Here is a 41761-nt window from a genome sequence, read left to right as displayed (position 1 = left end):
AGAGCCGGACGGCCACTCCTGTGGAGCCACTGAAGGCAAGACCCCATCAGCCACATCCGGCCCTCCCGGGCCGTCTAACACCTTACGGAGAACCCCATGACCCAGCTCATCGCCCCACCCGCCGCTACTGACGCCCCCGCCGAACCGCTCGGCGGCCCCTGGCCGGCCTCGGCGCGGCCCGGCCGGGGAGGCGACCTGCTGGTTGGCGGGGTCGGGCTGGCCGAGGCCGCCGAGCGGTTCGGCACCCCGCTGTACGTGCTGGACGAGGGCGAGGTCCGGGCCCGCGCCCGGGCCTACCGGCGGGCGCTGCCGCACGCCGACGTGCTGTACGCGGCCAAGGCCTTCCTGTGCAGCGCCATGGCGGACTGGGTGGCCGACGAGGGTCTGGGCCTGGACGTCTGCTCGGCGGGTGAGCTCTGGCTGGCCGTCTCGGCCGGCTTCCCGGCGCAGCGGATCCTGCTGCACGGCAACGCCAAGTCCCCGGAGGAGCTGCGGCTGGCCCGGCGGCTGCGGGTCGGGCGGATCGTCATCGACGGCCCGGCGGAGATCGCCCGGCTGGCCGCGCTGGTGGCCGCCGACACCCCGCAGAAGGTGCTGGTGCGGGTCGTCCCGGGCATCGCGGCCGGGCACCACGCGGCGGTGCAGACCGGCGTCGGCGGGCAGAAGTTCGGCTTCCCGATCGAGGGCGGCGACGCGGCGGACGCCATCGCCCGGGTGCTCGACCAGCCGGGCCTCGAACTCGCCGGGCTGCACTGCCACTTGGGGTCACAGATCACCCAAGTGGAGCCGTACCTGAGGGCGGTGGACGCACTGGTCGGCCTGCTGGCGCAGATCCGGGACCGGCACGGCGTCGAGCTGCCCGAGCTGGACCTCGGCGGCGGCCACGGCATCAAGTACCGTCCCGGGGACGAGGAGTTGGACATCGCCGAGTTCGCCGTCCGGGTCACCGACCGGCTGGCCGTACGCTGCGCCGAGACCGGGCTGGAGGTGCCGCGCCTGGTGGTGGAGCCGGGCCGCGCGGTGGCCGGCCCGTCGGCGGTGGCGGTGTACCGGGTGCTGTCGGTCAAGCACACGGCGGACGGCCGCAGCTTCGTCGCGGTGGACGGCGGCATGAGCGACAATCCGCGCCCGGCGCTGTACGGATCGCCGTACAGCATCCGCCTGGTGGGCCGACGGTCGGAGGCGGGCACGGCGCGGGTGGACGTGGTCGGCCGGCACTGCGAGGCCGGCGACGTCCTGGTGCGCGACGCCGTCCTGCCCGCCGACCTGCGGCCGGGCGACCTGCTGGCCATGCCGGCGGCCGGGGCGTACCAGCTCTCGATGGCCTCGGGCTACAACCTGGTCGGCCGCCCGGCGGTGGCGGCGGTGCGGGACGGCCGGGCGCGGCTGCTGATCAGGCGGGAGACGGTCGAGGACTTCCGCCTGCGGGAGGTCGGCCGGTAGAGCGGCATGAGGGGGCCGCGTGGATCGACGAGCCCATGCACCGGGCGCCCGCGATCGACGGCACACCGTACCTGAGCTTCGACGGCTGGAACGCCGGATAGTCCACCGCCCGCCCGCCCGACCGACCGGAGACGGCATGGACTCGCCCGGCGGCGGTCCCAGCACGTGAACGAGTAAATCGGTTGCCCGGCGGCGATGGTGGTGTATGCAATGACCGGCATGATCCGCCACACGGGAAGCGCCGACGCATGAACACGCCACCATCGCCGTCCGGAGCAGCACCAACCGGCGGCCAGTCCGTCCGGATCGGCGCTCTCGTCCCGCTGACCCGGCCCGGTTGGGTCGAGGCGGGGCGGCACCTGCTCGCCGGGCTGGAGCTGGCCGTCGGTGAGGTCAATGAGGCCGGCGGGATCGCCGGACGGCCGCTTGAGCTGGTGGTCCGGGACACCGCGGCCGATCCGGAGAGGGCTGCGGCGGTGGTGGACGAACTGGCCGGCCTGGGCGTGGCCGCGGTGGCGGGGGAGTACCACAGCGTCGTCGCCCGCTCCGCCGCCGCCAGGGCCGACGCCCTCGGGCTGCCGTTCCTCTGCTCGTCGGCGGTTCTCCCGGCGCTCACCGAGCAGCCGACGGACTGGGTCGCGCGCCTCGCCCCGGCGCAGTCCCACGGTTGGCAGATCTACGCGGACTTCCTCCTCGGTGCGGGCCACCGCCGGATCGCCCTGGCCGCCGAGCCGAGCGTCTACTGGGCGTCCGGCGCCCGCATCCTGCGGGAGTACCTCGCACCGCGCGGCGGCACCGTCATCGAACTCGACGCACGCGCGCTCACCCCTGCCGCCGTGTGCGAGGAACTCGCCGACCATCGTGCGACGGCGCTGCTCCTGCTGGTCGGCACCCCGGAGCCGGCGGTGCCCCTCGTCCAGGCCGTCCGTCGCGATCAGCGCCTCGCCGAGGTCCTGATCGGAGCCCCGGCGGGGCAGCCGGAGTTCGCCGAATGGGAGGCGTTGTTGGGCGAGGACGGCGCCGCGATCCCGTTCTTGCGGTACCTCCCCGAGCGCCTCAGCCCCCTCGGGGCACGGGTGGAGGCGGCGCTGCGCGAGCGGCTGGCCGCAGCGCCGTCCTTCGTCGCCTTCGAGGGCTACGACACGATCGCTGTTCTCGCCGAGGTGCTGCGTTCGCAGGGCGCGGGCGAGGGCGCGGACCGGGCGCGCATCGCGAAGGCCTGGCCGGAGGTTGCGGTCGAAGGCACCCGAGGCGAGGTCCGGTTCTCCCGCACGCCGGGCATCAGCGTCTGGCAGTGGGCCTGGCCGCCGGTGCAGGTGGTCGATCGGGATCCGGCGGAGCTCGGTCGCTTCCGAGTCCTTCACGCCGGCTGAGTGGTGGTTGCGCGAGAAGTCGGCCTGGCCGACTTCTGAATCCTTTTCGGGCTTCCCGGCCTCTTATCCGTGAACCGGCCCGCGTGGGCCGACGGATATCAGGAGGAACATCGTGGTCGTTGGCATCGTCGTGATCGGCGGGCTGCTGGTGTCCGCGTGCAGCGTGCACCTCGTGAGGCGCTGGAAGAAGAGCCGTGGCTGACGTGCGCTTCGCTTGGTCGGACGAGCGGCTGATCAAGGCCACCCAGGACGGCGAGGAGGCCGCTGGGAAAAGGACCAGCTCACAGGGCTGGCACCTCGCCCGGCGGCCCACCTCACGATCGGGGGCGCGCAGTGAGTGCCGAACTCCCCTTCCCGGTCACCGTCGAGATCAAGGGCATCGCCAAGCGCGCCACGTTCTCCCAGCTCGCCGACGCCCTCGACGCCGTCCGGACCGCCCTCGCCCGGCTCCCGCTCGACGACGACCAGGTGACCTTCTTCGCCGACCTGTTCGGCCCGGCCTCCGCCGAGCGGATCGCCCACCAGCTGGTCCACGTCGGCGCGGTGAGCACGGCCGCCTTCATCGGGATCGAAGCCCACTTCATCCACCTCCGCTCGGCCGCCGAGTGATGGGCCGGTGCACCTGGGCCCGCCTCGAATTGTGGTGGTGCCTGAACAGCCAGTTCGCCCGCCTGATCCGTGCGGTGAGCCCCAGCCGCCAGGCCGCGCACGCCGAGTTGCAGCGCTGGATGGCCGTCCCGGGAAACGCCGAAGCCCTCCTGTCCGCCGTGCTCCGTCGCGCCGCCGACGGTCCGTAGCAGCGGTCATGCCGAGCACGGGTCCTGCTCGGCCGGCGGGGGAGGCGCCGGCCGAGCAGGGTGCTGGGGGACAGGTGATCAAACCACGCGCATCTGCGCCCAGTTGTAGAGGCGGTGGGCGCTGTCGCCCAGGCGGGTGGCGTAGAGCGTGTTGGTCGGCCCGCCCGCGAGGTCGTCGCTGGTGGTGGTGACGCCGACGACGGTGCCGATGCCGGTCCGGGTGTCGAACTGTGCGAGGTGGGGGCCGCCGCTCGCCCCGTGGGACATGTCGCAGGGCTCGCCCCACAGGAAGGGGGCCTTGGGGCCGGGTTGGGCCGGTCCGGCGCAGTGAATCACGCGTGATCCGTTGTACTTGGCGCTGGGGTTGTTGAGCCGGTCCTTCGGGTACCCGAAGGTGTGGATGAACTCGTCCGCGACGGGCTTGGTGAACGCGATCTTCTGGCTTCCGGTGACGTCCGCGATCCGCCGTCCCCCGGTCGAGCGGTTCGCCACGAGGATTCCCGTGTCGTAGCCGGCGACCGCGACACCGTCCGAGGTCGTCGTGCTCGGATCGGCGTCCCAACGGGAGGACGTGGCCACAGACTTGATGCTGAAGCCGCCGAGCGGTTTGGTTCCGTTGCGGTAGCCGGGCACGAAGTAGAGGTTGTGGTGCCAGGTGTCGTCGGCGGCGGGGGCGCCGACGCCCCGCAGGCAGTGTGCTGCCGTGACGATGGTGCTGCGGTTCGCGCTGTTGACGACCGTTGCGGTGCAACTGCCGTCGTAGCCGTCGGAGAAGGTGAAGAAGAGCCGGCCGACGCTCTCGTCCACCGCGCCGCCGTGCGTCCAAGTGGCGCCGGGGTCAAGGGTGTTCGCGGGAAGCGGCTGCGGATCGTCGGGCGTGTTGTCGTCCTCGGGCACGGGGGTGATCTCGGGGACCATGGCGCCCGCCAGCTTCATCCGGGTGGGGGTCCAGTAGGTGTCGATCCGGCTGCGCTCCTGTTCGGTCGTGGCGCCGGAGTGCGTGGTCACGGACTCCGGTTCCGCGGCGAGGGCCGCGGCCGGGAGCAGCACTGCCGCCGTGATTGCGCTCAGCAGGAGGGCTCCCGCAGTCGCGAGGTTGCGGGGGAATGTTCGGTGTGCGGCTGACATCGCTGCCAATCTTGGTCGGGGACGGGTCATTTCGATGGATGGTCGCGGTCAAGCGGTGAGTGAGGCCGCGGCTTTGTACAGCGGCTTCGTGATCGCGGAGGTGAACTGCGGGCCGACCAGGTGCCGGGTGCAGGAGGGGGTGCCGCGCTCGCAGACCTGGCCGGAGGCGTCGAAGAAGGCGCCCTGGGTGTTATCGCCCACGACGGTGCCGATCCCGGAGGACGGGTCGAGGCCGGTGATGCGGGGGCCGCCACTGGAGCCGCCGCCCATCACGCAGGGGCTGCCCCACTCGCCGGGGGGCTCGGGGTGGTCCTTGGTGCCGGGGTACTCGCGGGTCTGTCCCGCACAGTAGGCGAGCCTGGCCCCGGTGAACTCGGGCAGGCCCGCGCGCGAGGGATCGCCGGAGGCCTCGCGCGGATAGCCGAACTCGTGGACGGACGCCTTGCCCGGCCGGTCGAACCCGATGCGCTGTGCGGCGCCGACGGCGTCCTGTACGCGCTTGCCCGCGGCGTTGCCGTTCAGGACCAGGAACGCCTGGTCGTACGCGTCGAACTTCAGGGCGTCCTGCTGGTTGTTGAGGAGCCAGGTGGCGTCGGCGACCCCGGCGCGTGCGACGAACTTGCCGTACGGCGCGAGGCCGTCGTGGTAGCCGGGGACGAACATCTGGTTCGACAGCCACTCGTTGTTGTCGCCGAGGAGGTCGGTGCTGTTGACGCAGTGCGCCGCCGTGACGACGGTGCTGCGGTTGGCGCTGTCGACAACGGTCGCGGTGCAGCTTTCGTCCTCGCCGTGGTTGGTGAAGAAGAGCCTGCCCACCGTCTTGCTCAGGGTGGCGCTACCGGTCCAGGGAGCGCCGTCGGGCCCGCTCTTGGGCGGGCTGCCGGACGACGGCTGGGTGAGTGCGGCCATCCGCTCCGGGGTCCAGTAGTCCAGTACGGCCTGCTGCTGCGCGGCCGTGACCGCCGCCGGGTGGACGACCACCTGGCGGCGGGCGGCCCCGTCCTTCGGTGCGGCCCCTGCGGGTGGGGCCAGCGCGATTCCGGCGCCCAACAGGGCTGCGGTCAGGGCGACTTGTGTGCGTGCGCGGCTACGGGTCCGGTTGTGGCGGCCGCGAGTCCGGCCGGAGGAGGTCTGTGGCATGTGCGGAACTGTAGGGACGGGTCGTCAGATTCCTGTCTGGAGCGCGTTTCGCCCTCTCATCGGTAACGTCAGAGTGCTGTAAAGAGCGTCTCGTTCTTGTATCGACCGACCTGCCTGCTGAATGGATGTCAGCAGCATGCGAAGGAGCGGGGGTTAGCCCGACCACGAAGCCGGTGGCCAGCCGGATCACCCTGAGTAGCGGTCTCCGGAAATGCTGGGTCGTGCGCAGAGCAATCTCTGTATCCCAGCCATCCCGGAGGAGTTGTCGCATGCACGAGCAGACTCGGCGAGGGTTCGGTTTCTCCCGGCGGCGGAAGTCCGGTCGGCGCGCCACCGCGTCGGCCGGTGCCGTGCTGGTGGTCGGCGCCCTGACCATGGGCGTGTTGGCGCCCCAGGCGGCGTCCGCCGCGTCGGCGTCCGCCGCCCCGGCCGCCAGGCCGAACGCCGTTCAGCAGGCCCTGAACGGGGTGGTCCGCGCCGACGGCGGCCCGCCGGCCGCGCTGGCGAGCGTGCAGGGGCGTGACGGCCGTGTCCGCAGCTACACGGCCGGTGTTGCCGACCTGGCCACCGGGGCGAAGGTGCCGGTGGACGGGCAGGTGCGGATCGGCAGCAACACCAAGGCGTTCGTCTCGGTGGTCGTGCTGCAGCTGGTGGCGGAGGGGAAGGTCGACCTCGACGGCGCGGTCGACACGTACCTTCCGGGCCTGGTGCGCGGGGACGGGATCGACGGGCGGCGCATCACCGTGCGCCAACTCCTGCAGCACACCGCCGGTGGGCCGCTGCGCGACGTGACGGAGCTGGATCCCTCCTGGGGGTGGGCGGCGGGACAGATGATCTCCACGGCCTCCGACCTCGACCGGTTCTACACCGAGCTGCTCGCCGGCCGGATCCTCCCGGACGCCCAGCTGGCCCAGATGCGCGCCACCGTCCCCGCCGAGGACCTGGGCAAGGGCGTCCGCTACGGGCTGGGGCTCGCGAGCATGCCACTGTCGTGCGGCGGCGTCTTCTGGGGCCACGGCGGCGGCATCCCGGGGTTCGAGACCCAGGGCGGCGCCACCGAGGACGGCCGCGCCGCGTACGTCGCGGTGACCGTCCTCTCGTTCGACGACGCGGGCCTGAAGCGGGCGGCCGCCGTCGTGGACACCGCGCTCTGCCGCTGACCGGTGGAGGGGCCAGTCCTGCTCCGGGGTCGGCCCCGTTCGGGTGAACGTGAGCCCGGTTGCTTCGTCTGCGGACCTCGCAACCGCCAAGCTGGGCGGCGAAATCCGGCGGAATCCGGTGAAACGTTCCGGGATTCCGTCGAACTCCTGAGGAAAGGCCTGGGCGATGGCGCGTGCGCTGATCGTGGTGGATGTGCAGAAGGACTTCTGCGAGGGCGGGGCCGTCCCCGTCGGCGGTGGTGCGGACCGGGCGCGGGCGATCGCCGAGCTGGTGCGGGGGCCGGAGCGGGAGGGGTGGGTGCGGGTGGTCGCCACCCGGGACCACCACATCGATCCGGGCCCGCACTTCTCCGAGCAGCCGGACTTCCGCGACTCGTTCCCGGTGCACTGCGTGGTGGGCAGCGAGGGCGGCGAGTTCCACCCGTCGTTCGCGCCGGCCGTCGAGGCGGGCGCGGTGGACGAGGTGTTCTACAAGGGTGCGCACTCGGCGTCCAAGAGCGGCTTCGAGGGCTTCACCGAGGACGGCACCCGGCTCGCCGACTGGCTGCAGGACCAGGGCGTGGACGCCGTGGACGTGGTCGGCATCGCGACCGACCACTGTGTGAAGGCCACCGCGCTGGACGCGGTGAAGGCGGGGTTCGCCACCCGGGTCCTGCTGGACTACACGGCGGGTGTGGCGGCGGCGACCACGGAGGCCGCGCTCGGCGAACTGAGCGGCGCGGGCGTGGACCTGACGGGCACGCCGGTCGTACGAGTCGGATAACGGAACGGTTGCGGAGCCCGTCCTTCCCGTGCCCGGGTCTTGACGGCACGGGGAGGGCGGGCGTTTGCTGTGTCCCGCTCGTTGGAACCTGTTTGGTTCTGGTCTGTTTTGTGTGTTTGAACGTTCAAAACACCTCGCAAGCGAGTCGAGCGCTCCCTTCCCGCCCCCAACCACCCCTCCAGTGCCGCCCCATCGAGAGGAATGCAATGTCACACCTTTCCCGACGCGACCTGCTCCGCGCATCCGGCGCGGGCCTGCTGGCCCTCACCGCCGGCGGCACCCTCGCGGCCTGCGGCGGCTCCGGCTCCGGCGGCGCCTCGGGCGGGGACGCCGACAGCGGCACGATCACCGTCTGGTCCTGGGCCACGGCCGCCGAGGCGCTGCGCGGGATCGTCCCGGCCTTCGAGAAGGACAACCCCGGGATCAAGGTCGACGTCCAGGACATCGGCGAACCCGCCATCTGGGACAAGATCACCGTCGGCCTGGCAGCCGGCGGCCAGGGCCTCGGCGACGTCCTGCACATCGGCTGCGACTACCTGCCCGGGTACCAGGAGAAGTTCCCCGGGGGCCTGGCCGACCTCTCCTCCTACGGGGCCGACGGGCACAAGGACAAGTTCGCCAAGGGCCTGTGGCCGGTCGTCACCGGCAAGGACGGCCACGCCTACGCGCTGCCCTGGGAGGTCAACCCGCTCGGCTTCTTCTACCGCAAGGACTACTTCGACAAGGCGGGCATCGATCCCGACACCCTCGCCACCTGGGACGACCTGATAGCCGTCGCCGACCGCTTCAAGGCCGCCAACCCCGGCATCGCCATGATCGGCCTCAACAAGGCCGCCAACCCCACCCCCGACCTGGACTTCCTCCAGGGCCTGATGCAGCTCCAGGGCGCCTTCTACTTCGACCTCCAGGGGAAGATCACCGTCGGCTCGGAGCCCGCCGTGCGCGCCCTGACCATCGTCAAGCGGCTGGAGGAGGCCGGGATGATCGCCGACACCCCCGGCGTCCAGAGCTGGCCGCCCGTGATGAAGGCCGGCAAACTCGCGGTGGCCGCCATGCCCGCCTGGGTCGCGCACTACCTGGAGAAGAAGTTCACCGACCAGAGCGGCAACTGGCGCCTCGCCAAGCCCCCGGCCGTCACCCCCGGCGGCAAGCGCACCGCCCTGGTCAACTCCACCCACCTGGCCGTCTCCGCCACCAGCCCGCGCCGCCGCGCCGCCTGGAAGTTCGTCGAGTACGCGCTCACCCGCACCGCCTCGGTGAACGCGATGTTCAACGCGGGCGGCGTCTTCCCCGCCCTCACCGAGGCCTACACCGACCCGCTGTACTCCGCGCCCAGTGCCTACTACGGCGGCCAGCCGGTGCTCAAGACCTTCGCCGACCTCGCCACCGACGGCGGCGACCCCACCAACTACTCCGGCGACTACGCCCGCGCCCTCAAGCTCGTCAGCGACGCCCAGACCAAGGTCCTGCTCAAGGGCGCGGACCCGGCCACCGTCCTCCAGGACGCCGCCAAGCAGCTCGCCCAGCAGACCGGACGCACGATCGCATGACCGCCACCCCGCCCAGCACCACCCCGTCCAGCACCACTCCGTCCAGCACCGCCCCGCCCGCCACCACGCTGCCCGCCACCGCCCCGCCCGCCGCCCGCGCCGAGGGCCCCGCGCGGGCCCACCGCACCGCCCGGTGGCGCCGCACCGCACTGCCGTACCTCCTGCTCGCCCCCGCCCTGCTCACCTTCGGCGTGTTCAAGGCCTATCCGGTCGTCGACTCGCTGCTGCTCTCCTTCACCACCGGATCCGGCGCCGCCACCCGCAACGCCGGCCTCGCCAACTACCGTCGCCTGCTGGACGATCCGCTGTTCTGGACGGCCCTGCGCAACACCGGCGAGATCCTCGTGGTGCAGGTCCCGCTGATGCTGGGACTGGCCCTGCTGATGGCCGTCGGCATCAACTCCGCACTGGTGCGGTGGCGCACGGTGTGGCGGCTCGGCGTCTTCATGCCGTCGGTCACCGGCCTGGTCGCCACCGGCGTGATGTTCGCCTATCTGCTCAAGTCCGACGACGGCGCGGTCAACTGGCTGCTGAACGCCGTCGGCCTGCCCGCCGTCGACTGGCTGGGCGATCCGTTCTGGGCCCGGATGGCCGTCGTCCTGGTGCTCACCTGGCACTACACCGGCTACAACGCCGTCATCTACCTCGCCGGACTGCAGTCCATCCCACGGGAGTTGTACGAGGCCGCGATGGTGGACGGCGCCGGCCCGATCCGCCGGTTCACCGCGATCACCGTCCCCGGCCTGCGCCCGGTGCTGCTCTTCACGGTCGTGCTGTCCACCATCGGCACGCTCCAACTCTTCGACGAGCCGTACGTGCTGACCGGTGGCGGCCCGGACAACGCCACCCTGACCGTTTCCATGTACCTGTACCAGAACGGCTTCCGGTACTTCGACTTCGGCTACGCCTCCGCCATCGCCTACGCGCTCACGCTGCTCGTGGCGGTGCTCGGCGCGGTCCAGATGCGCCTGATGGGAGAGCGCGAGAAGTGACCTCCGAGAGCACCTCCAAGAGCACCGCCGAGAGCACCACCATGAGCACCGCCAAGAGAGTGAACCCCCGCGGCAGGCTGCGTGGTTGGCCGCTGACCTTCCTCCTCGCCGGCATCACCGGGCTGTCGATCGGCCCCTTCTACTGGCTGGTGGTCTCCTCCACCCGCAAGGACACCGAGGTCTTCGACTGGCCGCCCAAGCTGCTGCCCGGCGGGAGCCTCGGCGAGAACCTGAGCCACCTCCAGCAGAAGATCGGCCTGCTCAGGGTGGTCGGCAACTCCCTGCTGGTGGCGGGGGTCCAGACGCTGGGCGCCCTGGTCGTGGCACTGCTCGCGGGCTACGCCTTCGCCAAGTTCCGCTTCCGCGGCCGCACCCTGTTCTTCGTACTGCTGCTCTCCACCCTCGTGGTTCCCGAACAGGTCATGCTGGTACCGCTGTTCAAGATGATGATGAACTTCGGCCTGCTCGACTCCTACCAGGCGCTCATCCTGCCCGGCCTGTGCGTGCCCTTCGCCGTCTTCCTGATGCGCCAGTCGCTGAGCAGCCTGCCGGACGAACTCCTGGACGCCGCCCGGGTCGACGGCGCGGGCGAGCTCCGGGTGCTGTTCAGCGTGGTGGTGCCGGTCATGCGGCCCGTGCTGGCAGCCCTGTCGATCTTCCTCTTCCTGGGCTCCTGGAACCAGTTCGTCTGGCCGCTGATCGCCCTGCGCAGCCCCGAGATGCACACCCTGCCGGTCGCCCTCGCGACCCTGCACGGAAACAAGAGCAACACCGACTACGGCGCGATCCTCTCCGGCACCGCGCTGTCCACCCTGCCGATGATGGTCCTCTTCCTGGTCCTCCAACGGCAGTTCATCTCCGGCCTGCTGGCCGGCGCCACGAAGGGATGAGCATGACCGAGAGCACGACCGGGGCCGCGACCGGGGCCGTGACCGGCGCCGCGACCGACATCTGGGAGCCGCACGCCCCCGCCGCCGGCGGACTGCGCCCGCTCCACGCCCGGGGGCTGGACCTGCGGGTGAGCGGCACCGGCACGGCCCGGGAACTCGCCGACGGCGTGGTCGAGGTGACCGCCGAAGGCACGGGCGGCACGGGCGGCACGGGCGAGGTGCGGATCGAATGGCGGGTGCCCTGCACCGACGCCACCGCCTTCTGGACGCCCGAGCCGCGCGGCACCGGCTGGCTGCCCGCCGCCTGGAGCGCCCCGCGCCGTACCGGCCTCGCCAACGGCGCACCGATCGCCGCCCTCGTCGGCACCGGGGACGTCGCGCTGTGCGCCTTCGCCGCCGGGCGCCCGGACGTGCTGGCCGGAGCCGGAGTGGTCGAGGAGACCGGCGAGTTCCGGTTCTGGGCCCAGGCCGCCGACCGGCTCACCGTCCGCATCGACACCTCGCGCCGGCACTTCGCCCGCAGCCTGGCCGAACTCGCCGACTGGTGGGGCACCGGCCACACGGCCTCCGGCCGCACCGTCGACATCCCCGAGGCCGCCCGCCGCCCCGCCTACTCCACCTGGTACTCGATGCACCAGGACATCTCGCCGAAGGGCGTCGAGACCCAGGCCGCCCTCGGCAAGCAGCTCGGCATGGACGTCGTCATCGTGGACGACGGCTGGATGACCGCCGACCGCACCCGCGGCTACGCCCACTGCGGCGACTGGGAGCCGATCTCGCTGCCCGACACCGCCGCCCACGTGCGACGCGTCCACGAACTCGGCGTGCGCTACCTGCTCTGGTACGCGCTGCCGTTCATCGGCAAGGACAGCGCCGCGTACCAGCGGATCGGCCGTTACGCGCTCGCCGACGCCGGCCACATGGGCGCGATCGTCGCCGACCCGCGCTACCCCGAGGTCCGCGCCTTCCTCACCGACCGGCTCGCCCGCGCCGTCGAGGAGTGGGGCATGGACGGCCTCAAGGTCGACTTCGTCGACTGGTTCGCCCGGGCCGATGCCCCGGAGGTCTCCCCGGAGGCGGACTGCACGAGCGTCGACGAGGGCGTCGAACGGCTGCTCGCCGCGATCCGCCGCCGGATCACCGCAGCCGACCCGGAGGCGATGATCGAGCACCGCCAGCCGTACGTCAGCCCGGGCCTGTGGCCGTACGTCACCATGATCCGCGCCACCGACTGCCCGCTCAGCCCGCAGGAGAACCGGCAGCGGACGATCGACGTGCGCCTCGCCGCCGGGCCCGTCCCGGTCCACGCCGACATGCTGATGTGGCACCCGGCCGAACCGCCGGAGCAGGTCGCCTGCCACCTGATCAACGTGCTGTTCTCGGTCCCCCAGATCTCCGTCGACCTCGCCGCGCAGGACGACGGGCAGCGCGAGGCCATCGCCTTCTGGCTCGGCGTCTTCCGCGAGCACACCGCCACCCTGCAACTCGGCGAACTGCTGCCCGCCCGCCCGGACCTCGGCTACCCGATGGTCACCGCGCGCGGCACCGGCACGGGCGACGGCACCGTCGCGGTGGCCCGCTACGCCGCGCTGCCGGTGGACGCCTCCGGCGACGGCTGGCGCACCCTGCTGGTCGCCAACGCCGACGCCGACCCGGACGTCCTGCTCACCGGCGGCCGCGGGACGGCCGCGGTGACGGTGCAGGACGCCCGAGGGCGTATCGTCCGGCAGGGGGAGGTCGAGCTGACCGGGGCGGACGTGATCCCGGTGCCGCGCGGCGGGCTGCTCACCCTGCGCCGCCCCTGACCGGCGGCGCCGGCGGGCGGCACCGGGCCGCTCGACCGCGAGTCGCCCTCGACCACGCTTGGAGGACCGGATGCCCGAGGGACCACACCGGCCGCGCCGCGGCGCCACCACGATCGAGGAGGTCGCCCGCGCGGCCGGGGTCTCCCGGCAGACCGTCTCCAACGCGCTCAACGCCCCGCACCGGGTCCGCCCGGAGACCCTGGAACGGGTCACCGCCGCGATCCGCGAACTCGGCTACCAGCCCGACCAGTCGGCCCGTTCCCTGCGCAGCGGAGCCCGGCGCACCATCGGCTACCTCGCCCCGGTGGACGACCCGCTCGACCCCAACCCGCTGATGGCCGGCTTCCTGGAGGCCCTGGTCGACGCGGCCGGAGCGGAGGGGCAGCGGGTGCTGCTGTTCCGGCCCGCCGCGCCGTCGGCGGACCCGACGGCCGCCATCGACGAACTGGTGGCGGCCCGCCAGGTGGACGGGCTGGTCCTCGCGGACGTGCTGGCCGAGGACACCCGGATCGCACACGTCGCCCGGCTCGGCGTCCCCTTCGTCAGCTTCGGCCGCACCGGCCCCGGACAGCCGCAGCACTGGGTGGACATCGCCAACGACGCGGCGATGGCCGCGGTGGTGCGGCACCTCGCGGCACTCGGCCACCGCCGGATCGGCTATCTCGGGGCCGCCGAGGAGCTGCCGTGGATGGCGGCGCGACGGGCGGGCTTCCTCGCCGAGTGCCGCCGGCTGGGGCTGACGGCGGTGACGGACGTCGCGCCGGTCGGGCCGCTCGGGGTGCCGCCGAGTTCGGCCGTCGCCGCGGTCCGGGCGCTGCTGCGCGGGCCCGACCGGCCGACCGCCTTCGCGGCGGGCAGCGACCTGCTGGCGCTGGACGTGTACGAGGCGGTCCGGGCCGAGGGGCTCGCGGTCGGCCCGGGCGGGGTGGCCGTCACCGGCTTCCACGACACCCCGCTCTGCCGTCACCTGCACCCCGCGCTGACCTCCGTCCGGCTGCCGCTGCGGCCGATCGCCGCCGCACTGCTCGCCCGGCTGCTGGCCCAGGTGCGGGGAGACGTGGTGCCGACGGAGGGGGTGGAGCTGCCGACGGAGCTGGTGGTGCGGGGGAGCAGCGGCTGAGACTCAGTCGTCGGACTCGGTGGCGGGGCTCAGTCGTAGGCCTCGGTCGTCGGACTCAGTGGCGGGACTCGGTCGTGCGACTCGATGGCGGGACTCGGCGGCATGACTTGGTCGTACGACTCGACGGCGGGACTCGGTGGCAAGACTTGGTCGTACGACTCGGTGGTGGGACTCGGTGGCCAGGCTCGGTCGTAGGACTTGGTCGTACGACTCAGTCGGCAGGCGACGCGACGATCAGCTCGCCGACCAGTCCGGCCGCCGCCGCTCGCTGCTCGGCGGGCAGGGCGTCGTCGGTGACCAGGACGTCCAGCTGCTCCAGGGCGGCGAAGGAGGCCAGGCCGACCGCGTTCCACTTGGTGTGGTCGGCCACCACGACCACCCGGCGGGCCGACTGCAGGAAGGTGCGGTTGGTCTCCGCCTCGGCGAGGTTGGGCGTGGTCAGCCCGGCCTCGGGGGAGAGGCCGTGGCAGCCCAGGATCAGCAGGTTGACGTGCAGCGAGCGGATGGCCTGGTCGGTGACCGGCCCGACCAGGGCGTCCGAGGGCGTCCGGACGCCGCCGGTGCGGATCACCGTCGCGGTGGCGGGCGTGCCGTCCTCGCCGGGCTGCTCCAGCAGGTCGGCGATCCGCAGCGAATTGGTCACCACGGTCAGGCCCTCGACCGCGTGCAGGTGCCGGGCGACCGCGAAGGTGGTCGTCCCGGCGGCCAGGGCGATCGCCGAGCCGGGCGGCACCAGCGCGGCGGCCGCCCGGGCGATCGCCTCCTTGGCCGGCAGCTCCCAGTGCGCCTTGGTCTCGAACCCGGGCTCGCCGCTGGACGGCGCCTCGACCCGCACCGCGCCGCCGTGCACCTTGTGCACCAGGCCGCGGCGGGCCAGCGCGTCCAGGTCGCGGCGGACCGTCATGTCGGACACCCCGAGGTCCCGGACCAGCTCGGTCACCCGGACCCCGCCGCGGGCGCGGACCTGCTCCAGGATGAGCACGCGGCGCTGGCCGGCGAGCGGTTGGGCGCTGTCTGCCATCGGGAGACCCCCTTCGATCACTTCCGGTGAGTGGTCATGGTGGAATACTGGTGGATAATGTTTGAGATTGTAGCTTTCTGTTGATTCCAATGACGTCACTCAGAGCTCAGAGGATGAAGGCCATGCCAGGGACGACCCTGACCCAGCCCACCGTCAGGACCGTGACCACCCTCGCGGACGATCGGCAGCTGATCTACTACGACCGCGGCGCCGCCGCCCCCCGGACCGCCGTCGACGAACGCCCGCTCGACGCGCAGGCCCCCGGCTCCCAGATCCGGCTCGACCCCGCCACCGGCGACTGGGTCACCATCGCCGCCCACCGGCAGGCCCGCACCTACCAGCCCCCGGCTGAAGAGTGCCCGCTCTGCCCGTCCCGCGACGGCCGGCACAGTGAGATCCCCGCCGAGGACTACCAGGTCGCCGTCTTCGAGAACCGCTTCCCCTCACTGGCCGGTCCGCCGGTGGCGCTCACCGGGGAAGCCGGCGGCCTCTGGGCCAGCGGCCCCGGCGCCGGCCGCTGCGAGGTGGTCTGCTTCACCGCCGACCACGACGCCTCCTTCGCCGACCTCACCCCCGAACGGGCCCGCCTCGTCCTGGACGCCTGGACCGACCGCACCGCCGAACTCTCCGCCCTGCCCGGCATCGAGCAGGTCTACTGCTTCGAGAACCGGGGCGCCGAGATCGGCGTCACCCTCGCCCACCCGCACGGCCAGATCTACGCCTTCCCCTTCACCACCCCGCGCACCGCCCGGATGGCCGCCCGCGCCGCCGAACACCGCGCCGCCACCGGCCGCAACCTCTTCGACGACCTCCTCGCCGCCGAACGCGCCCACGGCGACCGGATCGTCCTCGCCGGCGAGCACTGGACGGCCTTCGTCCCCTTCGCCGCCCGCTGGCCGTACGAAGTCCACCTCCAGCCGCACCGCCGGGTGCCCGACCTGACCGCCCTCGACGAGCCGCAGCGCGCCGAATTCCCGCTCCTCTACCTGGAGTTGCTGCGCCGCTTCGACCGGCTCTTCGGCACCGGCCGCACCCCGTACATCTCCGCCTGGCACCAGGCGCCCGCCGGGCAGCGGGACGAACTCGCCCTGCACCTGGAGCTGTTCACCATCCGGCGCGCCGCCGACAAGCTCAAGTACCTGGCCGGCGTGGAATCCGGCATGGACGCCTTCGTCAACGACATCACCCCCGAGGACGCGGCCCGCCGGCTGCGGGAGGTCGCCGCATGAACGCCCCCACCGAGTTCGCCGAGTCCACCGAGAACGCCGAGCCTGCCGGCAGCTCCGGGGCCGCCGAGTTCTCCGAGCTCTACGGCCGTCCGTACGAGGGGGAGTGGGCCGCCCCCGGCCGGGTCAACCTGATCGGTGAACACACCGACTACAACCAGGGGTTCGTACTGCCGATCGCCCTGCCGCAGACCGTCCGCGCCCAGGCGGCCCGGCGGGAGGACGGGCTGCTGCGGCTCTGGTCCGCCCAGGGCCGGCAGCTGGCGGAGCTCCGGGTCGACGAGTTGACCCCGGGCGCCGTGCCCGGCTGGGCCGGCTACCCGGCCGGTGTGGTCTGGGCACTGCGCGAAGCCGGGCACCAGGTCGGCGGCGCGGACATTCGGCTGGACAGCGACGTCCCCAGCGGCGCCGGGCTCTCCTCCTCGGCGGCCCTGGAGTGCGTCGTCGCAGCCGCGTACAACGACCTGTACGGGCTGGGCCTCCCCGCGCCCGAACTCGCCCTGCTCGCGCAGCGCGCCGAGAACGCCTTCGTCGGCGTGCCGTGCGGGATCATGGACCAGATGGCCTCGATGTGCTGCCGCCCGGGCGCCGCCCTGTTCCTGGACAGCCGCGATCTGACGTCACGTCAGGTGCCGGTCGACCTCGCGGGCGCGGGCCTCGCCCTGCTCGTCCTGGACACCCGGGTCAAGCACGACCTCGGGGACGGCGCGTACGCCGCCCTGCGGGCCGGCTGCGAACGGGCGGCCGCCCTGCTCGGGCTGCCCGCACTCCGCTCGCTGCAACCCTCCGGGCTCGCGGCCGCCCTGGACGAACTCCCGGCGGAGCTACGCCCGTTGGTGCGCCATGTCGTCACCGAGAACGCGCGCGTCGAGGCCGCCGTCGCCCACCTGGACGCCGGCGACCTCCCCGCGCTCGGCCCGATCCTCACCGCCGGCCACGCCTCGCTGCGCGACGACTACCGGATCTCCTGCCCGGAGACCGACCTCGCCGTCGACGCCGCCCTGGCCGCCGGCGCCCACGGCGCGCGGATGACCGGCGGCGGCTTCGGCGGCTCCGTCATCGCCCTGGTGGACACCGCCGAAGCCGAACGCGTCGCCGCCGAGGTCACCGCCGCCTTCCGCGCCGCCGGCTACGCCGAGCCGCGCACCCTCACGGCCGTCCCCGCCGAAGGGGCGCGCCGGATCAGCTGATCGCGCCGGATCCGCTGATCAGGACCGATCCACTGATCACGTCGGATCCGCCGATCACGCCCGGTGGGCCGCCGGGCGCTCCGGAGACGCCTCCGCGAGCGCCCGGGTCACGGCCGCCACCCCGGCGCGCAGCCCGTACACCGGGGTGGCCGGCTGCTGCCGCCAGGACTCGTCGATCCCGCCCGCGTCCACCGTGTTGAAGCCCAACTCGTCGACCAGCTCCCGCACCACCCGCTTGGCCGCCTCGTCGTCCCCCGCCACCGGCACGGCGAGCCGCTCCGGGGCGCCCGCCGGGAGCGGCCGGTCCAACAGGTCCTGTGCGTAGGTGCCGTTGAACACCTTCACCACCGGGTGCCCGATGTGCTGCTCCGTCCAGCGGCTCTCGGTGAGCCCGCCGTCCTCGATCGCGTTGATCCGGCCGTCACGCTCCTTCGGGTAGTAGTTGCCGGTGTCGATCACGGCCAAGCCCTCCGCGGCGCCGTCGAACAGCCCGGCGGGCAGGTCCGGCACGTTCTTCAACGGGACGGTCACCACCACGACCTGCGCGCCCCGTGCCGCCTCCGGGACCGTCACCGCCTTCGCGCCGGTCTCCTCCACCAGGGCCTTGAGCGTCTCCGGGCCACGCGAGTTGGCCACCGAGACCTCGTGCCCGAGCGCGGTCAGCCGCCTGGTCAGGTTGCCGCCGATGTTGCCCGCGCCGATGATGCCGATCTTCATGTCGAAAGCCCCTCGTCTGCGAGTGCCGATAACGGCTCGTCACCTCGGCCCAACCACGGGCCGACCGTTGCGATTCCCCGTCCAGGGTGGTCCCGTCGGACCCGGGGTCGAGGCAGGCCTGGTACCACCCCGGCGCGCGCCGCGAAGGTGGGGCGCATGAACACGGACCACACCCCCTCCTCCGACCCCACCGTCCTGATCACCGGCGGCACCAGCGGCATGGGCCTCGCCACCGCCCGCCGACTCCTCGCCGCCGGCACCCGGGTCGTCATCACCGGCCGCGACGACACCCGCCTCGCCCGCGCCGCCCGGCAGCTCGGCGGCGGCGACCGGCTGCTCACCGTCCGCGCCGACGCCGCCGTCCCGGCCGACCTCGCCCGCCTGGCCGACACCGTGCGCGAGCGGTACGGCAAGCTCGACGGCGTCTTCGCCAACGCCGGCGTCGCGAGCTTCCAGCCGCTGGAGGAGGTCACCGAGGCCGAGTTCGACCGGACCGTGGGCGTCAACCTCAAGGGTGTCCTCTTCACCGTCCGGTACGCCCTGCCCCTGCTGGACGCCGCCGGCGGCGGATCCGTCGTCCTCAACGCCTCGTGGACCCCGCACCGCGGCCTGCCCGGCGCCGCCGTCTACGCGGCCACCAAGGCGGCCGTCCTCAGCCTCGCCCGCACCCTCGGCAGCGAACTCGCCGGGCGCGGCATCCGGGTCAACTCCGTCAGCCCCGGCTACATCGTCACCGAGATGTTCCACGCCGCCGTCCCGGACCCGGCCGACCACGAGCCGATCCGCGCCCACGTCCCCCTCGGCCGCCTCGGCACGGCGGAGGACGTCGCCGAAACCGTCGCCTTCCTGCTCTCCGAGCGCTCCTCCTACATCACCGGACAGGACATCGGCATCGACGGCGGCCTCGTCCCGGCCTTCCCCTCCCTCACCGGCTGAACACCGCGACCACGTGTGCCTGGTCCTGCCAGGACCAGGCACAAGGGCGCCCGTCCGGGCGAGAATCACCGGTGTGAACCCGACCAGCGCCCTGAGCGAATTCCTCCGCACCCGCCGCGCCCGGCTGCAGCCCGAGGACGTCGACCTCCCCGACTACGGCGGCCGCCGCCGCGTCGCCGGCCTGCGCCGCGAGGAACTCGCCCACCTCGCCGGCGTCAGCGTCGACTACTACACCCGCCTCGAACAGGGCCGCGTCGGCAACCCCTCCGAGAACGTCCTCGATGCCGTCGCCCGCGCTCTGCGCCTCGCCCCCGACGAGTCCGGCCACCTCCACCGCCTCGCCCGCCCCGCAGGCCGCCCCCGCCGCCGAACCACCGCCCGCCAGCAGCCCCGCCCCTCCCTGCTGCGCCTCCTCGACCAACTCGACCACACCCCGGCCGTGGTGATGGGCCACCGCATGGACATCCTCGCCTGGAACCGGGCCGCCACCGCCCTGTTCGGCGACTACGGCGCCCTGCCCGTCGAAGACCGCAACATCGCCCGCATCACCTTCCTCGACCCCGCTTCACGCGACCTCTACGGCGACTGGGCCGGCTGCGCGCGGGAGAACGTCGCCTTCCTCCACCTGGAGGCCGGCCGCCGCCCCGACGACCCCCTGCTCGCCGAACTCGTCGGCCAACTCTGCCTCTCCAGCCAGGAGTTCCACCACTTCTGGGCCGAACACCCGGTCGCCGACAAAACCTCCGGCCGCAAACTCTTCCACCACCCCCTCGCCGGCACCCTCGACCTCGCCTACGACACCCTCCGCCCCGCCGACGACCCCGGCCAGGCCCTCGTCACCTACACCGCCGACCCCGACACCCCGTCCGACGACTCCCTGCGGCTGCTGTTGTCCTGGGCCGCCTCGCGCTGAGGAAGGTCCCTGTCAGGTGGTGCCGGGTCCTGGCGTCGTGCCAGTGCGAGCAAGTTCTCTCGGGTCAACACCGTCGAGGGATGGTTGACACCGAGGACGCGTTCGCCATCTGCCAGTGTTCGGCTGAGCATCGCGATCGCTTCCCTCCCGCGTCCGGCTTGCCAGTGGGACATGGCGAGGTTGTTGCGGCAGGTGAGGATGTCGGGGTGGTCGCTGCCGAGACTGTGTTCGTGGTCGGCGAGGACGCGTTCTTGGAGCCTGATGGCGTCGTCGGTTCGTCCGGCCTGTTGGTAGGAGGTGGCGAGGTTGTTGCGGCAGATGAGGGTCTCGGGGTGGTCGCTGCCGAAGATGCGTTCGTGGTCGGCGAGGACGCGTTCCTGGAGCGCGACGGCGTCATCGGTTCGTCCGGCTCGCCGGTAGGAGGTGGCGAGGTTGCTGCGGCAGGTGAGGGTGTTGAGGTCGTCCGCCCCGTAGGTACGTTCCAGAACGGCGATGACGAGGCCCCAGTGCTGGATGCCGGCGGTGTACAGACCTGCGTTCAAGAGGCTGTGGCCAACCCGGTTGAAGAGCTGGTGCGCGCCGGTGGACAGATTCCACAGCAGGTCACCGGACTGTGTGATCAGGGCATCGGTGTTGGCTCGCAGGACCGCGGCGAGGTCGCGGAACGAGTAGTCCTCGTTGGGCCACAAGCCGATCAGGCCTTCGGCGATCGCGTTCTGGTAGGGCTCGCGGTCGTAGGGAGTGCCGAGAACGGCGCGGGCGGTGAGCGCGTGGAGGCTGACTTCGCGGTGCGGGGTTTCGGTGAGTGTGACGAGGTTGTAGAGGTTGTAGTTGTGCAGAACGGCGAGTGCGTCCAGTGCGTCGTCATCCGCGATGGACGTGCCGCGAATGCGGCTGAGGTGGTCGAGCACCGGCGCGGTGGTCCACAGCTGGCGTGGATGGCCGGCCGGGTCGAGTAGGGCGGCCAGTTGGAGGACGGGGAGGGCGAGGCCCACCGGGTGCTCCTTCTGCGCGGCGTCGACGGCCAGCAGCAGTGCCGCTGTCACCGGGCCCCGGTATCCGTCAGCCGAGGAACGTGCGGGGAGAACCGCGTCCAGACTGCGAGTGAGATCGCGGAAGAGCCCGAGGTAACGGCCGCAGCTGCGCCGCGTGTTGATCATGTAGGCGGCGGCGTGGGCGAGCGCCAGCGGGAGGTGGCCGAGGGCTTCGGCGAGTTCGGCGGCGTGCTCGTCGAGGAAGTGGGAGCAGCCGGCGCGTTCCATTCGTTCGCGCAGGTAGGCGGCGGACTCGGCGGGGGAGTAGGTGCCGATGTTGACGAGCGTGCGATCGCTGCCGGTGCTGGCGGCGCCCCGGTGGCGGGTCGTAGCGATGACTCGCCCACGGGCGCCTCGACTGGTGGCAGGCCAGAGGCTCTCCGGGGTGTGCTCAGTGGCGTTGTCGAGAATGATCAGCCAGCTGCGGTCCGTGGACGCGAGCCATGTCAGGAACTTCTCCGCGTCCTCCTCGGCCGTACCGCCGAGTCCTGGGACCCGAACCGTCGCAGCGGCACGGGCGTAGACATGCGTCACGTTGCCGGGGTCGGCGGCATCGACCCACAGCACCAGACCCGTGCCCGCATCGATGGCCGCACGCGCGTAGTGTCCGGCGAGCTGCGACTTGCCGACGCCCCCACCGCCCGCCAGCACCTGGCTCAACACGACCGTCCCGTGCTGCTCCCGGGCCGCGTCGATCGCCTGCCGCAGCTCGTCCCGGGGCTGGAACGCACTCGCCCTGGGCGGGATCCGGCCGATCACCATCGGCCACTGCGCGTCCGCCGGAGCCGGCGGCAGGTTGACCGTCAGTTCCCGCGCCTGGAAGGTGTTGCCGTTGACCGTGCTGTTGTCGATGCCGTTCCTGACCTGCCAGCCCTGCTGTCCCTGCACCTGTGCCGCCCCCACCACCCGGTGTGTCGAATGGCCTCCATTATGGAACTGCGGGACAGCTCGGCAGCTCTGCCGTACCGTCCATCCACGTGACCCTCGACCAGGCGTACGTGAACCAGATCTTCCTCCCGGCCACCTACGCCGACGGCGTCCCGTACGGGCTCTTCCGGGAGCTGCGGTCGGCGGCTCCGGTGTGGTGGGTGGAGGAGCCGGCGGTGGGGGAGTGGCCGGGCGGGCCGGGGTACTGGGCGGTGCTGCGGCACGCCGAGGTGAAGCAGGTCCTGCGCAGCCCCGCCGTGTTCTCCTCGCACCTGGGCGCGACGCAGATCCGGGACCCGGACTCGGCTGCGGATCTGGAGTTCGCACGGACGATGATGCTCAACCAGGATCCGCCGGACCACTCCCGGCTGCGCCGCATCGTCGCGGGAGCGTTCACCCCGCGTGCCCTGGGCGAGTTGGCCGCGGGCATCGAGGAGCAGGCGGCGGCTGCCGTCCGGCGGGTGCGCGCGCAGGGTGAGGCGGACTTCGTCCGGATCGTCGCCGATCTGCCGGTGCGGACGCTGGCCTGGATCATGGGCGTGCCGGACCAGGACCGGCAGTTGCTGCAGGACTGGGCGAACCGGGTGATCGGCTACCAGGACGCCGACTACGCCGACGCCGGCACGGCCGGGACGGCCGGTACGGTCGGCCTCACCGAGCTCGGCCGGACGGCGCTCGTCCACCGCCCCACCGCCCGGAGCACCGCGGACGGCCGTCCGGTGAATCCGCGCTCGCGGGCCGCCCTCGCCGACATGTTCGCCTACGCCCACGCGGTCGCCGAACAGCCGCGCCCCGGCAGCATGGTGGCCCGCATGCGGGAGGGCGGCCTCGACACCGCGGAGTTCGAGACGATGTTCTTCCTGTTCGCGGTCGCCGGCAACGAGACGGTGCGCAACGCCCTGCCGGGGGGCGTGCATGCGTTGCTCACCCACCCCGAGCAGTACCGACTGCTTTGCGAGCGGCCGGAGTTGGGCCCTTCGGCGGTGGAGGAGATGCTGCGCTACTGGCCGCCCGTGGTGGACTTCCGGCGGACCGCCGCCCGGGACGTCGAGTTGGGCGGCCGCCCGATCCGCCGCGGTGACAAGGTGGTGGTCTACCACGCCTCCGCCAACCGGGACGAGACCGTCTTCCCGGATCCCGACCGCTTCGACATCACGCGGTCCCCGAACGACCACGTCAGCTTCGGCTTCGGCCCGCACTTCTGCGTCGGCGCCCAGCTGGCGCGCCTGCAGATGACGGCGATGCTCCGCCACGTCCTCGCCGAACTGCCCGGGCTGGCACTGGTCCCCGGCGCGGCACCCGACCGCCTGGTGTCGAACTTCCAGAACGGCCTCAAGCACCTGCCGGTCCGCTGGCAGCCGCGCACCTGACCCGTCATTCCACGGGCGTGGCATCCCCGGCGGCCGGGTTCCCGCAGAGGTCCGTGCGGACCCGGCGGCGGATCCGCTCGACGGCGACGGAGCGGGCGAAGGCGTCCGATACCTCGGTCAGCCAGCCGACCTCGGCCGCCAGGTCGCAGGGGTCCGGGTGCGGGGCGGGGCTGACGGCCGGAACCCGGAAGCGGAGGCCGGCCGCGGCGGCCTCGATGGCTGCGGCGATGACGGCGGCCTCGACGGCCGCAGCCCGCGGGTGGCCGGCCGGCAGGCCCGCGCAGGCCGCGGCGGCCCAGTCCGGCACCTGCGGGTGGACGTGCGCCCGCAGCGCCAGCCGGCCGTCGTGGATCTCGATGACCCGGCGGTAGAGCGCGAACTCGGCGTTGCGCAGCGGGACGGAGAGCATCCCGCCGGGTGTGCGGGCGTCGAGCGCGATCTGCGGGTGGGCGGCATGCAGGGCCGACCAGAGCGGTCCGATCCTGCGGTAGCTGCGCCAGGCGCGCAGCCGCCGCAGGGGCCCGGCGAGCCGGGCGCCCCAGCCGGGCAGGGTGGCGCCGCCGATGCCGAGCGCGGACGAGAGCAGGGCGAAGGGCACCGACCAGGACGCCTCGGCGGTCGCCCGGTGGCCGGTCCTGAACGCGACGACCAGCGGGAACAGGCCGAGTGCCGACCACACGAAGGCCGAGACGCCGCCCGCCACGACCACCCGCAGGCCGGTCCTGAGCAGGCCGGGCCCGACGTGCCGGGCGGACCGGTGGACGACCACCGTGAACAGGCCCACGCACACGAGGCTGTGCGCGGTGAAGAGGGCGTTGTAGACGGTGAGCGCGGCCCGTCCGCTGTCGGACACGGTGAATTCGCCGTCGCCGGCCCGTACTCCGGCCGCCAGGTACGCCGCCGCGGCGGCCACCATCACTGTGAGGGAGAGGGCGCTCTGGCGGCGCGCCCACCGCCGGGCCCGGTCTCCCGGGCGCACCGAGTGCGCCATGAGGGCGAGGAAGGACCCGGCTGCGAGCTTCGCCTCTCCACCGAGCAGCGGGAGCAGGTCGGTCAGCGGCGGCCGGACCGCCTGGGAGGCCGAGCGCGAGAGGAGGACCAGGGACAGGCCGACGCAGAGTCCGAGGCCGATCAGGTACCGGGCCCCGGCATCCGCCCGGTGCCCCCAGATCAGCCGGATCCGGTGCCCCGCGCTGAGCAGGGCGACCGCGCCGGCCAGGTAGGCCACGAGCTCGGTCACCGGGGGTCGGGCCCGGGGGTGGCCGCGGGTCTTGCCGGCGCCGCGCGGTGCCCCGCCCCGGGGGCTGCCATGGAGCTCCCGGCCGCGGCGGGGCTCCCGGCGGCGGTGGGGCTCCCGGCCGCCGTGGGGTTCCCGGCCGCCGTGGGGTTCCCGGTCGCGGTGGCGCCGAAGACGGAACCGAGCCGGGCGGCGGTCTCCGAGACCTCCGGAGCACCGGCGGCGGCCGACGGTGCCCGCCCCTGCCGGGCCGCCCGGTGGAGCACCAGGGAGGCGAACAGTTCCGCCTCGCGTTCCTCGGTCTCGGTGTAGCCCGTCCTGCCGAGCACCCGTCTGATCAGCTCGCCCGACAGGCTCGGCAGCAGGGTTTCGGCGGTCGCCCCGGCGAGCACGTCCGGGCCGCCGCGGTGGCCGCACAGCAGGTGCCCGACCTCGTGCAGCACGATGTGCCGCTGGTGCAGGGGGGTGGTGTCGCGGGGGTAGCCGATGTAGTCCGCCCGGTCGGTGCTCACGAGCAGCCCGCAGGGCCCGGACGTGGGGGGCCAGGCCAGCGGCAGGAGTTCCACCGGCCGTCCGAGCCGGGCCGACAGGTCGGCCGCGAGGGCGTCCGGGTCGAAGGTCTCCCGGACGGGCAGGGTGGCCGCGATGCTGCGACATCGCCGCCAGAGCTCCCGCTGCTGTCGGCCACCGACCGTGCGCTGCCAGCCAACAACCACGAGCTGCCCCCTCGTCCGCCGGATCCGCCGTCCGGTCCGCTGTTGATCGCTAGATCGTAGAGGGGCGCGGCACGCCGGCGGAATCAGTCAGAACGCTGGGATCTGGCCTCTCTGCGCGCGATCGCCTCGATCATGTCGCTGATCGTGCCGAGCCCTTCGGGCGACAGCGTGACGGCCCGCAGCGCGACCTCCCGCACCCCGGCGTCGCGGAGCGCGCCGAGCAGCGCCAGTTCCTCCGCGATCTGCTCGCTCAGCCCGTCGTCGAAGAAGTACGCGGGCGGGACCTGGAAGAACTGTGCCAGCGCTTCGAGATGACGCTTGGTCGGGTTGTCCCGCCGCCCGGTGCGCAGCTGCCACAGGTAGGTGGCCGAAAAGCTCTCCCCGGTGGCCTCCCGGCAGGCCCGCGCGACCTCCTCGTTGCTGTACGGCTCGTGGTTGGGCCGGCGGATGGTCTGGAACAGCCGGTCGATCTGTTCGGCGAGCGTCGGTGCGGGTGCGCCCGGCTCGGGTGCCGCCACTGCGCCTCCTCGGTCGGAATGTCGTGGACGGCCATCGTAGTGCGCCGGATGGGCCGGTGACGGCGGGCCCGGTCCGGACCGGAAGCTTCGGCGACGTCCTCGGGGCGTTCCGCACACTCCATTGACATGCATTTCAGTTGAGATAGATTCCCTCGCATCAGCTGAGATGAATGGCCCCCGTCCTTCGTCCCGGTTGTGTCCGCGTTCCACCGACAGAAGGGAAGCACCATGCACGAGAGCGCCTGGGTCAAGCCGGAGATCGCCCCGGTCGACTTCGACGCCGAGATGGGCTGCGCCTGCGCCTGTGGCGCCCTGGCCGGTTCCGGCAGCGGCCAGTCCGACTCCTGACGGTCGGCCGGCCGCGGCCGGCCGAGACCTGAACGCCGGGGTCCGCCGCCGGCTGCTCCGCCATCAGAACACCAGGTGGTGCCCGGGGCTCCTGCTCGGGCACCACCCCTCACTCACTGGCGAGGTCAAGGATGAAGCTGCTGGACCTGTGGGACGACCTCCTCGTCCCCGACGACCTGGTGTACTTCGCGAACGACGGGGACCGGCTGGTCACCAACCCCGAGCTGGCGGCCTGGTGCATCCTCTCCGAGCCGGAGACCCGGGTCCTCCAAGCGCTGGCCCGTCGCCGGCCCCGGCCCGCGCCGGCCACCGAGGACACCGACGCGGCGGAACGGACCCTGGCCAAGCTGGTGCTCAACTGGCTGGTCTACCTCCCCGGCAGACGGCCCGCGATCCGCGAGCCCGAGCCGCCGCTGACCACCGTGTACTACGCCATCACGGACGGCTGCAACCTGCGCTGCCCCTACTGCTACGCCTCCTCCGAGAAGGCCCTGCCCGGGGAGCTCGACACCGCCGAGTCGCTCGACCTGGTCGACCAGATCGCCGACATGAAGGTCGGGCACCTCATCTTCACCGGCGGCGAACCGATGCTGCGCAAGGACCTGTTCCAGATCGCCCGCCATGCGCGGGACCGCGGGCTGGCCGTCAACATGATCACCAACGGGACGGTCATCCGCCGCCCGGAGACCGCCCGGCAGATCGCCGAGCTCTTCAACCTGGTCACCGTCAGCGTCGACGGGGGCACTGCGGAGATGCACGAACGCACCCGCGGGAAGGGCACGTTCGCCCGCACCGCCAACGGACTGCGGCTGCTGAACGAAGCCGGTGTCGTGCCGGTGATCAACCACGTGGTCACCCCGGAGAACGTCGACCTGCTCGACCGGCTCGCCGAGTTCGTCGGCGGCCTCGACATCGCCCGGGTGCGGCTGATGAACCACTCCGACCTCGGCCGGGCCGCGACCGACGGCTACGACTTCGGCTGGGGGGAGTACCAGAAGATCCTCGACTTCATGTGGACCAACCCGCTCACCAAGAACCTGCTGCCGGAGGGCCCGAAGGCGAGCAAGCCCTGCTCGATCAGGGGTAACTGCGGCATGGGCGGCAACGAGATCTACATCAACTCGCTGGGCAACGTGTACCCCTGCAAGCTCGTCACCGAGAAGCAGCACCTGGCCGGCAACGTCCGCCGGAAGCCGCTCGCCGAGATCTTCGCGGCGCCCGTCCTCGCCGACCTGCGGCGCAACAGCGTCTACGCGGGCGAGAACCTCAAGGACTGCCGCCGCTGCTACATCCGGGGCGCCTGCGGCGGCGGCTGCCGCGCGTACCACATGGCGGAGACCGGGGACATCCACCGCAACGGCCGCCACCTCTGCCGGATCCTGCGCCGGTCCATGATCGCCAGCATCTGGGAGTCCACCGGCGTCCCCGGAGCACGGCTGAAGGCCGAGCAGGAAACGATGATGACCCCCCGGCTGGTCCTGGACGACTCCGTCCACCCCGTGCACGACGACTGGAAGACCGCGGGGCGCCGCCTGCTGCCGCTCGCCAACTGAGAGGACCGAGACCGATGCGCTACCGGATCGACCCCGAGGTCGTGTGGACCCGCTCTGACGGCGAGGTGCGGCTCTACTCCGCCCGGATCGGCGAGTTCCAGACCCTCAACAGCACCGCCGCCGAGATCTGGATCCTGCTCTCCGAGGACCGCTCGGCGGAGGACGCCACCGCCGAACTCATCCGGCGGTACGGCGCCACCAGCCCCGCGCAGCAGGCGCTGATCACCCGTGACATCAGCGAGTTCGTGGCCCGGCTGGTCGCGGAGGGTCTGGTCCAGGAGGAGTCCGGTGCGGCACACGCCTGAGGGGCCGTCGGAGGCGGTCGTGCTGCGCGCCGTGCTCGCCGCCGCCGGGAGGGCGAGACTGCGGACCCGCGGCGAGAGCATGCTGCCGGCCATCGCGCCGGGGACGGTCGTCACCGTGGAAGCACTGCCGCTGCCCCGGGTCGTCCCGGGCGACGTGGTCGCCGCCGTCATCGGCGCACGGATCATCGTGCACCGGGTGGTGGCGACCGCCCCGGACGTCCTACTGACCGCGGGCGACAACCTTCCGCTGCTCGACCCCGTCGTGGGACCGGACGGCTACCTGGGCGTGGTGCCCGAGTACCACGCCGCGGTGCCGCCGCGGCAGCCCGCCCTCTCGGCACTCGGGCCACTTCCCCGCGAGCGCGAGCGCGACCACGACCACGACCGAGGGCCGGGCCGCACCCGGCTGCTGATCCCCGGCCCGGTGGCCGGACACCGGTCGACGGACCTGGACGTCCGGCAGTGCGAGCGCCCCGGGCGCCTCGCCGGGCCGGTGATCGGGATCTCCCCCTTCGGCGCCCTGCCGCCCGAGGCGCTGGACACCGTGCTGCGCGCCGCCGGAGGACGCGACCTCACCATCCTGGTGGGCTACTCGTTCGGCTACCCGCAGGCGGCCGACGGCGGACGGCCGCTGCTGCCGCCCGACACCGCCGACCTCCACCTCCGCTTCGGCAGCCCGCTCGACCCGCCCGGCCTGGCCGCCACGCTCGACTTCGCCGCCGACCGCGTCCGCGCCCTGCGGCCCGCCCCGCCTGCCGCCGCCGCCTCGCCGACCGCCGCCGTGCTGGCCGCTGCCGCGGTGACCGCCGCTTCCGCGCTGGCCGCCGCCACCCCGCTGACCGACACCGACGGAGGGTGCCCCCGATGACCGCCGCCGTACAGGCCGAGAACCTCGTCAAGCGGTACGAGGGCATGCAGCGCAACGCCGTCGACGGACTCTCCTTCACCATCGAACCGGGCTCGGTCGTCGGACTCCTCGGGCCGAACGGCGCGGGGAAGACCACGCTCACCAAGCTGCTCTGCGGCGCCGCCGTGCCCACCGCGGGCCGGATCACCGTCTTCGGCGCCGGGCCCTCGGCACACGGCGGGCGGGCCAAGCTCGACATCGGGGTCGTCCACCAGTCCGCGCCCTTCGACATGATGCTGACCGTCCTGGACAACCTGCGGATCGCCGCCGTCCTCAAGGGCGTTCGCTGGCGCAACGCCCGACCGGCCTGCTATGAACTGCTCGACGCCCTCGGCCTCAAGGACGCGCTCTCCCAACTGGTCTTCACCCTCTCCGGCGGAGAGAAGCGCCGGCTCCAGGTCGTCCGGGCCCTGCTCGGCCGGCCCCGGCTGCTGCTGCTCGACGAACCCTCCGCCGGACTGGACGTCAGCGGCCGCCGCCGGATCTGGGAACTGCTGCGCGAACTGCGGGAGCAGGACGGCACGACCGTGCTGTGGACCAGCCACTACGTCGAGGAACTGGAGCGCAACTGCGCCCGGGTGCTGATCGTCGACCGTGGCCGACTGCTGGAGCACGGCTCACCGGCGGACCTCGCCGAGCGCTTCGGCAACCAGACGGCCCTGGTGCGGCCCGTCGACCCGGAGGACTCGGCGCGCCTGGCCGGCCTGGCCGAGCAGGCCGGACTCAGCGCCGTAGCCGCGGACGGCGCGGTGCGGATCACCGGGCGCGGGGTCCGCGACCTGCTGCCGGGCGTCATGGCCCGGCTCGGTTCCCCGGAGGGCCGGAGCGCCCCGGTGGAGTTCCGCACACCGTCGCTGGAAGACGCCTTCCTGGAGCTCGTGGAGAACCGCCGTGACCGTTGAGACCACCTCGACCACCTCGACCACCAAGACCCCTGGGGCCACCGAGACCACCGAGACCACCGAGACCTCTGACACCGCTGCGACCGCCCCGGCCACCGCCGTACCGCGGCAGGCGGAGGCCGGACGGAGGACCTGGCAGCACGACGTCCTCGCCGTGCTGTACCGGGAGTACTGCCTGCTCACGCGCAACCGGACCAACCTGCTCCTCGCCATCACCCCCAGCGCCGTCTACCTGCTGCTGTTCGCCACCTCGCTGTCGCGGCTGATCGGCGACGTCCGGTACCAGGGGCGGCCCTTCGGCTACGCCGAGTTCACCGTCCCGGCCCTGCTGCTCTCCTCGATGCTCGCCGCGGCGACCACGGCCGGCGCCTCGCTGTTCCAGGAGCGGATGGGGAACATGGACGTCGAGCTGTGGTCGTACCCGCTGAGGCGCGGCAGCTACATCACGGCCAAACTCACGGCCGGAGCCGCGCTCGTCCTGGCCCAGACCCTGGCGGCGCTGGCCCTGGCCGGTGTCCTGTTCTCCTTCCGCTGGCCGGCCGACCACTGGGCGGCGCTGCTGCTGGCGACCGTGCTGGCCTCGGTCGCCTTCAACGGCCTCTACCTCCTGCTCGCGACGGCCTTCAAGGACTTCCAGCGGTTCACGGTCACCATCAACGTCCTGGCGCCCGTCCTGCTCTTCGCTGCCCCGTCCTTCTACCCGGTGGAACAGATGGCCCCGCTGCTGCGGTGGCTGTCCTGGGCCGACCCCGTCACCTACGGCATCCGCTGCCTGCGTGACGCGGCCCTGTTCGGGTTCGGGACGGCCTGGCCGTGGATGCTGGTGCTGGCCGGCATCGCGGTGGCCACCGGCGTGCTGATCACCCGCTCGATGGTGCGGCAGGCCCGCCGCCTCTGACTCCTGCACCCGGGGGCCGCTGTATCGCAGGTGTGACGGGCCCTGCGGCGCCATGTGACGATCCATCAGGAGCGGGCGCTGCAGCGCAGGAACAGCAGCGCCGCCGCCGCGAGGCCCGCGCCGAGCCCGTACACCACGGCCGCACCGGATGCGAGGGTGGCGCCGCCGAGCACCGTCCCGAGCCCGATCCCGGCGTAGATGGCCGAGGAGTTGAGCGAGACGAGCAGGGGCGCCTCCTGCGGCGCGAGCCCGATCAGCCGGTGCTGCTGCGGCGGCGTCTGGCACCAGCTGGCGGCGCCCCAGAGCAGCACCAGCAGTCCGACCGGCGGCACCGCCGAGGCCCCGGCTGCGGCCAGCCAGGCCAGCAGGCCGAGCGCGGCCGTCATGGTGCCGTACCCGACGGTCAGGACCGTGACGGAGCCCCAGCGGTCGGTGGCCCACCCCGCGGCGAGGTTGCCGACCACCGCCCCGGCGCCGTACAGGAGGAGCATCCAGAGCACCGAGCCGCCGGACACCCCGACGGCCTCCAGCACCGGCACGCTGTACGCGTACGCCGTGTAACTCGCGCCCATGCCCAGGACGGTGAGCGGCAGGACGGTGAGCACGGCCGGTCGCCGCAGGACGGCGAGCCTGGTGCGCAGCGGCACCCGGGCGTTCCCCGGCAGCCGCGGCATGACGGCGCGCAGCACGGCGGCCACCACCAGGCACAGCCCGGCGACCAGCCCCAGGGCGGTGCGCCAGCCGAACCAGTGCTCGGCGGCGTTCCCGAGCGGCACGCCGATCGCGGTGGCGACGGTCAGTCCGCCGATCACCACCGCGAGGGCGCGGGCCCGCAGTTCGGGGCGGACGAGGGCGGCGCTGACGGCTCCCGCGTTGGGCGTGTAGGCGGCGGCGCCGGCTGCGGCGAGGACGCGGGTGGCGAGCAGGGCGGCGGTGGTCGGGGCGAGTGCCGAGCCGAGGTTGGCCAGGCCGAGTGCGGTGAGCGCCGCGATGAGCAGGGTGCGTCGGGGCAGGCGCGCCAGCAGGGTCGCCAGGAGCGGGGACAGGACGGCGTAGGCGGCGGCGAAGACGGTGACCGACTGGCCCGCCGTGGCGGGCGAGACGTGCAGGTCCTCGGCCATGGAGGGCAGGAAGCCGGCCACCACGCAGGCGTCCGTTCCGACGGCGAAGGTGCCCAGGGCCAGGACGAGGGTGGCGGACAGCCCGCCGGTGGTGCGGGGCGGGGCCTTCGAAATCAGGACATCGGACATCCAGGTTCACCTCACAGGTCGACACGTGGTGTGCGGGGCCGCGAAAGCAGTCCGCAGAAAGTCAAGGGGGGAGGGCTCAGCCCGTCAGTCGCGCGTAGTGCCGGCGGGTGCGCTCGGCCGCACCGGCGGGCGCCGCGGCCATCAGGTCGGCCACCGTCTGCCCGGCGAGTTCACGCCGCCAGGCGAGTTCGGCCCTGCGCATCGCCGTCGACACGCCGCAGGGCCGCCGGAAGTCGTCCCCGGCGGCGGCAGCCCCTTCCGTGCGCTGCCGGATCTCGGTGCAGCGGAAGAGGTCGTCGGTGCCCTCGATGGCGGCGACCACGTCCATCAGGGTGATCGACTCCGGTGGGCGGCCCAGCCGGAATCCGCCGCGGGCGCCCGGCGTGGAGCCGAGGATGCCGGCCCGGACGAGTGCCTGGAGGCGCTTGGTCAGGTAGGCGGGCGGGAGGTCGAACCAGGCGGCCAGCCGTCCTGTCGGCACCGGCTGCTCGTCCCCGAGCCACGCCAGTGTGAGGCAGCAGTGCAGGCCCCACTCGACTCCCTCGCCCATGCGCATAACCGGGACACTACACGTCCTGGTTTCGCGGGGGAAGCGAGAACCGGACCTGCGGCCGCCGGGCTGCTCGGCCCGGAACAGTCAGGCCGTGACCGATCGGCCCGGAACAGTCAGGCCGTGACCGATCGGCCCGGAACGGCCGGGCCGCGACCGGTCAGCCCGTGCAGTCCGGGCAGAGCCCCCGGTAGGTGACCTCGGCCTGCGAGACGGTGAACCCGAAGCGCTGCTCCGCCGGGAGGTCGGCGAGCGGGTTGCCGAGGGGGTGGACGTCCCGGATGGCGCCGCAGCCGGTGCAGACCAGGTGCTGGTGCGGGCGGTGCGCGTTGGGGTCGTAGCGCTTCGCGCGCCCGTCGGTGGCGACCTCGATGACCTCGCCGAGGGTGACCAGCTCGCCGAGGGTGTTGTAGACCGTCGCCCGGGAGATCTCCGGGAGGCGTGCGGCCGCCCGGGCGTGCACCTCGTCGGCGGTCAGGTGCACGTGCTCGCCGTCCAGGACCTCGGCCACGACACGCCGCTGGGACGTGAGGCGCCAGCCGCGCCCGCGCAGCCGCTCCAGCAGGTCACTCATATCGGTTCACCTATTCAGGTCAAGGGGAGGACCGGAGTTTACCAATACACATCCTGTGGCATCCGGATCCCGATCGGATATGGGTTTGGTGTCTTTCTTGACTTGGATTGCGTCCATCGTAGGATCGGCTCCGGCGCTAGCCTGGGTAGCAGCAGCACGTGGCTCCCGTTGCTGTAGGACGCAGCAGCAACACGTGGCACGCGGCTCCAGACAGCACCAGCAGGTGCCGAAGGTAGCTAGAGAAGACACCGTGATCCGCCTTGTGAGGGAAGGATTCCCATGTCTGACATCCACGATGCAACCGGCGTAGAGGCGAAGGCGGAGGGCTGCCCGGTGAACCACGGGCGTGCGCCGCACCCCACCCAGGGCGGCGGGAACCGCCAGTGGTGGCCGGAACGGCTCAACCTGAAGATCCTTGCCAAGAACCCCGCCGTGGCCAATCCGCTCGGAGCGGACTTCGACTACGCGGCGGCCTTCAACGCGCTCGACCTCCCCGCCGTCAAGCGGGACATCCAGGAGGTCCTCACCAGCTCCCAGGACTGGTGGCCGGCCGACTACGGCAACTACGGCCCGTTCATGATCCGGATGGCCTGGCACAGCGCCGGCACCTACCGGATCAGCGACGGCCGCGGCGGCGCCGGCGGCGGCCAGCAGCGCTTCGCCCCGCTGAACAGCTGGCCCGACAACGCCAGCCTGGACAAGGCCCGCCGCCTGCTGTGGCCGGTGAAGAAGAAGTACGGTCGCAGCCTGTCCTGGGCCGACCTGATCATCCTGACCGGCAACGTCGCCCTGGAGGGCATGGGCTTCCGCACCTTCGGGTTCGGCGGCGGCCGGGTCGACGAGTGGGAGCCGGACGAGGACGTCTACTGGGGCCCGGAGACCACCTGGCTGGGCGACGAGCGCTACACCGGCGACCGCGAGCTGGAGAACCCGCTGGCCGCCGTCCAGATGGGCCTCATCTACGTCAACCCCGAGGGCCCCAACGGCAACCCGGACCCGATCGCCGCCGCCCGCGACATCCGCGAGACCTTCTACCGGATGGCGATGAACGACGAGGAGACCGTCGCGCTGATCGCCGGCGGCCACACCTTCGGCAAGACCCACGGCGCCGGCCCGGCCGACAACGTCGGCGCGGACCCGGAGGCCGCCCCGATCGAGCAGCAGGGCCTCGGCTGGAAGAGCACCCTCGGCACCGGCGTCGGCGCCGACGCGATCACCAGCGGCCTGGAGGGCGCCTGGACGCCCACCCCGATCACCTGGGACAACAGCTTCTTCGAGACCCTGTTCGGCTACGAGTGGGAGCTCACCAAGAGCCCGGCCGGCGCCCACCAGTGGAAGCCGAAGGACGGCGCCGGCGAGGGCACCGTCCCGGACGCCCACGACCCGAGCAAGCGGCACGTCCCGATCATGCTGACCACCGACCTGTCGCTGCGCCTCGACCCGGTCTACGAGCCGATCTCCCGGCGCTTCCTGGAGAACCCGGACCAGTTCGCGGACGCCTTCGCCCGCGCCTGGTACAAGCTGACCCACCGCGACATGGGCCCGGTCGTCCGCTACCTCGGCCCCGAGGTCCCGGGCGAGCACCTGCTCTGGCAGGACCCGCTGCCGCAGGCCTCGTACCGGCAGGTCGAGGCGGCCGACGTCGCCGACCTCAAGCGGCGGATCAACGCCACCGGCCTGTCGGTGACCGAACTGGTCTCCACCGCCTGGGCGGCGGCCTCCTCCTTCCGCTCCAGCGACAAGCGCGGCGGCGCCAACGGCGCCCGGATCCGGCTGCAGCCGCAGATCGGCTGGGAGGTCAACGAGCCCGACCGGCTGGCCTCGGTGCTGCGCACCCTGGAGGGCGTGCGGAACGACTTCAACGCGCAGGCCGACGGCAAGCAGGTCTCGCTGGCCGACCTGGTGGTGCTGGCCGGCGGCGTCGGCGTCGAGCAGGCGGCCAAGGCGGCCGGCCTCGCCGTCGAGGTGCCGTTCGCGCCCGGGCGGGTGGACGCGTCGCAGGAGCAGACCGACACCGAGTCCTTCGCCGCGCTGGAGCCGAAGGCCGACGGCTTCCGCAACTGGGTCGGCAAGGGCAACCGGCTGCCCGCCGAGTACCTGCTGCTCGACAAGGCGAACCTGCTGGGCCTGAGCGCCCCCGAGCTGACCGTCCTGGTCGGCGGCCTGCGCGTGCTCGGCGCCAACCACGGCGGGTCCGCGCATGGCGTGCTCACCTCGACCCCCGGCGTGCTGACGAACGACTTCTTCGTCAACCTGCTGGACCTGGACACCCGTTGGGCGCCCACCTCGGAGGACTCGCACACCTTCGAGGCGCGGGACGCCTCCGGCAAGGTCACCTGGACCGGCACCCGGGCCGACCTGGTCTTCGGCTCGAACGCCGAACTGCGGGCCGTCGCCGAGGTGTACGCGAGCGACGACGCCAAGGAGAAGTTCGTGACGGACTTCGTCGCGGCCTGGACCAAGGTCATGAACGCGGACCGCTTCGACCTGGTCTGATTCGACCTGGTCCGATCCTCGCGAGCCGGTGAGGGCGGGAGCCTGGGGGTTTCGACCCCCGGGCTCCCGCGCGCCGTTACGGCACCTCGGGCGTTTACGGCGCCTCGGGCGCGGCGCCCACGCTGACCAGCCCCGTCTCGTACGCCGCGACCACCACCTGGGCCCGGTCCCGCAGGCCCAGCTTGCCGAGGATCCGGGCCACGTGCGTCTTCACCGTCGCCTCGGACAGCTGCAGCCGGGCGGCGAGCTCGGCGTTGCTGAGGCCGCGGGCGAGCAGCGCCATCACCTCCAGTTCGCGCGGGGTGAGCGTGCCCAACTCCCGGTGCGGGGTGGCGGTTTCCCGGGCCTGCGGACGCGCGAAGCGCTCGACCAGGCGGCGGGTGATCGCGGGGGCGAGCAGCGCGTCCCCGGTGCGGACCAGCCGGACGGCCGCCGCCAGGTGCTCCGGGGTGACGTCCTTGAGCAGGAAGCCGCTCGCCCCGGCGGCCACCGCCGCGTAGACGTAGTGGTCGAGGTCGAAGGTGGTCAGCATGATGATCCGCGGCGGTTCCTCCCCGGGGTCGGCGAGGATCCGGCGGGTGGCCTCCAGCCCGTCCAGCCCGGGCATCCGGATGTCCATCAGGACGACGTCCGGCCGGCACCGGCGGACGGCGGAGACGGCCTGCTCGCCGTCCTCCGCCTCGGCGACCACCTCGATCCCCTCCGACTCCAGGATCAGCCGGAACCCGGTGCGGACCAGGGCCTGGTCGTCGGCGACCACCACACGCAAGGGCAGCGCTTCCATCAACTCTCCAGCGGTATCAGGGCCGTGACGCGGTAGCCGCCGCGCGGCCGGGGGCCGGTGTGCAGGGTGCCGCCGTAGACGGCCAGGCGTTCGCGCAGGCCCAGCAGGCCGCGTCCGTTGCCGGTGGCGGCGGCGCCGGTGGGGCGGCCGCCGGTGTCGGTGACGTCCACTTTCAGCCGGTCGGGGGCGTACTCGACGGTGACGGCGGCAGCGGCGCCGCCCGCGTGCTTGACGGTGTTGGTGAGGGCCTCCTGGACGACCCGGTAGGCGGCCAGTTCGACCCCGGGCGGCACGGCGCGGTGCTCGCCGCGGACGGTCAGCTCCACCGGCAGCCCGGCCCGCCGCACGCCCTCCACCAGCGCGTCCAGGCGGCCCAGGCCCGGCTGGGGGCTGAGGTCGGCGTCCGCGGCCGGGTCGTCTCCGCTCCCCGAGTCGATCGTCAACAGGCCCATCACGTGCCGCAGTTCGGTCATCGCCGCGCGCCCGCCGGACTCCACCGCGGCCATCGCCTCGCGGGCCCGGTCCGGGGCGGTGTCCAGGATCTTGCGGGCGGCCCCGGCCTGGATCGTCATCATGCTCACGTTGTGCGTCACCACGTCGTGCAACTCCCGGGCGATCCGGGCCCGTTCGAGCTCCACCGCGCGCTGCAGCGCGGCCAGCTGCGCGCGCTCCAGGGCGGACAGCCGCGCACGCCCCTCCTCCACCCGGCGGCGCCACATCCGCAGCTCGTAGGCGACCGCGAACACCGGCACCAGGACGAGTACGGCGATCACGCCGTTGGGGAAGTGCGGCAGCTTGGCCTCGGCGAACAGCGCCACCAGCGCGGCGGTCGCGGCCGGCAGGCCCAGCAGGAGGGAGGCCGGGCGGCGCCCGTACGCGGCGGCGCTGTAGGCGGCGACGATCACGGCGACGCCCGCCGAGTACGCGATGTCCTGCGACTGGTGCCGGACCAGCAGCGCGGCCGGCAGCACCGCCCACAGCACCGCCAGCGGGAAGCGGCGGCGCAGCACCAGCGGCAGCGGCACGAGCGGCACCAGTAACAACAGCCAGGACGGGGACGTCCCGGCGGGGTGGTCCGCGATGGCGGCGTAGCGGCCGGAGGTGAGGGCGAGGGAGAGGGCCAGGGCGACGTCGAAGGCCTGGCCGCGCCGGGTCGGCCGGGGCGGTGGCGCGGCGCCCGGGCCGTCGGGCGGTCGGACCGCCGCGCGCAACCGTTGCACCGTCGGGTGGTTGATCACCGGGACATTCTGGCGGTCGGCCGCGCTCCGGCACAGTCCGGTGGACGGTGGTCGGGGTCCGGCGGCCGGGGGTCAGGACTCCTCGGGGTCCTTGGCGTGCTCGGCCTTCTCCTCCGCCGCCCGGACCTGCTCGGTGAAGGCGTGCGCGTCGATCCGCTCGACCGTTGCCGCGTGCCGGGCGGCCAGCTCGTCGGCCGGGCCGGGCGAGGCCTCCCGCACCTCCAGGACGATCAGCGCGCCGCCGTCCGGCACCCGGGTGGAGAGCACGATCAGCCCGGCACCGGCCTCCGATGCCAGGCGCTCCTCCGCCGCGTTGCCGAGCGCCGCACCCGCCGCGAAGCCCAGCAGCACGCCGACCGGCCCGCCGAGCAGCCCCACCAGCCCGCCCAGCAGCCCCGAGCCGACGGTGGCCACGCCCGCGCCCCGGGTGAAGGTGTCCCTGACCTCCAGCAGGCCGTCGGTGCTGCGCTCCAGCGCGGCCGCCACCCGCAGGCCGGGCAGGTGCTGCGCCTCGTCGAAGGCCGGGCGCCAGCCGGCGGCGTCCGGGAAGGTCAGCAGGACGACGTTGTGCTGCTCGCTCATCGCACTCCGATCGGGCCGGGGCCGGCGGTGGCCGGGTTTCCATCGTGACCCTGGGTGCAGGGCGCTGCCACAGGAGCGAGGCGTCGGAATCGAACATCGAGGACCTCCCCGATGATCGACCGCCACCAACTCGCCGTCCCCGACACGGAATCGCCCGGATCGAGTGAGACCCGCCGGGACACGCCGGACACCCCCGCGGACCGCTGCCAGGATCGGGGTCCGCACCGGCAGACCGCCCCTCGCAGAGTGCCCACCGGCACCCCTGCCGACCCACCACGCCCACCCGGCGACGAGGGCTGCCCGCGTACGGATCCGCCGCGGCCGTCGGCCGCACCACCAGGGAACAGGGAGCACTGTGTCCGAGCAGATCGCGAAGCCCGAGAAACCCGAGACCGCCGTGGAGGAGCACCACGGCACGGAGCACGACAGCGCCGAGCAGGACAGCGCCGAGCACGACAGCGCGGAGCACGACGAGGAGCTGCGCCTGCGCTTCCCCGGCGACCGCCGCGCCCAGGCCGGCGCGTCGATGTCGGCGGGCGCCATGCTGCGCCGCCTGCCGCACCTGGTGCGCCGGGCGATGACGCTGGCCTGGGCGGCGGACCGGACGTCCACCGCGCTGCTGCTGGTCTGCCAGGCGCTGGCGGGCGTGTTCGGGGCGCTCGCGCTGTACGCCACCACCGGCACGCTGAACGCGCTGCTCGTCCCCGGCCCGGTGACCGGCCACCTGCGCACCGCCGCGCCCTCGCTGCTCCTGCTCACCGTCTCGGCCGCCCTGCGCGCCGTGCTGGGCATCGCCGTGGTGAGCCTGTCCGGGCGGGTGTCGCCGCGGATCACCAGGGAGGCGGAGCTGGCGCTGATCGCCGCCGGCTGCGCCGCCGAGCTGAAGGCGTACGACGAGCCCGCGTACAACGAGCAGTGGGAGGCCGCCGACCGGGGCGCCTCGACCACGCCCGACCTGCTCTCCAACGCCCAGGACGTGATCGCCTCCACCGTCTCGCTGGCCGCCGCCGCGGGCGTGCTGGCGACGCTGCACCCCTGGCTGGTGCCGCTGCTGCTGCTCGGCTCGGTGCCGACCGCGGTGGCCGCCGTCCGCACCGCCCGGATCCACTACCTCGCGGCGGTGACCACCAACGAGGACCGCGGGGCGCTGCGCGTGTACCGGTGGTTCCTGATCGACAAGACCCGTGCCGACCAGGTCCGTTCGGACCAGGTCACGCCCTTCCTGATGGCCAAGTACCGCCGCGCCGAGGCCAAGATCGTGGCCGCCACCGACCGGGCGACCCGGGAGGCGGCGAAGGTGTCGCTGCTGGCCGCGCTCGGCACCGGCGCCGGCAGCGCCCTGATCTGGGGCACCCTGCTCTACCTGGTGGCGAGCGGCCGGATCGACCTCGCCGCGGCCGGCACCGCCACCTTCGCGCTGCGCACCGCCTCCTCCGGCCTGCAGGGCCTGGTCGGCAACGGCGCCCGGCTGTACCGGATGGGCCTGTACCTGGACGACTACTTCACCTTCCTCGACGAGGCCGGCGGCCACCGGATCAGCCGCGGCCACCGGGTGCCCGCCGCCCCGCGGCTGGTCGAGGTGACCGACCTGGGCCACGCCTACCCCGGCGAGCAGCAGGAGCCGGCCCTGCGCGGGGTCAGCATGACCCTGCGGGAGGGGGAGGTGGTGGCCGTGATCGGGCAGAACGGCAGCGGCAAGTCGACCCTGCTCAAGCTGCTCTCCGGCCTCTACCTGCCGCAGACCGGCCGGATCACCTGGGACGGCGTGCCAGTGGAGGAACTGGACGCCGAGGGCATGTGGTCCCGGGTCGCCCGGGTGCCGCAGGAGTTCGCCCGCTGGCCGCTCGGCGCCGCCGAGAACATCCACCTGGGCCACCTCACCGACCAGGTGATGGCCGACGTCGAGCGGGCGGCCGCCCGGACCGGCTTCGACGAGATCGTGGACCGGCTGCGCTCCGGCTGGCGCACCCTGCTCGCCCAGGGCTGGTGGGGCGGCGCCGAACTCTCCGGCGGCGGCTGGCAGCGCGCGGCCGTCGCCCGGGCGCTGTACCGCACGGCGCGCTGCCCGGGCCTGCTGATCCTGGACGAGCCGACCTCCGACCTCGACCCGCGCGCCGAGCACCGCATCCTGCACGCCCTGCGCGCCCTCGCGCCGGGGCGCATCACCCTCCTGGTCACCCACAACATCGCCAACGCGGCTTCTCTGGGGGTTCGGCCTGTCGCGGTAGCGGGATGCTCAGGTTGATGCAGCTCAGCGCCAGTGCGCTCGAGCTTATCCATCGCAACAGGTGTAGTGCTATCGCCGGATCGGGTGAGTTTGTGCGAGGGGGAACGGACCGGGGCACCCTCGCTCCGGCACCCTGCCGGAAAGGTCGATCAAGGGCTGTGAGAGGTTGGCGCCCATGTTGCTCACCTTCGGCCCGGACAGGCAGACCCGTACGTTCACCTGCGAGTGTTGCGAGGCACCCATCGAACGATCCTGGAACATGGTCCACGCTGACGGTGCGCCTTACGCGCTGTACTACGCCAACTGCTACCACCACCGCGACCGGGATCACGACGCTTGGATCGATGTGGTCTTCGGTACGTGGGGCCAAGGTGCCGAGGCCATGACTGATCATGTTTCCTTCGGCTGCCGCGTCGGCCCGGTCCTGGGGCAGACTGAGCCTGCTGCCACCCTCGTAGATGCGGGAACGATCTACCCGGATGGGCCGCTCTTCGGCCGCAAGCTCGACCGGGCGGCGGGCCTCGTGCATCCGCAGCTGCGCGACTTCTGGGCCGTGGTGGACTACGTCCTGGCGAACGATCCCCTGGTCAATCGCCACCTTTACAGCTGAGGCGCGAGACGGCGAAGTCGTTGGAGTACCCGCGTCTGTTGGCCCTCTTTGTCGGCGCTGGTGAGTAGGGTGCGACCGGAATGTGGGCTTTCGCTGTGGGGAGGATCTTTGGGAGCCAAGACTGGTCTGCTCGTGTATGCCGACGGAGAGGTGCCACGCCTGTTGAAGCAGGTCGGTCCGGCGGACCTGGAGCAGACGATCGCCATGGTGCGGCGCCTGTACCCGGGCTGGGCAATCGAAGAGGCCGCCGGCTTGAACTTGTGGGACGGGGTTTACCCTCCGGACGGCCGGGCTTATGCGGGGAGTTGGCCGGGAGTGGAGCTGGTCTGCGATCGACGTGTGATGATCGATCTCCCGTCCCAGCTCCCGGATGAGCTTGTGGCGGCAAGCGCAGGCCGGCGGATGGTTCTGCACGCCATGCACAGCGTGGTCGGCTGGCTGGCATTCGGCGTGTGGGAGGACGGGCGTCTCATTGAAGTTCCCCCACTGAGCTGGACAGCCTGATACTGGGACGGATGGTCCCGGAGGAAGCAGTCCAGGTAGTGAGTGGCAAGAGCAACATGAGCAAGCG

At 72.8% G+C, this 41761-nt stretch carries 39 protein-coding genes; 25 read left to right on the top strand and 14 right to left on the bottom strand.

The window, feature by feature from the left end:
- Positions 1-96: 96 nt before the first annotated feature.
- From lysA to OP86_RS36810, 3 genes are all read left to right on the top strand, one after another.
- Positions 97-1443 (top strand): diaminopimelate decarboxylase, encoded by a 1347-nt coding sequence (lysA, locus tag OP86_RS22505; protein ID WP_030060294.1) that lies wholly within the window; start codon positions 97-99, stop codon positions 1441-1443.
- A gap of 248 nt (positions 1444-1691) precedes the next feature.
- Entirely contained in the window at positions 1692-2816 is a 1125-nt protein-coding gene (locus tag OP86_RS22500; RefSeq protein WP_030060293.1) for an ABC transporter substrate-binding protein, read from the top strand.
- 333 nt (positions 2817-3149) lie between these two features.
- Entirely contained in the window at positions 3150-3425 is a 276-nt protein-coding gene (locus OP86_RS36810) for a hypothetical protein (RefSeq protein ID WP_030060292.1), read from the top strand.
- 266 nt (positions 3426-3691) lie between these two features.
- Here OP86_RS36810 and OP86_RS22485 read toward each other — a convergent pair whose 3' ends face one another.
- Positions 3692-4621, bottom strand: coding sequence for a trypsin-like serine peptidase (locus tag OP86_RS22485; protein WP_234435086.1), 930 nt, complete (start codon positions 4619-4621; stop codon positions 3692-3694).
- Between the two features lie 168 nt (positions 4622-4789).
- Positions 4790-5791, bottom strand: a complete 1002-nt coding sequence (locus OP86_RS22480) for a trypsin-like serine peptidase (protein WP_234435085.1) — start codon at positions 5789-5791, stop codon at positions 4790-4792.
- A 359-nt stretch (positions 5792-6150) separates the two neighbouring features.
- On the opposite strand from OP86_RS22480, the gene OP86_RS22475 reads away from it, so the two are divergent.
- The 7 genes from OP86_RS22475 to OP86_RS22445 all read left to right on the top strand — a co-directional run bounded on the left by OP86_RS22475 (position 6151) and on the right by OP86_RS22445 (position 14161).
- Positions 6151-7041, top strand: a complete 891-nt coding sequence (locus OP86_RS22475; protein ID WP_030060288.1) for a serine hydrolase domain-containing protein — start codon at positions 6151-6153, stop codon at positions 7039-7041.
- 166 nt (positions 7042-7207) lie between these two features.
- Entirely contained in the window at positions 7208-7804 is a 597-nt protein-coding gene (locus OP86_RS22470; protein WP_030060287.1) for an isochorismatase family protein, read from the top strand.
- A gap of 206 nt (positions 7805-8010) precedes the next feature.
- The gene (locus tag OP86_RS22465; RefSeq protein WP_030260296.1) at positions 8011-9354 is read left to right on the top strand and encodes an extracellular solute-binding protein; all 1344 of its coding nucleotides are present in this window, start codon (positions 8011-8013) and stop codon (positions 9352-9354) included.
- The gene (locus OP86_RS22460) at positions 9351-10346 is read left to right on the top strand and encodes a carbohydrate ABC transporter permease (protein WP_078589413.1); all 996 of its coding nucleotides are present in this window, start codon (positions 9351-9353) and stop codon (positions 10344-10346) included. The genes OP86_RS22465 and OP86_RS22460 overlap by 4 nt, the downstream gene beginning before the upstream one ends.
- Positions 10343-11236 (top strand): carbohydrate ABC transporter permease, encoded by an 894-nt coding sequence (locus OP86_RS22455; protein WP_234435084.1) that lies wholly within the window; start codon positions 10343-10345, stop codon positions 11234-11236. The genes OP86_RS22460 and OP86_RS22455 overlap by 4 nt, the downstream gene beginning before the upstream one ends.
- A 2-nt stretch (positions 11237-11238) precedes the next feature.
- The gene (locus tag OP86_RS22450) at positions 11239-13041 is read left to right on the top strand and encodes a glycoside hydrolase family 36 protein (RefSeq protein WP_051830421.1); all 1803 of its coding nucleotides are present in this window, start codon (positions 11239-11241) and stop codon (positions 13039-13041) included.
- Between the two features lie 70 nt (positions 13042-13111).
- The gene (locus OP86_RS22445; RefSeq protein WP_030260287.1) at positions 13112-14161 is read left to right on the top strand and encodes a LacI family DNA-binding transcriptional regulator; all 1050 of its coding nucleotides are present in this window, start codon (positions 13112-13114) and stop codon (positions 14159-14161) included.
- Between the two features lie 211 nt (positions 14162-14372).
- Here the strand turns inward: OP86_RS22445 and OP86_RS22440 are convergent, their stop codons facing one another.
- Entirely contained in the window at positions 14373-15182 is an 810-nt protein-coding gene (locus tag OP86_RS22440; RefSeq protein WP_030260284.1) for a DeoR/GlpR family DNA-binding transcription regulator, read from the bottom strand.
- A 122-nt stretch (positions 15183-15304) separates the two neighbouring features.
- On the opposite strand from OP86_RS22440, the gene galT reads away from it, so the two are divergent.
- Together galT and galK are read left to right on the top strand one after the other, a co-directional pair.
- Positions 15305-16411 (top strand): galactose-1-phosphate uridylyltransferase, encoded by a 1107-nt coding sequence (gene galT, locus OP86_RS22435; protein ID WP_030060279.1) that lies wholly within the window; start codon positions 15305-15307, stop codon positions 16409-16411.
- The gene (gene galK / locus OP86_RS22430) at positions 16408-17598 is read left to right on the top strand and encodes a galactokinase (protein WP_033332928.1); all 1191 of its coding nucleotides are present in this window, start codon (positions 16408-16410) and stop codon (positions 17596-17598) included. The genes galT and galK overlap by 4 nt, the downstream gene beginning before the upstream one ends.
- Positions 17599-17652: 54 nt before the next feature.
- On the opposite strand, the gene OP86_RS22425 is transcribed toward galK, so the two are convergent.
- A complete protein-coding gene (locus OP86_RS22425) occupies positions 17653-18315 on the bottom strand; it encodes an NADPH-dependent F420 reductase (protein WP_030060277.1) in 663 nt (220 codons plus the stop codon).
- A gap of 156 nt (positions 18316-18471) precedes the next feature.
- Here OP86_RS22425 and OP86_RS22420 point away from each other — a divergent pair, with 156 nt between their 5' ends.
- Together OP86_RS22420 and OP86_RS22415 are read left to right on the top strand one after the other, a co-directional pair.
- The gene (locus OP86_RS22420; RefSeq protein WP_030060276.1) at positions 18472-19251 is read left to right on the top strand and encodes an SDR family NAD(P)-dependent oxidoreductase; all 780 of its coding nucleotides are present in this window, start codon (positions 18472-18474) and stop codon (positions 19249-19251) included.
- Between the two features lie 64 nt (positions 19252-19315).
- Entirely contained in the window at positions 19316-20164 is an 849-nt protein-coding gene (locus OP86_RS22415) for a helix-turn-helix domain-containing protein (protein WP_030260280.1), read from the top strand.
- On the opposite strand, the gene OP86_RS22410 is transcribed toward OP86_RS22415, so the two are convergent.
- Positions 20092-22086 carry a tetratricopeptide repeat protein gene (locus OP86_RS22410; protein ID WP_157849814.1) on the bottom strand — a complete coding sequence of 665 codons (1995 nt, stop codon included), beginning with the start codon at positions 22084-22086 and terminating at the stop codon, positions 20092-20094. The two genes, OP86_RS22415 and OP86_RS22410, sit on opposite strands and share 73 nt — an antisense overlap.
- Before the next feature lie 89 nt (positions 22087-22175).
- Between OP86_RS22410 and OP86_RS22405 the strand changes: the two genes are divergently transcribed.
- Entirely contained in the window at positions 22176-23495 is a 1320-nt protein-coding gene (locus OP86_RS22405) for a cytochrome P450 (protein ID WP_234435083.1), read from the top strand.
- A gap of 4 nt (positions 23496-23499) precedes the next feature.
- On the opposite strand, the gene OP86_RS36805 is transcribed toward OP86_RS22405, so the two are convergent.
- The 3 genes from OP86_RS36805 to OP86_RS22390 form a co-directional block, all read right to left on the bottom strand.
- The gene (locus tag OP86_RS36805) at positions 23500-24735 is read right to left on the bottom strand and encodes an MAB_1171c family putative transporter (RefSeq protein ID WP_051830419.1); all 1236 of its coding nucleotides are present in this window, start codon (positions 24733-24735) and stop codon (positions 23500-23502) included.
- Positions 24732-25448 (bottom strand): ImmA/IrrE family metallo-endopeptidase, encoded by a 717-nt coding sequence (locus tag OP86_RS22395; protein ID WP_063832430.1) that lies wholly within the window; start codon positions 25446-25448, stop codon positions 24732-24734. The genes OP86_RS36805 and OP86_RS22395 overlap by 4 nt, the downstream gene beginning before the upstream one ends.
- An 83-nt stretch (positions 25449-25531) precedes the next feature.
- Positions 25532-25966, bottom strand: coding sequence for a helix-turn-helix domain-containing protein (locus tag OP86_RS22390; protein ID WP_030060272.1), 435 nt, complete (start codon positions 25964-25966; stop codon positions 25532-25534).
- Between the two features lie 228 nt (positions 25967-26194).
- Here OP86_RS22390 and stsA point away from each other — a divergent pair, with 228 nt between their 5' ends.
- The 6 genes from stsA to OP86_RS22365 all read left to right on the top strand — a co-directional run bounded on the left by stsA (position 26195) and on the right by OP86_RS22365 (position 30879).
- On the top strand, positions 26195-26314 hold the full coding sequence (stsA, locus tag OP86_RS39050) for a StsA family sactipeptide RiPP (RefSeq protein ID WP_324604109.1): 120 nt from the start codon (positions 26195-26197) through the stop codon (positions 26312-26314).
- A gap of 131 nt (positions 26315-26445) precedes the next feature.
- Positions 26446-27867: a StsB family radical SAM/SPASM domain sactipeptide maturase gene (gene stsB, locus OP86_RS22385; RefSeq protein ID WP_030060271.1), complete on the top strand. Its 1422-nt coding sequence runs from the start codon at positions 26446-26448 to the stop codon at positions 27865-27867.
- A gap of 14 nt (positions 27868-27881) precedes the next feature.
- Positions 27882-28172, top strand: a complete 291-nt coding sequence (locus tag OP86_RS22380) for a PqqD family protein (protein ID WP_030060270.1) — start codon at positions 27882-27884, stop codon at positions 28170-28172.
- The gene (locus OP86_RS22375; protein WP_030260273.1) at positions 28156-29040 is read left to right on the top strand and encodes a S24/S26 family peptidase; all 885 of its coding nucleotides are present in this window, start codon (positions 28156-28158) and stop codon (positions 29038-29040) included. Before OP86_RS22380 ends, OP86_RS22375 begins: the two co-directional genes overlap by 17 nt.
- Positions 29037-29981 (top strand): ABC transporter ATP-binding protein, encoded by a 945-nt coding sequence (locus OP86_RS22370; RefSeq protein WP_030060267.1) that lies wholly within the window; start codon positions 29037-29039, stop codon positions 29979-29981. Before OP86_RS22375 ends, OP86_RS22370 begins: the two co-directional genes overlap by 4 nt.
- Positions 29971-30879 (top strand): ABC transporter permease, encoded by a 909-nt coding sequence (locus OP86_RS22365; protein ID WP_234435082.1) that lies wholly within the window; start codon positions 29971-29973, stop codon positions 30877-30879. Before OP86_RS22370 ends, OP86_RS22365 begins: the two co-directional genes overlap by 11 nt.
- 65 nt (positions 30880-30944) lie before the next feature.
- Here the strand turns inward: OP86_RS22365 and OP86_RS22360 are convergent, their stop codons facing one another.
- From OP86_RS22360 to OP86_RS22350, 3 genes are all read right to left on the bottom strand, one after another.
- The gene (locus tag OP86_RS22360; RefSeq protein ID WP_030060265.1) at positions 30945-32129 is read right to left on the bottom strand and encodes an MFS transporter; all 1185 of its coding nucleotides are present in this window, start codon (positions 32127-32129) and stop codon (positions 30945-30947) included.
- A 76-nt stretch (positions 32130-32205) separates the two neighbouring features.
- Entirely contained in the window at positions 32206-32685 is a 480-nt protein-coding gene (locus OP86_RS22355) for an RrF2 family transcriptional regulator (protein WP_030060264.1), read from the bottom strand.
- A gap of 154 nt (positions 32686-32839) precedes the next feature.
- The gene (locus OP86_RS22350; protein ID WP_030060263.1) at positions 32840-33253 is read right to left on the bottom strand and encodes a Fur family transcriptional regulator; all 414 of its coding nucleotides are present in this window, start codon (positions 33251-33253) and stop codon (positions 32840-32842) included.
- 279 nt (positions 33254-33532) lie between these two features.
- On the opposite strand from OP86_RS22350, the gene katG reads away from it, so the two are divergent.
- The gene (gene katG, locus OP86_RS22345) at positions 33533-35749 is read left to right on the top strand and encodes a catalase/peroxidase HPI (protein WP_030260269.1); all 2217 of its coding nucleotides are present in this window, start codon (positions 33533-33535) and stop codon (positions 35747-35749) included.
- A 94-nt stretch (positions 35750-35843) separates the two neighbouring features.
- Here katG and OP86_RS22340 read toward each other — a convergent pair whose 3' ends face one another.
- The 3 genes from OP86_RS22340 to OP86_RS22330 all read right to left on the bottom strand — a co-directional run bounded on the left by OP86_RS22340 (position 35844) and on the right by OP86_RS22330 (position 38353).
- The gene (locus OP86_RS22340) at positions 35844-36533 is read right to left on the bottom strand and encodes a response regulator transcription factor (protein ID WP_030060260.1); all 690 of its coding nucleotides are present in this window, start codon (positions 36531-36533) and stop codon (positions 35844-35846) included.
- A complete protein-coding gene (locus tag OP86_RS22335; protein ID WP_418952647.1) occupies positions 36533-37771 on the bottom strand; it encodes a sensor histidine kinase in 1239 nt (412 codons plus the stop codon). The genes OP86_RS22340 and OP86_RS22335 overlap by 1 nt, the downstream gene beginning before the upstream one ends.
- Before the next feature lie 72 nt (positions 37772-37843).
- Positions 37844-38353, bottom strand: coding sequence for a hypothetical protein (locus tag OP86_RS22330; protein ID WP_051830418.1), 510 nt, complete (start codon positions 38351-38353; stop codon positions 37844-37846).
- Positions 38354-38708: 355 nt separating this feature from the next.
- On the opposite strand from OP86_RS22330, the gene OP86_RS22325 reads away from it, so the two are divergent.
- The 3 genes from OP86_RS22325 to OP86_RS33020 all read left to right on the top strand — a co-directional run bounded on the left by OP86_RS22325 (position 38709) and on the right by OP86_RS33020 (position 41694).
- Positions 38709-40598 carry an ATP-binding cassette domain-containing protein gene (locus OP86_RS22325; protein ID WP_051830417.1) on the top strand — a complete coding sequence of 630 codons (1890 nt, stop codon included), beginning with the start codon at positions 38709-38711 and terminating at the stop codon, positions 40596-40598.
- A 157-nt stretch (positions 40599-40755) separates the two neighbouring features.
- Entirely contained in the window at positions 40756-41190 is a 435-nt protein-coding gene (locus OP86_RS33775) for a hypothetical protein (protein WP_051830416.1), read from the top strand.
- A gap of 108 nt (positions 41191-41298) precedes the next feature.
- Complete coding sequence (locus OP86_RS33020) at positions 41299-41694, top strand: DUF6928 family protein (protein ID WP_199815235.1); 396 nt, start codon at positions 41299-41301, stop codon at positions 41692-41694.
- The last annotated feature ends 67 nt before the right edge of the window (positions 41695-41761 follow it).

The organism is Streptomyces novaecaesareae (genome assembly GCF_000716875.1).
Taxonomy (GTDB): domain Bacteria; phylum Actinomycetota; class Actinomycetes; order Streptomycetales; family Streptomycetaceae; genus Kitasatospora; species Kitasatospora novaecaesareae.
Note: the sequence above shows the minus strand (reverse complement) of the source record. Positions and strands in the feature narration are given on the sequence as shown.

Excerpts from the sequence above, each read along its gene's own strand:
- katG (WP_030260269.1), top strand. The coding sequence starts at position 33,533 with ATGTCTGACATCCACGATGCAACCGGCGTAGAGGCGAAGGCGGAGGGC.
- OP86_RS22360 (WP_030060265.1), bottom strand. The coding sequence starts at position 32,129 with ATGTCCGATGTCCTGATTTCGAAGGCCCCGCCCCGCACCACCGGCGGG.
- OP86_RS22425 (WP_030060277.1), bottom strand. The coding sequence starts at position 18,315 with ATGAAGATCGGCATCATCGGCGCGGGCAACATCGGCGGCAACCTGACC.
- OP86_RS22465 (WP_030260296.1), top strand. The coding sequence starts at position 8,011 with ATGTCACACCTTTCCCGACGCGACCTGCTCCGCGCATCCGGCGCGGGC.
- OP86_RS22355 (WP_030060264.1), bottom strand. The coding sequence starts at position 32,685 with ATGCGCATGGGCGAGGGAGTCGAGTGGGGCCTGCACTGCTGCCTCACA.
- lysA (WP_030060294.1), top strand. The coding sequence starts at position 97 with ATGACCCAGCTCATCGCCCCACCCGCCGCTACTGACGCCCCCGCCGAA.
- stsB (WP_030060271.1), top strand. The coding sequence starts at position 26,446 with ATGAAGCTGCTGGACCTGTGGGACGACCTCCTCGTCCCCGACGACCTG.
- OP86_RS22330 (WP_051830418.1), bottom strand. The coding sequence starts at position 38,353 with ATGAGCGAGCAGCACAACGTCGTCCTGCTGACCTTCCCGGACGCCGCC.
- galT (WP_030060279.1), top strand. The coding sequence starts at position 15,305 with ATGCCAGGGACGACCCTGACCCAGCCCACCGTCAGGACCGTGACCACC.
- OP86_RS33775 (WP_051830416.1), top strand. The coding sequence starts at position 40,756 with ATGTTGCTCACCTTCGGCCCGGACAGGCAGACCCGTACGTTCACCTGC.
- OP86_RS22440 (WP_030260284.1), bottom strand. The coding sequence starts at position 15,182 with ATGGCAGACAGCGCCCAACCGCTCGCCGGCCAGCGCCGCGTGCTCATC.
- OP86_RS22470 (WP_030060287.1), top strand. The coding sequence starts at position 7,208 with ATGGCGCGTGCGCTGATCGTGGTGGATGTGCAGAAGGACTTCTGCGAG.
- OP86_RS22340 (WP_030060260.1), bottom strand. The coding sequence starts at position 36,533 with ATGGAAGCGCTGCCCTTGCGTGTGGTGGTCGCCGACGACCAGGCCCTG.
- OP86_RS22380 (WP_030060270.1), top strand. The coding sequence starts at position 27,882 with ATGCGCTACCGGATCGACCCCGAGGTCGTGTGGACCCGCTCTGACGGC.
- galK (WP_033332928.1), top strand. The coding sequence starts at position 16,408 with ATGAACGCCCCCACCGAGTTCGCCGAGTCCACCGAGAACGCCGAGCCT.
- OP86_RS22450 (WP_051830421.1), top strand. The coding sequence starts at position 11,239 with ATGACCGAGAGCACGACCGGGGCCGCGACCGGGGCCGTGACCGGCGCC.
- stsA (WP_324604109.1), top strand. The coding sequence starts at position 26,195 with ATGCACGAGAGCGCCTGGGTCAAGCCGGAGATCGCCCCGGTCGACTTC.
- OP86_RS22370 (WP_030060267.1), top strand. The coding sequence starts at position 29,037 with ATGACCGCCGCCGTACAGGCCGAGAACCTCGTCAAGCGGTACGAGGGC.
- OP86_RS22475 (WP_030060288.1), top strand. The coding sequence starts at position 6,151 with ATGCACGAGCAGACTCGGCGAGGGTTCGGTTTCTCCCGGCGGCGGAAG.
- OP86_RS22420 (WP_030060276.1), top strand. The coding sequence starts at position 18,472 with ATGAACACGGACCACACCCCCTCCTCCGACCCCACCGTCCTGATCACC.
- OP86_RS22445 (WP_030260287.1), top strand. The coding sequence starts at position 13,112 with ATGCCCGAGGGACCACACCGGCCGCGCCGCGGCGCCACCACGATCGAG.
- OP86_RS22350 (WP_030060263.1), bottom strand. The coding sequence starts at position 33,253 with ATGAGTGACCTGCTGGAGCGGCTGCGCGGGCGCGGCTGGCGCCTCACG.
- OP86_RS22460 (WP_078589413.1), top strand. The coding sequence starts at position 9,351 with ATGACCGCCACCCCGCCCAGCACCACCCCGTCCAGCACCACTCCGTCC.
- OP86_RS22500 (WP_030060293.1), top strand. The coding sequence starts at position 1,692 with ATGAACACGCCACCATCGCCGTCCGGAGCAGCACCAACCGGCGGCCAG.